The sequence below is a fragment of the Roseovarius sp. D22-M7 genome (assembly GCF_037083785.1).
Lineage (GTDB): Bacteria > Pseudomonadota > Alphaproteobacteria > Rhodobacterales > Rhodobacteraceae > Roseovarius.
On sequence record NZ_JBAPKY010000015.1, the window covers coordinates 1 to 57,260 of the forward strand.

The following is a 57,260-nucleotide window of genomic DNA, read 5'->3' on the forward strand; positions in this document are numbered from 1 at the left end:
AGGACTGGAACAGGTTCCTCGAAGACTTCGTGTCGGACCAACAAATCATCGACCGCGTCAAGGAAAAAGGCCCGCGGTTGTAACCGGGCGGTTACCATTGAACACAATGGCGCCCTCAGGCGCCGTGGGGTTGGTGCAGCCGCCTGAGCCGGAGCCGGGCAGGTTCATGCCGATCCAGTTGGTGCCATCGCAATACTGCATCACCTTGGCGGTGGCGTTGTACTGAAGATGCCCTTCTTCTGAGACGGTGCATGCATAGGCATGAGATGCTAATCCCGCCCAAACAAATAGGGCCCATAACAGGCCGATAAAGAGTCTTGCACATGTGTTCTTGTATTGATGGATCATTGCCCCTCAACGGAAACAGGTCTCACATTTTCAGTGTTCATTGCTTTAAGGGTATCAATCTCCGCTCGCAGTGCACTTATTTCTTTCTGCTGTTCCTTTATCGCCTCAAGCATGGGTGCAATGAGCCCCTGATAGTTCAGGCTCTTAAATCCTTTCTCATCAGTTGCGACAAGCGTTGGATAGATTTCTTCGACGTCTTGTGCGATAAAGCCAAGTTCCACGCGCTTCTTTGGGTCATCGTTCATAGTGAACGAGACGCCCTGTAGTGACACAATCTTCCCCAACTCGCCGCTGAGGTCGGAAATGTTATCCTTTAATCGGCGGTCCGACACATCGCTTATAACGCCGGTATATTGAATATCACCGACAACATCGAGCTCCACGTTCGGTGAGTCCGTTCCGATGCCGACATGCGCAGCGCTGTAGTATATTTCATCTGTGCCAGTGCCATCCAGCCATTTACCGCCGCCAGCAACGTTTACCCAATTTGTTCCGTTATATTGTAGCGTTTCCCCATTGGCGGGCGTGGACAGTACAACGCTTGATAAGTCGCCGAGGTCAAAAAAGTTAGGAGTCGTCGGACTTGTGGCTGGATTTATAACCATATATTCGGTGGCGCGGATTGTTCCGGTAACATCAAGGCTGTGAGATGGAGCGGCCGTTCCTACGCCGACGCGTGGTGTACCGATATTATAATAAATATCATCTGCTGCGCCTTTGGACCATATGGGCTCCCCGAATACGCTGTAATTGGTGCAATCATGCGAGAACTCTAAACGCCCCGATGAGCCATTGTATTGCAAGCACCCTGCGTTTCCGATGGCGGGATCATCATCCAACCGAAACACATTGCCACTGGAAGGGATTGAATAGGCTGTAAGCCAGTTTGTGCCATCACAAACCAGATAGTCAACACTACTGGCATCATTGGTAGTATGCCACGCACCAGCAGCTGTACAAGGATCCCCATGCGTGTAATCAGCCGCCTGAGCTGCTGATGAGAAAAGAAGAAAAGCAAATAAGTAAAGGCTATACCGCATTAATTAAAACCATGAAAAACATTAAAACTCGCTATAAAATACAATTCTAATTTATTATCACTTAAAAATAGTTAATAGGCAAGACACTTTTCGGAAATCGCCGCCCGGTTGGGCGACGATTAGTGCTCTACACAGCATCGAAGAGATCGCCCTGGCACGGCGCTACCGCTTCAGCAGAAGGAAGGAAGATCGCGCTCGGGCCTGCTAGCACACAGGCCCGCTTTCCGTGCCGGACGCGCATGCCGTGATAGAAACCTTCCGGCCGAAGCCGCGCTTCATCGCCCAGCATGGCGTTCTCATGGTAGCTGAGCGGCGTGCCCGCGAAGAAGCGCTCGGGGATAAGGCGGTAGGCTTCAGCTGCGCGGAAGTCGCCGTGGGAAACCATCCCGGTGCAGACCCAAAGACAGTTCTGCCAACTGAAGGGTGAGCGCACGCAGCCTTCGAGGCCGATCTTGTCGCCGCTGTAGGAGGCGCTGATATCACCTTCGCCGATCTGGCGGTCTTGCGTGTGGCACCATATGCCAGAGGCAAGACGGGAGGAATCGACGTGAAACTCCTTGATCTTGCACGGGGCGCTCATGAGCGCCCCGCTTCGTTGTCGGCTTCCGGTGCATCTTCCAGCGGCAGGCGCAGGACGATCCGGCCATTGATCGGGCAGGTTTCCAGCCTTAGGCTGTAGCCCCGCCCGTCCTTGTGCTTCCATGCAGCGCCGACTTTGTTCCAGTAGGATTTCTCGGACCGATTGGTGACGTGCCATGCCAGATAATCGGGTGCGTTCAGGGCTTGAGTTTGGTTCGTGTTTTCGCGTGCCATGGTCTTTCTCCTTTGCTTGGGTTGGCTTGCTAACGCCCTCCCGACGCGCCGGAGGCAAAGGACCAGCTGTCATATCCAACACGGATACTTGGAGCGGGCAGGATGTTGATGGATGGGCCGCATCCGGCCAGGGAATTTAAGGGCATCTGTTGCAAGCCATGTCCCAAGGAAACGAGACGAACAGTATCGGTGCGAAAACACGCAGCCGACCAAGGCCAGCCGCGCCAACGTCAATGCTGGCTTCGGCTCATCAGTCACCTTCGAAGAAATCACGCGATTGGAGCACGGTCACCGCCACTCATGGCAATGCACGGGGACGCCCGTGCCAATGCTGCTGCCAGACCTCGCCCGATAGGCCGCCTATCCCGCCAGCGCTGACGGAAATCACTACATCAAACCGATAACGAAGCGCTTCCTGCGCATCCGCCTGTTTGCAGGATCAAGCTCACCTCCCGAACCATCAGGCCTTCCATGGGCCGATGATGGTTGTACGGGGCCGAAAGGCCCTGAGTGGTTCGGGGCCTCCTTGAAGCAAAAGGAGGATGAGGATGTTACTCGTCTCACGCTTTGAAGCGGCATCCCGCAGCACGGCAGAACTGCACGGCCTGTTGGCCGAGGCGTTCAACGCCTTTGCGAACGCCTCGCGCAGCAGCCAGGAGCGCCGCGACGCGCTGGCCTCGATGCGCAACATCGAAGATGAGCTGGCCGCGCGCGCGCCAGGTCTCTGACCATCCAGCGGCTGGCCGTCAGGCCGGTCGCTGATCACTTCGAAACTTGGCGTTATGCGATGCAATAAACGGCGGGGCTGTCCATTTTATTGGCTGGTTCGTCCGCCTCGATTGCGCCTGCGGACGTTGAAACACTCGCCAGCACTAAATAACACACTACCGAACATCCGCAAAACGCGAGGAAACATCGAAGGCGATCTTATAATTCACTATGGAGCAGAAAATTATTCAAATATTTACTGTATTTAAACAAAATATTTGATATTCTTTAAGTTAATTAAAAACCAGTAATTGTTATGAGAATTTTGTTATTTTTGTATGTTTTTATCTTCACTAACAACTCCAAAAAGGGCGAAAACCTTGCGCCTGATACTCGAAAGGACGCTCCCAATGCGCAGTAATCTCATCGCTCTTTTGATACTAATCGTGACAGCCATACCCGCAATGGCGCAAGAAACAGCGCCAAATGACCCCTGTGGTGCTGGACAATCAGACTATATCCGACAAGTCGCCGGACCGGAAACGAGCGGGGTCGTGCATCTCATGCGCTGTGACGGGGTAAACTGGCAGCAATATATGACAATACTGGCGGACGGCAAAGTCGGGATCGGAACAGATGCCCCGGACGCTAAACTTGATGTCGCCGGGGAGGTGAAAGTCGGGAACACCGGAGGTTCCTGCGTTGCGGCCACAGAGGGTGCCCTGCGTTACAACACTTCCTCACAATGCCTCCAATTTTGCAGCGGAGCAGCATGGGTGTGTCTTGTGGCTACCGACCCTTGCGACCCTGTTAATTCCCCGACACCGGGCACAACCTGCTCCGACGGCTCTATATATGCAGGTCTATCGCCTGACGGTGACGTGCCGATGTATATAACGCCGGTAGACGCACCGAGCTTAATGCCTTGGAACGATGGCGTGGGAGCCGGCGACGAACAAACTGATAATTCAGTGCCAAAATGCGGTTGGCCGTATACAGCTATTGGATGTATCTCTGGCAGCGCTAATACCGATATACTCATTTCCGAAGATTCTAACAATACAGTGCCCGGTTCACCACATATTGCCGCGAGGTATTGTTATTGTCTCGGTAAGCCCCTCTCAGGTGTCTGTGCCAGTGACCCGACAAGTGGCGCAGAAGCATATGGTCATGACGATTGGTATCTTGCTTCGAGAAATGAGTTCTTGGTCATGGAAGACAACTATGAATCTCTCGGCTTCGAGGAAGAAGATAAATATTGGACCTCAAGTGATGTTACCAAGACACAACGAGCCATTCGAATATCATTCATTGACGAGGTGGAAGACAGGCTCAAATCAGTTAGCGAGCTTGTAAGATGTACGCGCAAAAATTAGTGTTTTCAAAAGTCTGCTTTACGCTCTTGGTCAAGGCAAACGCCCGGGATCTCGTCCGTAGCGCAAGACAGCCGCGGGAGCCAGCCACGGGCTGATCAAGAAGTAAGACAAAAACGGTCCTAGCTCTGGATATAAGCGGCATGATCGGTGCCGGGTTCGGGCGTCAGCTCCAGATCAGCGCAAAGAAACGCCGCGCTCAGTTCGGCCACCAGCTCTTCGCGGGCATAGCCTTCATCGCCCCACCGCTTGCGGCCAAAGTCACGGTCAAGGCGGCTCTTGTGCTTCGTCCAGTGAGTCATCTCATGCGCGAGGGTGGCGCAATAGGCCTCGGGGCTGCGGAACGTCGATGAACTGGCCGCGCGCGCCAGGTCTTTAACCTCTGGCGGCTGGCCGTTCGGTCAGCCGCTCCCTTGACAACCGGCCACGAAAGCGGCCAAAGAAGCGGCCACAATGCCGGACTACGGAATGCTTTCAAACTGACTAAAACTATGATATTGTTACTATAAATGAATTTACTTATCCGGCTAATAAACCGGACAGAATGCAGGACAGAGATGGCACGCGACGTGGGTGAAAGTATAGGTCTTTTTGAGCCCCTCATGGTGAGTGAGGGATCTCCGCACCGTGCTGGCTTGGGCGATCTTGCCCTGGAGTTAGCCGAAAAGTCTGCTGCGTTTCGCAGCAGCCTGCCCGAGTCCATCGCGGCGGCGCTGGCCGATCTGGTGCGCTCGATGAACTGCTACTACTCGAACCTGATCGAAGGGCACAACACGCATCCTATTGATATTGAACGCGCTCTTGCGGGAGACTACAGCACCGATCCCAAGAAGCGCGACCTTCAGCTCGAAGCCAAGGCGCATATCACCGTGCAGAAGTGGATTGATGACGGCGGGTTGGAAGAGCCTCCGACTGCTCCTGCTTCCATCATCGAAATTCACCGCCGCTTTTGCGAGCTGCTGCCTGATGACCTGCTTGTCGTGGAAGACCCCGAGATGAAGGAAAAGCTTCCGCTCATCCCCGGCCAGCTCCGCGAGCGCTATGTGCAGGTCGGACGCCATATCTCGGTAAGCCCTGGCGCTGTCCCGCGCTTTTTGGAGCGCATGGAACAAGCCTACGCGCGCTCTGGCCGGATCGAGTCGATCCTGGCCGCAGCCTGCGCACATCACCGTTTGCTCTGGGTACACCCGTTCATGGACGGCAATGGCCGCGTCGCGCGGCTGATGTCCTATGCGATGCTGCGGCGCTCGCTCGACACGCGCGGGCTGTGGTCGGTCGCGCGCGGTCTGGCGCGACGTGAGAAGGAATACAAAGATCACTTGCAAGCCTGTGACGGTGATCGGCGCGGGGACATGGATGGACGGGGCACGCTCAGCGAAGCGGCGCTGGCGTCCTTCACTGAATTCTTCTTGCGAGTCAGTATCGATCAGGTCGAGTTCATGAGCACGCTGATGCAGGCGGAGCGCCTGCGCGACCGGATCTTGATCTGGGCGGAAGAAGAAATTCGCGCGGGCAACCTGCCGCCCAAATCAGACATCGTGCTAAAAGCCATCCTCTACCAAGGCGTGCTGGAGCGCGGCGAGGTCGATAGTATGCTTGGCATGAGCGAACGCGCCGCCAGACGCATCACCTCGGCCCTTCTCAAGGCCGGAGCACTTCGTTCGGAAAGCACCCGCGCGCCGCTTCACCTAGCCTTTCCGGCGAAATACGCGGAGCGGTGGATGCCGGGACTTTTCCCCGAGGGCTAACATGCCCGAGGGCGAGCGCCCGCCGTGGCGGGCGCTCGCCCTCGGTGTGGAGCCGCCTTACGCGGCGACTCCCTCGTCTTCCTCGTCCTCAATGAGCGGCTGAAACCCATGCAGGAAATCGGCGGCGCGCTGCGCATGGGCGGCGGCGGAGAAGATTGCCCGCTTGTCATCCCTCAAGACTTTCAGCCAGCTCTGAATATAGGCAGCGTGATCGGTGCCAGGCTCGGGCGTCAGCTCCAGATCGGCGCACAAAAATGCTGCGCCCAGTTCTGCAACAAGTTCCTCACGGGCATAGCCTTCATCGCCCCATTTTTTCCGGCCAAAGTCACGATCAAGGCGGCTCTTGTGCTTCGTCCAGTGAGTCAGCTCATGCGCGAGGGTGGCGCAATAGGCCTCGGGGCTGCGGAACGTCTCGAAAGCGGGCATCTGCACATGATCGCTGCCGCCGTTGTAATATGCCCTGTTCCCGCCGTGGCGAATGTCTGCGCCCGTGTTCCCGAAAAACTCGTCCGCGTGGCTGATCCGTGACGCTGGATCAATCACCGGCTCGGGCTTGGTGTAGTAGTGCTCCGGCAAGCCTTCGATCTGCTCAACGTTGAAAACGCTATAGCCCTTCATGAACGGAATTTTGCGCTCCTCCTCGCTGCCGTCGTCCTGCTCCTCGGTTTTCGTGATGGTGTTCGCATACACCACGAGATTACCGCGCTCGCCCTTGCGCACGTGTGCGCCCAGCTCCTTGGCTTGGCGGAACGTCATCCAGTACGGGGAGAGATAACCCGCCTCGACGCTCGCGCCCCAGAGCATCAGCACGTTGATTCCGTTGTAGGGCATGCCGTTATGCCGTAGCGGCTTGGTGATCCGCCCTTCCATGTTGCCCGCGCTCCACGGCTTCAGCCATGTCAACTCGCCTTGCTCCAGATCGGCAATGATCTTGTCGGTCACTTTCTGATAAACATCTGCTTTCATGTCTTTTTTCTCCTGTTATCGGTTGCGCATGCAACCGATCTGCCCCTCTGGCGAAGAGAGGGGGGAGACCGTCCAGACCGAAGGCCATGGTGGGTGGTGCGGGCGCAGGCGAAGCCGAGCCACGGCCCATGGCCTTCGCCCGGCGCAAAAGCGAAGGGCTTGGTCTTGACGGGTGATGGGGCGATCAGCCCCCAATGAAAGAGAAGGATGTCAGCCGTTCACGGCTGGCCGAAAACGCGCAAGGGATGGACGCCGGATGGCGGAGACGCACCTCAGGTGCGGCTCCGTACACGACAGCCCGCTCCGCCCGCAGAAAAGGGCGGATGCGACCCCAACAAAACCAATATTCACAAGAATTTTCTATGAGAACTGTTTTTCACATGTTAGAATCAAATTTCAGGGGGATAGGCTCTCAGAACCCCGTTAACACTAACAAGGCACGGAAATTCATGGCAGCGGCCAACAAGAACCAGTTTTCAGGACCAGTGACCGTTTTTCAGGAAAGACGGCTTCCCGAGACCGCCACACCGGCTGGCTACAGTGCTCTGATTGACGCATATAATCTGGGCGCACCGCTGCCACGCATATTGAGCGCGACCGGTGAACATCACCGCATCATTGAACGTGAGGGCTGGCGGATCATGACGCCGCGCCATGCCCCGGAGTCCACTCTGGAAGGGCACCTGACCTTTGCCCTCAAGTATGAGGGACTCGATCTTGCCCTGCTCAAGCGCTTGTTCGGTGCAACCGGTCCGGCTCCCATCGAAGCGCTGGTGCGCAACAAACCGACCGGCACCTATGCCCGCCGCGTCTGGTTTCTCTATGAATGGCTTTGCGGGGACGTGCTGGACCTGCCCGATGCCAAGACTGGAAAATACGTCCCGGTGCTTGATCCTGATATGCAATGGGGCATCGAAGGGGAGACCGCGCCGCGCTACCGGCTCCGCAACAACCTGCCCGGCACCCCGGATTTCTGCCCGCTTGTCTTCAGGACACAAAAGCTCGACGACTTCATCGCCGATAACCTGGCGCAACGGGCCGAGGACATTATCGCTGACGTGCCGCGCGACGTGCTCGCCCGCACCGCAGCCTTCCTGCTGCTCAAGGATTCGAAGTCGAGCTATGCAATCGAAGGCGAAAGCCCGCCGCAGGACCGCATACAGCGTTGGGGCCGCGCCATCGGCGAAGCCGGAAAACAATTGCTCGATGAGGACGAATTGCTGCGCTTGCAGCGTATCGTCATCGGCGATGCCCGTTTCATCAAGATGGGCTTTCGCAGCGAAGGCGGCTTTGTGGGTGATCATGATCGCGAAAGCCGCCTGCCACTGCCCGACCACATCAGTGCAAGGCCGGAAGACCTGCAATCGCTACTGACCGGCATGATTGCCTTCGACCGTGGCCCCGCGCAGAACATGGACGCGGTCATTGCCGCCGCGATCTTGGCCTTTGGCTTCGTCTATATCCACCCGTTCGAGGACGGCAACGGCCGCTTGCACCGCTACCTGATTCATCATGTGCTGGCCGAGCGCGGCTTTAATCCGCGCGGCGTTGTCTTCCCTGTCTCAGCGGCGATCCTGGATCGGATCGAGCGCTACCGCGACACACTTGAATCCTATTCGCAGCGTCTTCTGCCGCTGATCCGCTGGGAGCCGACCGAGAAATTCAACGTCCGGGTCATGAACGACACGGGCGATTTCTACCGCTTCTTCGACGCGACGCCGCACGCCGAATTCCTTTATGAATGCGTCAAGCAAACCATCGAGCACGACCTGCCGTATGAGACCGGGTTCCTGCGCCGCTATGATGAATTTCGCCGCCGCATAGAGGGCATGGTCGACATGCCAGAGCGCACTGTTGACCTGCTCTTCCGCTTCCTTGATCAAAATGGTGGAGCGCTATCCAACCGTGCCAGGGAGAAGGAATTCGCCGCCCTCACCGAGGAAGAGGCAGAGCGTGTCGAGACGATTTACAGCGATATCTTTTCACCGGAGAGCATTTGAGGAATTCAAGGCTGCTTGCTGATGCGCAAGGGATGGATGGCCGAAAATCCCAAAGGCAGGCTCGGTTCACGACAGCCCGTCCGCGAAGCGGTGCGCCTTTCTATTGTGGATTTTTATTTGAGATCAAAAGATTACCATGGCGTACAGCGACGTCCTCGTCGTCCGCTTCGATGATGATGTTGTGCACGACATATTCGCCGCGTGAGATGATGTAGCGTGGCATGGTCTTTTCCTTTCCTTGCATGATTTAAGTGAGAAGCGGGGCGCGCTCATGCGCGCCCGTTTTCCTTAGATGCGCAAGGGATGGAAGCCGCAGGGCCGAGACAAGCCAGAGGCGCAGGCTCGGTTCACGACAGCCCGACCCGAAGGGGTGCGCCCGCTACCAATCAACAGATTTTCTGCATCAGGGTATCTATCTGGATTTCTTTCTTTTCCGGGAAGAATGCAGAAATTTTCTCTGCTTCTTCGGTGTCCTTTACCAAGCGCACGCACACCAAGTTCTTCTTGGCACGTGAGCAGGCAACATAAAGAAGTTTTCGTGTTGATTCCTCCACAGAAGTTGTGGGCGGGGTGCCAGAAAAACAGCTCAAAAAGTTATATTGCCACCAGTTATATTCATCTAAAACGGCCATGACATTTTCAATGCCTGTGCCTTTTGTCTTGTGCATTGTCGCAAATGTAGAGTCGTCGTTCTCATAGCGATAGTACGCAACTACCTCTGAAAAAGGCAGGTCAGGAGAAAACAGGCCCTGTAAAAACCGCTTTTCCTTCAGATCGCGCTCCATCGTATCAAAGCTCTCATCAAGGACGGCGGCGGACAACTTTTCAATATTGGAATCTGCTAAAGCCTTTTTCATTCTAACAAGCGTATTGGCCCCCCCACTATGAAGCGCTTCAAAATCACGAAACAGCGCATCGTTTTCCAAGCGCTCTAACGTGGCAAGCCGACGCTCAAGGAAAGCTGCATGACTGTCTGAGCGCCGAATAAGCCCGTGTTGAATGGCATACTCAACCGTCTTATAAGCCCCACGGTCCTGAGTCGTCAGGGTAGATATATGTTGCTGCAGCTTGCGTTTGTCAGCAACAGACTTGATGGTGAAATGCTTATTTCGAAGCTTTGAGATAAGGCGATTGTATGCTCGCCGATCATGCGTCAGTAGCTCATGAAGCTCAATTAGCTCAAACACTTCCCCGAGCTGAAGTTTATCCAATGTGCTGCTAATGCGATCTCTTGGATCACGATATCTATCATCAAAGACGCCATAAAGGTTTCCAAACCCCACATCTTGCGCGATTGACTTGTTGGTTAACTTCAGCTGAACATGATCAGGAAACTCGGCCGCAACGGCTTTGACAAGCGCGTCGCGAACCATTCTTCGATCAACGATTTTGTCCGTATCTGTGTTGACAAAATCATCGTCCGACGCGACCGCATAACAGAATATCGCGCGCCCGTTGCGATCTTCTGCGGCCTCAAACGTACCGTCTTGCATCTTCTTGAGCGAAACTTTCTGCTTGAGCCCATCTGTACGAAACTGATTGGCCACATTAATCACCTGGGGAGAGCACCGATAGTTATCTTCCTTTTCTACCAGGGCGAGTGTACCCGTTTCGATATACTCTCGTGCGCTTCCGATTCCATCCTGATAGATTGCCTGCTCAGAGTCTCCAAAAAGCCCGATGACAATCTGTTGGTTCGGCAGCGTTTGAAGTAACGCCTGAATGATTCCTGAGTTTGTATCCTGATACTCGTCAATAAAAATGCAGTCGTATCTATCAACAAGAATTTTCCCAAGTAAGGGATACTTTTGGAAGAGCAGAGCCGAGATATCCAGCAACCCATCGTGCCCGTATGATGGGTCAAAGAAATTATTGAAAATCGTCTCATTGTAAAAAAAGCCACTCGGGTCCATAGCCTCGACTTCTTCAGAAATCTTGACGTTAATCGTATCGATTAATTCGTTTAACTGTCCGATGTATAGGTCAGGCCCTTTGTCGAACGCGGGCTTGCCAACCACCTTTTCTGTTGGTTCTTTCAGTATTATCTTTCGTCGGTCTGAGAGCGTCTTGTGAGCTTTTTTGAAACGCTCGTGCTCTTCCTTTTTCCTTTCTTTCTCATCGCCGTCGTACCCACCAGGTGAGAGTGTTTCGAAACGTGGTAGAAGAAATAGTTGTGGAAAAACCCGCTTAATATTGCGGCTATAAGGCTTGATGACGGCTGAAAGGAACGAGTGTATTGTGGATACGTCCACCCCTGCTGCCACGCGATCCTTAATCTCGTCCGCGGCTTTATTTGTATGTGTGATGCACGCTATCCGCAGGGAGGGGTTAGCCGCAAACAACGCCTGAACCACTTGTTTTAGAGTTTCCGTCTTTCCACTACCGGCACCACCTTGTAGCAGGAAGTGCTGACGCTCCTGAACGTGCTGAAGAATATTATCGAGCGGAGTCAGTCCTTGCACACCCATTCCAAGCCTTTCATGATGTAGTCTGGAACGCTCCAATCTTCGCCCTCGACCAATGCCGAAAAAAGAATGGAGCCCGCAAAATCTGATTTCTTGTTCAGCACCTTATCCGTCAAAGCGTAAAAGTCCGTGTCGCGCTTCTCTTGTAAAAGGTTCACGCTTTTCAAACCATCCAACTTAGCCTTATTCTTAAAAATTCGGTCATAGTTTATGGAAAGAAAGGCATCCTCAAAGCTCCTCGCGTGGTATCCATCCTCCTCCAGTTGGTACACAACTTTAACGTTGTCCTCGTCCTTGCAAAGCTGGCCGCTCAAGAGCTTCGCATGCCAGGCCTTATACTCTTCTGAGTTGGGGTCCTTTGGAGCCCGAAAGAAGCCCTTCAGTGTTTCATTAGACGTATGCGACGACCCCGATGGCGCGCAGGCTCTATAACTTGTCTTGCCTGTGCATTCGTTTTTCTCGGGTTTCGTTGTATCGATGTCAGTTATTACTAACGTTCGAACGCCGATGAATTCCATGAACGGCCCGAATGCACGAGCGTTTGCCCCAACTTCTAGAACAGTGATGTTTTGAGAGGACAAACCTCGGTCAAAAGGCACGGCTTGGCCCTCGTTCTTTTTATCCCCTTTTTCTTCTCTATCTTCGGCGGCCTTCTTTTTATCGTCGTGTTTTTTAATGAACCATGGGAGCAGAATACGTTCCGTTGTGCCCTCAATAAAAATCGCCTTATTCGCAAAAAACAGTTCGGCCGAGTTTATCGTAAGATACTGTTGTAGAAATTGAAAAAGCTTCGACCCATCAGCGCCAAGCTTCCTGTATTTTTCCAGAAGATCAGCGTGGAAATTTTTGATTTCGACAGGATCAGTATCTCCGTGTTTTGATAAATATCTGATATCCTCGAAGTCGGACTTTGAAACAATGTGAGACGAATGCGTTGTCAGAATTGCTTGAAGACTTGGAATTTGAGAGACAAGGGTATGAATTTTATCGGCAAATACGTATTGCATTTGTGGATGCGTATGGGCTTCTGGTTCCTCCATAAGCAGAAGGTTTATAGGGGCTCCACGACGCTGAAAATCTTCGCGGCAAAGCTCAATTTGCAGAAGAAGAAACAAGACATTGAGGTATCCCAGCCCACTGAATTGCTCTGGTAAATAGTTATCATTATCCCCATAGATGACCTGAGAATAGTTCTCAATTAGGGTTTGCGACTGAAGGTTTGAAATCACCTTCAGATTTCCAAGATCAAGAAAGTCACGTGAGCTTTCCAGGAAAGTTCCAAACACAGCGTCATATTGATCTTCAAGGTCCGTATCGATGCCCGCGAGCATCTCACGCAGTTTGTCGATTTGTGTGTTTACGGAGTCACCTTCGCTGCTGACCGCCTCTTCTTTGCTGGCCGCTAATTCGCCCAGTTTCTTGAAAAATTTTGTGGACATGGATGATAGCGGTTTGGCGCCTCGGCCGGAATCTTCCGAGCTGGCAACATTTCTGCGTGCATGGATGACTTGGAGGTTGCACAGGCCGCTTATGAGGTTTTTGTCTTTTTCCTCTAGCTGGTCACGTTTAGCGATATAGTAAGGTTCATCTCCTTCGTACGCGAAGTCATCAAACGCGAAGACCTTTGTTGTCAGAAATTTCTTTCCAAGGTTGTTTTCAATGAAGCGGTGACGTTCGTCTTCTTTATCTGGAAGGGCGCGCAGAAGCTTTTCCTTGTTCACCGTACATTCGAATAGAATGTTGGTATGACGGCGCACTGGATCAAGGTCCAACATGAACTCAGAGAGTACCGATAGGTCGTCATTTTCGTCATATTTTATTCTCAGGACAAGCCGAATTGTGACGTCAGTGAGATCAGTTTCGGGGTTGATGTTCTTTAAATCTTGGCGGCAGGACAGCGGGAAATCGTGATATGTGAATTCGCTAGTTCTCTCTAAAAACTTCTCCAAAACAACTGCAAACGAGGTTTTCCCGGTATTGTTCTTCCCGACGAGCAGGGTTGTCTTTTCTCTTACATCGAGACGGCAGTTCTTTAGGAGACGAAAATTTTCGATTTTAATTGATTCAATATGCATGCTTACTATCCACCGGATTCATCGTCGTTTTTAAGGAACTCGGGCAATTTCGCCCGCCATTCACTCATGAGGATCAGGGTTCCTTCAACCGTCTCACCAGTGTTCTGGACAAGCTCAAGCTCGCCGGCGGGTGTGGCGTTGTTCCAGGCGAAATGATCGGAGAGGAATGCCAGCACATCGCGCTTGTACGCGGTATCGAGGTTGTCGAGCTGATCACCCTTGGTCTCAAGGACAGTGATCTTCTTGGTTTCACCCGTGCTTTGGACGGCGAAGATGAAGTCGGGATAGATTTTGGCTTTCTTCCAACCCTGAATGCCATACTGGCTGCGCGCGACGTTGCGGTGCCACCAGGAGAGCGCCTGTTCCCCGTCGAGGTAAACCGCCACGTCTTGCTCATCCTTGTTGAGCTCGTTTTCGTAGACGGGCGCGAAGAGACTTTTCTCAAGCGGCCCGCCGGTCTTGCTGAGGAGCTGGCGGGCATTTTCCGGCTCGGTGGTCTCCGTCGTGTGAGGCATCCGCCAGTTGCGCCCGTCGAGACGCAAGCGGAACTGAATTCGGCCCGCCTGCACTTCGGCTTTGAAGAGCGCTTCAGATCGCGCCGCGCGGGCATTGTCCAACCCCCGCCGCAGCTCGGCGGTGATCAGGCTGGCAAACTGGCCGATCTTGGCCTCGTCAAAGCCGCGCGCGCGCAAGGCATCGAGGAGGCGTCCAACCACTTCCCGCCCGACAAACGGGTTAGGTAGAATGTCTGAGATCATACGCACGGCGTGCGCGGGATCGAAAATGAGTATTTCGGAATTGGCCGCGATTGTTTCGCCAACGAAGAGCTCGTCGCCGTCATCGGCCAAGCGGATACGCTGAAGCTGGCTCTCGGCAACTTGGGCGTTCTCAGGAATGCTGGCGGCTATAGGAGCGGGGTCGAACCCCCGCCAGTCGATGTTGGCTAGGATGTCGGTCTCGTAGTCGAGCTCGCGCGGATGGCCATCCTCGATGATCATCACTTTGGGCAGATAGATTTCCGTAGAAGCGAACGCGGGACGGCGCTTGATCTTGCGGGCAACCTTGGTCTGCCCGCCGCCGGTATCCTCCTGACTTACGCGCAGCACCAGATCGCCTAGCCCGTCCTGCTCAAGGCCGTCCTTGATGGCGGCAACAACGCTCGCTGTATCGGCATGATGGGTTACGACATGGCACTCATCGAGGGCCTCAACGCCTGTCTTCATGGCTCCGGGCTGGCGCAAGATGCGTCCGACAAGCTGGGTCATAGCCTTCTGATTGCTGCTCGCGGCCAAGGCGCAGAGCACATAGGCGAAGGGACAATCCCATCCTTCCTGAAGCGCCTGTTTGGTGATGATGACGCGGATGCGATTGGTCGGGGACAGGAGGTCTTGGTTTTCCGGCTGGGACAGATCGTTCTGTTCGGAGGTCTTGATGGCGATCTCGGCGGTGTCGAACCCTGCCGTGAGAAGCCAGTCCTTCACATCCTCGGCATGGATATGGTTGCTCTCGCGCTGATCCGCGCCCGTGCGCTCGACCTGCACCACCATGATGGGGCGGATATAGCGGCCGGTCTCGGCGCGAAAGCTCTTGGCGGAGCTGTCGAGGCTGCGGAGCTTGTCGAGCGCGGCGTTCAGGGTTGCCTTCCAGTCATTGCCCCTGCTTAGGATCGAGATTGAGGGGCATCTTGATCATGCCCTCGCGGTCGAGCTCGCGGCCTGTCACCTCAACCAGGACATTGGCATAGCGTCCGTCGCGGGGGTTGCGCCCCCCGCGCGGCTGCACGTCCTGCGGTGTGGCCGTCAGTTCCAGCACAAAGCACGGGTTGAAGCCGTAGAGCGTTTTGAAGGCCAAGTCAGAGATGGCGCGGTGGCCTTCATCGAGCACGACGACAGGGCGGATGATCCGCAGGGCGTTGCCCAGGGAATCCTTCACCATCGGGAACATGTCGTCATAGGCGGCAAGGTTCGGCGTGGCATCGAGCGCGGCCTTGTGGGCCTGCTGCTCGCCCTCGGGCGGAAAGAAGCCGTGCACGTCGCCGCGATCCTGAAACATCTTCAGCGAGTCCTGTGTCTCGCGATTGGCCGATTGAAGCATCAGAAGCATGACGCAGAGATTGGTCTCCACGTCGCGGGCATCGAGGCGGTCGGTCTTCTCCATGATCTTGACGCGCCCTGCGGCGGCGCGGTCGAGCGCCTGACGGTAGGGATGCTGGCGGTTCTTCAGGTGCTTCAAGGTCTGGGTGAAGATGGCCTCGTTGGGCACGATCCACAAAACGAAGCCCGTGTTGCGGTCGAGATAGCGCCCCATAATGCGCGAGACGGATGAAATGGCGAGCCAGGTCTTACCGCCTGCCGTGGGCACCTTCAGAACGGCGTTCGGCACGGGTCGGTCGCAGCCATCCATGCGCGGCGAAAAGGGAATGGCTGCGCGGGACGCAGGCAGCTTTCCCGTCGCGCCAAGGCTATCCCATGCTTCCTTGGCGAAGTCAGGAATGGCGAGGCCAAGATCGGGATCGGTGGCGGCGAGGGCGGCAATCTTGTCCGCCCTGCCCTTCTTCTCCTTCAGCGTATCGAGATAGACTTCGAGCGTCGAAAGCACGCGGTCCTGATAATCGAGTTGTCGGAAGCTCAGGCTCATGGGGCTCAGCTCCGGTCAATGCGGTAAAGCGCAAAGGGCAGCGGCACGAACTCAACGGGGATGTTCTGCTCGGCCAGCATCTTCTGACTTACATAGCGGGCGGGGGCGAAGACCATGTGCTTCACCTCGGGATCGCTCGCCGCGAAGTCGCGGGCACGTTTCAGGGTGAGTGCGGCGTCGGGGGATTTGAGCCAATCGAGCTCGGGTTTGTAGATGAGCCAGAAATGCTGGCCTTCGGTCGCGCCGAGATAGAACTCGTCCTCGCGCATCGCGGAGGGATCGAAGGCGCGGGCAGTGGCCATGTGGAAGAGGACGGAGCCAAGCCCCGCGAAGGATGGCAACGTTTCTCCACTGAGCACTTTGTCCAGCTCGACCGGATCGCCAAGCGTGCAATAGGTGAAGCTGCCGCCGAGTCCTTCGGCGCGTTCCTCGACGGCTTTCTCACCCGTGACGATCAGCTCGCCGTCTTTGACGGTCTTCTTGATAGCGTCGTATTCGTGGCCGTGCAGGTTCTCGATGCCTTCCACGGCATCGGTCAGCTGGTCGGCGTTCCTGAGCTTCGTCCAGGTCAGCTTTTCGCGCAGAAGCTCAGTACGCTGCGTGCCCGTGAAGGCATAACCGTTCATCACGCGCCGCACGCGTTCTGCGGTCAGACGGTCGGCATAGTCTTCCATCTCGACAAGGATGAAGCGACGGTTGCCACCATCGCGCTTATTGGCCTGCAGGACAGCCTGCGCTGTGGTTCCTGATCCTGCGAAGCTGTCGAGCACCAAGGCGTCTTCGTTGGGATGCTGCGCGATCAGGAACTCGATAAGGTCAGGTGGTTTAGGGAAGTCGAAGTCGCGGTTGCCCATGATTCGCTCGAAACCGGCGGTACCATCGCGCGTGAAAATCGGCATGTCGATGACGCTGGATGTGTTGGTGTGCTCGCCGAGGTCTGAGAGGAAGACCTTCTCGCGTGGGCGGCCAGTCGGTTCAGGAGGCCAAATGATGCGGTTTTCAACGATCATGCGCTGCATACGATCAGGGCCGTATCGCCAACCGCGCCCTGGACAACCATAATTTATACCTGTCTCGGGGTCTATGAGATCGAAGTGTAAATTTGGACGAGCCTCTTTGGAGGCCATTCCGACCATGTTCCCACTTGACCAAGGGCCACGGTCATCTTCATCGGGATTGTCGAAACTGGCACCGAGGCGCTGATCGCCTTGGATGCTTTTGCCAACGATGAGTATAAACTCGTGATCGTTGGATAGGCCGCTTTTGTTCCTGTTGTCTTTGTTCTGCCGAGATTTCCAAATGAATTGTCCAACGAAGTTTTCTGGCCCGAATATCTCAGAGACAAGCTGAACAAGCCGCGCGTTCTCGATGTCATCTATGGAAATGAAGAGCAAGCCGTCATCTTCTAGGAGCTCTCGAAGCATCCGCAGCCTCGGCCACATCATGGCGCACCATTTGTCGTGGCGAAGCCCGTCCTCGATTCCAATCGGGTTGGATTCCAACCATTCACGGATCATCGGGGCGTTGACGTTATCGTTGTAAGCCCATCCTTCGTTGCCGGTGTTGTAAGGCGGGTCGATGAAGATGCAATCCACTTTGCCCGCGTAGAGCGGCAGAAGCGCCTTCAGGGCGTGCAGGTTGTCGCCGTGGACCACCAGGTTGCCGTCGAGGGCGACGGAGCCTATCCCCTTGGCCTCGTCGGGCAAAAGCGGACGAAACGGCACAGCCAGATGGTGGTTGTAAACGAATTCTTTGCCTTTGAAATTCAGCCCGGTCACATTCTGCCTTGTTCAGTTTTGGCTTCACGTTAGCAGGCAGAGCTTGCGAGCGCACGTACAAACCTCTGGAATCGCGGGTCTGTCCACAGCCCGTTTCTTCAGCTTGGCGTGAAGGCCAGCGTGCATGGAACTGTGCAAGGTTGATCTGGATGAAGTCGCCTCCATGAAGTGGTCACGGGGGTATCGGGGGGTAGCAGGAACGCTCCCCTGATTGGGGGTGCAGCGACCAGACGGTGCGAGTGGGTTCAGGGGCGCGATGGCCCTTGGTCGATGGGGTGCAGGGGAGCGCCGAAGGCTCCCTTGCGAGTGGGTTTCAAGGGGCGGCGATACGGCCTTTGATCCATGGTTCGGTGCAGGTGGAGAGGGACGTCTCCAAGCCCTGCGAGTGTTTGACCGGCGATACGGTCTCCTGGCTCTGGAATGGGTTCAATGCCCTGGAAGAGCCACCAGCCGGAGGGATGCAACGGGAGCGCGCAGCGGGCTCCCTTGCCAAGATCGGTGCGATAGGGACTGCCACTGAAAATTTCCAGAAATTTTCAAAGTGGTAGTACCCGCACACATCTTGCGGACGCTCTTATTGGGATACCTTTTGACATTGCCAAGGGCGTGAAAATTCCCGACGAGCAAATCAATTGACAGAGGTGTTAAAAAAGCCAGAAGGGTACATTGCAGAGTCCAAGGCTTCGTAGATTTCGAAGTAGTTCTTGGAGAGAGCATGATCGATTGCAAGCCTGCCACCGGCGTCGCGCTCCCAAACGTCAAGCTCCTGTAAAGAGAGAAGATAAAGAAGTACGCGCCCTGAACCATAAAATGCACTCAGGTGTAGCGCGGGTTTACCTTCGTTGATAATGCCATGAATGCTAGGCAAGGCGCTGATTGCTTCTTTTAGCAGTACCAAGTTATCGCTCTTTATTGCTCGAACAAGCTGACCAGCATAGCTTTCTGTCGCATCTATCACATCAGACATCACAGATACCCCGAAGAGAGGTGTTGGAACGCATAATCGAAGACGGATTCATTCTCTTGACGAAATGATGCCTCCAACTCCCAAATCCCGTGACGGCTTTTTGTTTTAAGATGCTGTTCCAGGTCTCCGGACTGGTTATTGATAAAAACAACGCGCCCGAGCATAACGAACCTAAATAACTTTCGAGAGCTGACAAACGGATTTGACCCCAACTTTCCTTCAGTATTGCAAGCAAATACTGATCCTCTAATTGAGTCGTAGTCCTGGCTATTAGGATCCTCCGAGAGGTGCGGAACAAAGTACGCCCGCCAGATATGAGCATTCCCTCGGTACCATTCGGCGTCGCAGATGGCATGGTCCCTTCCGGTTTCTGGCCGAAGCGGAGCCAATAAAAGGTCTGCACATAGTACGCCCTCCACAGTTTCAGTTACCCTGAAAGCGCACTGGCTTCTTTTCTCCCCCGCACCGCGGACAGCCCTGAAGACAAACAGCGTACCATTATCGGCGAGTTTTTGACCTTCATCGCCGTCCTCCCAGACAAGAAAAATTTCCCGTAGACCGCGAGCAATTCTATTTTGCTCTTCAACTTTCAGAATTTGGCGGACTTGACCGCCAAATTCGCCAACAACGAGGCGGCGCACAAACCTGTCAATAAACCGGAAAGCGCCATCTTTTGGTTCAGTCCCACGATCAAGCCAGAATTCAAGATGTTGGCGCTTAAGCCAACCTTCTAGATCTTCGTTCTTGAAGCCAGGGTCTTTCTCACGACACGCGCCCAGAATGGCGTTCCAAAGCTTCGTCGATCCGAACTTCTGACCGGTCTCTTCCTCTTGCAGTGCGACGTATGCCTCGACCACTCGGCGGCATGTGCGCCGCCATGTAGGCGGATACCTGGTGTTCACGTCGATGCGTTGATCCATGAGATGCAAACGGGTTTTGCGTTTTTTTCTAGCCTGTTGAGCCAATCTTGGATGAAGACCGCCATTCTCAAACTGGCACAATTTCCACCGCGAGGCAAACAGCTATGCGCAAAATCGAACGGAAGCACCGACTACCAGAGTACCTTCGTGAAGAGGACGATAAGCTTGAGAAACTGAAGGAACTCGAAGGACTCAAGGACACCTATTCGTTCCTTTATAACCCGGTCATCATCTTCGCCATGCTCTGTGTGAGCTGGTACATGAGCTACACCGGCGTAGTGGCCGCTGCCTCGTTCCTAGATGAGCCAACCGCAGCTACGAAGCGACTCGCGGTCATCGTCACGCTGGCGGCTATGGGTGGGCAATACGCCTTGTGGCACATGGCACAGCGGCTCATCCCGCTTTTCGTCACGCGCGGCGCAGTCGGGATCGGCATTGGCGTCATCGCCTTTCTAATGACCTGCCTCGGCACGAGCTCGACCTACACTGGCTTTATCGGGCTTTCAGAGCAAAGCGCCCAACAGCATCACATCATCAATGAGGGTGAGCGGTATCCACCGCAGATCGAACTGATCGAAGCCCGGGGCGCAGCCCTTGAGGACATGCTGTTCTTCGTAGAGCCGCAGGCAAAAGCAGCATGTGTGCGCTACGAACAGGAGCTAAACTCCGGTGTGATTACGGGATCGCGAGGCAAAGGGCTGGTGACCGGTCAATTCCTTCGCATCTGCGAGGCGAAGGAAAGCATCGTCGAAAATCTCAAAGCAACAATTGCGCTCAATGACGAGCGGAGTGCAATCGTCGGTGGGCTGGTCGAGCAGATGGACGATGTCATCTACGATGTCAGTCGTCCAATGTATGAGCGCCTGCGTGCGTTTCTCGATTTGACGCGCAGTGTGGACGGCGTGCTGAAGGCCATTCGTCTGGATGACCGGACGGTTGCCGTCGAGGCCAGCTTTCAGGCGCTCGGCAACTCGGTCGCCTCCCTCGATGACGCGTCGAGTGGACTGCAATTGGCTCAAGCTCAGGTGATTGCGGGCATCGTCGTCGAAGAGCGCGAAGCTGCTTCCGCGATGACGTCGATGATTGACCATATCAAGTCGCGCTCGACCCCTGATTTCGAGCGGGCACGATTGCTCGACGCCCAGGAAGTCGTCATCCGTTATTGGGCGAAGAACATCACGAACTTGGCTTTGGTAATCGTGATCGACGGCTATCCGATCGTCTCGATGCTGCTGTTTTGGGCGGCGGCGCTCAGGGCACGGGAAGGCAATACTAACCAAGATGAGGAGATAGACGAATGATCGCGCTTAGGTGGTTCCAGCATGCCGTCGGATCGAGCATCGGCACCGTAATGGTCTACGTGTTTAGCGGGCTTTTGTGCGCCCTTGTGGTGACTTCGGTTGCCGAAGAGATACCAGAGCTCGCAGAGCTTATCCACGAAGTTCGCTGCATCATCGGCTTTCCCGCGGAAGGCGCGCGATGCATCAGCGATGAGATCGACTCATTGCGTGACTTGCAAGAAGAGACGGCACATAAGAACAGGGAACTCGAAGAGCGGCTGCAGGCGCAAGAGACGCGTGAGGAAGAACTCGCTGCGCTCAGCACCAAGGTTGAGAATTTCAGCTTGTTCGAAAGCGAGACGCTGGACTTCGGGGTGGTCACGACCGGGGTTCGCTTTGGCACCGTCCTGCGCCCCGAAGAATGGAGCCATGCGTGGTGCTACACCGACCGCACCGTCAGGGGGCTCGCGCGCCGTATCGCCGTTGGCGAGCAAGATGCGGGAAAGCCAATTGTTTGGCACCGCGTTAGCGATGCGGAGCTTCAGGACGCCGATCTGACCCGCGCACAGCTCGAACAGGCCCAAACGGCCTGCCACTTCCCGAAAACGCCGTGACCAAGCGGGGCGGAAATAAGCCTTCGATAGCGAGCAGGCTGCTTCTCATCACGGCGCTCGGCACGGTGCTGTGGCAGACCTACCCTGTCGTGTTGCAGTCGCGTCAAGCGCTGGAGTGGGGCGTCTATGCCTGGGGGATCGGGGCGTTTGTCTTTGCCGCCGGTCTTGGTGCCGTGCTGCGCGAAACCGGGGAGACGGTTTCGAATGCCTGGCTGACATTCCGCGCATGGAGACCAAAGCGCTCTGAGCATGACTCCGACTGGCTCACGTCAACCCAAGCCCGCAAGGCCGGGCTTGGGAGCGTCAGCGGGCTGTTCATCGGCATCCTTGATCGCCAGCCGCTTTTCATTACCGAGTTCGTCCACGCCCTTTGCGTTGCGCCGTCGCGCTCGGGCAAGACCACTTCGCTGATCATACCCGCGTTGCTGCACCCATCAGAGCATTCTCGTGTGGTGACGGATTTCGGCGGAGATGCCACGCAGCAATGCGCGGAGCGCATTCGCGCGCAAGGGCATGAGCTTATCACGCTCGACCCGGCTGGTCTGAGCGGAGAGACCGGCGGTTCCTACAACCCGCTGGACGTTGTTCTGAATGACCTGAAGCACGCACCGCAGGACGCGATGGCCGATTGCCGCTCGATCAGTATCGCGCTGCATGCCGGGCCGGTTGGCGGGCACGGCGATCCGTTCTGGCCGAACGGCACCCGAAAAATCCTCACTTGGGGGCTCGCGGCGCTGTGCGTCCTGCGCTTGGCCGACGAAGCCAATCTGCCGAACCTGTATCTCGTCCTCAGTGATGACGAGGCGTTGGAGCACCTGCTGCAAGAGTCCAGCGCCAGCGATGCCCTTGGCGGCGAGCTGGCGGCACTGGCCAAAAAAATTCTCTCAACATGGGATGCGACGCCGAAGATGTTCGAGCCGTTCCGAGAAGGAGCGCTGCAAAGCCTCGTGACCTTCGGCCCCAGCTCCCGGATTGCGCCGGTTGTTATGCATTCGAGCTTCGATCCCGCCGCCCTGAAATCCAGCCGGATCACGCTAACGCTGGCCTGCGATCCGAGCCGCATGGATCAATACGATGCCTGGCTCAAGGTTACGCTTTGGGCGATCATGAAATGCCTTGTCCGCGAGGGCACGAACAAGCGCGTCAATTTCCTGCTCGATGAGTTCACCAATTACCCTTTGAGCGGCCTGCCGGAGATGTTGACCGGGCTTGCCTCCAGCGGCGTTCATCTCGTCCTTGTGCTTCAGGAGCCCGCTGAGGTCGTGCGCGTGTACGGTCCGCACGCGCTCAAGACGATCCTGAGCCAGACCGATCTCAAGCTGTTTTTTGGCGCGTCGGGTGACACCGCCCGCATGCTGGAAAGCTGGTTGGGCGAAGAACAGGTCGTCACCGAAAGCTTCAATCTTGGCGGACACGCGCCCGCCCACTCGCTGGCTCGCGCGCGCCGCTCGCGAATGCTGGCGGCAAAAATTCGTGAACTGCCTGGGGACGAGACGCTGGCCATCATCCGCAACCTGCCGGTCGCACGTCTGGTGCGCGCCGGTTTCCATGAGGTTGAGCCGTGGAGGCAGCAGGTCACACCGAGCAAGCGCTTTGGCGGTAAGCGGTATCTGGGCAAGGTCAAGATGATCGTTCAAGGCCGCAAGGCCAGGGCCACGCGCGCAGGACGGCGTGGCTTTAAACGCACCCGCCGTCCTTTGATCCGCCCTCTGCTGGGGGCTTTGCGCTTTTTCATTCCCGGCCTGCCAGTCTTTGCGCTTGCTGGTGCTGTCTTGCTGGTCACGCAATTCGGCTGGCCGCATTTACTTTGGGAATACACTCGCTCGCACAGTTGGTGCCGCTACCTCGGCCCGCCTGTGATCGGGCAGAGTTTCGAGCTCACAGGCAGAGATCACTGTCCGATTATCATGCTGAAAAAAGGAGGAAATAGACCATGAAAGAGGCACAGAGCGCGCGCAAAATTTGCACGAAAAGTCGAAGGAGTGGTAAAATGATTTATGAGGGTCCGGGCAAGACGCAGGCCCGTAGTGGTCTGCACAGGAACATTGCCCAATATTCGGCCCATAATCCGGAGCGCGAGGACTGCGCGGGGCAACCGGAACATCATCAACCCAAAAAACCACGATCACACGCCAACTCGCGCGGCCAACGAGCCACGGAGACGGCAATAGCGGATACTCAGGGAGGAAAGACCTGATGGATGGTAATGACCGCAGCGCGCTGCAGCAGCATTTTGATGCCGCAGCAGGCAAAAAGAAGCTGAGCATCGATGTCGAACGCTATCAGCACTTGCTTGATAAGCCGGGCTTAAGCGCAGAGCAGAAAGACCAGTTCCTTGAGGCTCTCTGGAGCATCATCGTGGCCTTTGTTGACTATGGCTACAACGTCCATCCCGCTCAGGAAGTCTGTGGAAAAGACAAAAAAGCGCCCGAAGACCAGGACAAGAAGGCTACGGTTGCGCTAAACTCAGAGGAAAGTTCACCGATAACAGATGACTATGACGCGCCGCACTGATGAAGCGGTGCGGGAAAGGTAGGATTCATGCAAAAAATATTGCAGCAACAACAAGAAGGGCTCTCCGCGCTTATCTATTGCCGCGTCTCGTCCACCAAGCAGCGGATCGCGGGTAGCGGGCTTGAGAGCCAGGAGCAGCGCTGCCGCGCCTATGCCGAGCAGAAGGGCTATGACGTTGAGGCCGTCTTCCCTGATGATGTGTCCGGCGGCGGTGACTTCATGCAGCGGCCCGGCATGCGCGCCATGCTGGCCTATCTCGATGCGCAGGCCGGAAAGCCTTACGTCGTCATCTTCGATGACCTGAAACGCTTCGCGCGCGATACCGAGTTCCATATCAAGCTGCGCCGTGAGTTTGCCAGACGCGGCGCACTGGTTGAGTGCCTGAACTTCAAACTCGAAGATACGCCTGAAGGTGTGTTCATCGAGACGATCATGGCCGCGCAAGGCCAATTGGAGCGGGAACAAAACCGTCGCCAGGTGATCCAGAAGATGAAGGCGCGTGTCGAGAACGGATTCTGGGTCTTCAAGGCTCCTGTGGGCTACAGATACGTTGCAGCCAAAGGGGGCGGCGGCAAGGTCTTGGTGCCCGATGAGACGCTCGCGCCAATTGTGCGGGATGCGTTGGAAGGATATGCCACCGGCCGCTTCGTTTCTCAAGCCGAAGTACAGCGGTTCCTGGAGGGCAATCCGTTCTATCCAAAGGACCAGAAAGATGGCTCGATCCGTCCGATGACCATCACACGCCTGCTCAAGAAGGCGGTCTATGCCGGTTATGTCGAGGCTCCGAAATGGGGCGTCAGCCTCCGCCAAGGCCAGCACGAAGGGCTCATCAGTTTTGAGACCCATCAGCGCATTCTGGACAATCTGGAAGGCAAGAAGCGCGCGCCTGCGGCGCGTAAGGATTACAACGAAGACTTCCCGCTGCGCGGCTTCGTGGTGTGTGACTGCTGTGGTAACGCCATGACGGCCGCATGGTCCAAGGGCTGCCGCCGTCACTATCCGTATTACTTTTGTGTGACTCGCGGCTGCGAGGCCAAGAGCAAGTCAGTGCCGCGTGCGAAGATAGAAGCGGGCTTCGCTGACATCCTGAAAACGCTCCAGCCATCGCCACAGCTCTTCGCGATTGCCAAGGCGATGTTCCGCGACGCGTGGGACATGCGGCTTGGTCAGGCTGAGGCGCAGCGGGCGGAGTGGCAAAGTCAACTCAAAGCCGCTGAGAAGCAGATCGAAGACCTGCTGGACCGTATCATTGATGCCAAAAGCCAAAGCGTTGTTGCGGCCTACGAGAAGCGGTTGGCCAAGCTGGAGCGCGAGAAAATTGTGCTGGCTGAACGTGCTTCCAAAACGGTGCCGCCGAAGGGACGCCTGGAGGAATGTATCGAACTCACCCTAAAATTCTTGGCAAGTCCTTGGAAAATATACGAAAAAGGTGACTCTGCATTGCGTCAAACAGTGCTCAAATTGGCCTTTGTGGAGCCACTTCGGTACAGTCCGGAAGGGGTGTATCGAACTCCCGATTTAGCCTTTCCTTTCAAGGCGTTAGCGGGATTTTCAACGTCAAAAAGCGAGGTGGTGCTGCTGGAGAGAATCGAACTCTCGACCTCTCCCTTACCAAGGGAGTGCTCTACCTCTGAGCTACAGCAGCATGTCAGGGTTGCTGGTTAGACACTTCACAAAACGGGTGCAAGGGGGAACTGGACGGTTTTTCGCCGCTGTTGTAGGACTCGTCGGATGACGAGGAAAACGACATCGAAGACGGGCGCGGCCACGAGCCCGAGCCGCGAGGACAGGCTCAAATCGGCATTGAAGTCCAATCTCGCACGGCGTAAGGCACAGGTTCGCGCGCGACGTGACACCGAGGCGGGCCGCGATACCCCCGCAGACACCCCCACCGAAAAGAACAAGGACTAGCGCGGATGGATTCGATCGTCGTCACCGGCAACGGCCCCCTCAGGGGACAGATCCCGATTGCCGGAGCCAAGAACGCCTGCCTGACGCTGATGCCTGCGACCCTGCTCAGCGACGAGCCTCTGACGCTGACCAACGCGCCGCGCCTGTCGGATATCGCGATGATGGGCACGCTGCTGCAATCGCTTGGTGCCGAAGTGGCGCAGATGCAGGGCGGCAAGGTGCTGGCGCTGTCGTCCCACGCGCTCGACAATCACGTCGCCGACTACGACATCGTGCGCAAGATGCGCGCCTCGATCCTGGTGCTGGGGCCGATGCTGGCGCGCGACGGGCATGCCGTCGTGTCGCTGCCCGGCGGCTGTGCGATCGGCGCGCGCCCCGTCGATCTGCACCTGCGCGCGCTCGAGGCCCTGGGCGCCGAGCTCGACCTGCGCGACGGTTACGTGCACGCCAAGGCGCCCGGCGGGCTGCGCGGCGGCACGTTCGAATTTCCCCTCGTCTCCGTCGGGGCTACGGAAAACGCGCTGATGGCGGCGACGCTGGCCCGCGGGACGACCGTGCTGAAGAACGCCGCGCGCGAGCCCGAGATCGCGGACCTGGCGCGCTGCCTGCGCAAGATGGGCGCACGGATCGAGGGCGAAGGCACCAGCACCCTGACCATCGAGGGCGTCGCCCGGTTGGGCGGGGCCACGCATGCGGTGGTGCCCGACCGGATCGAGTTGGGCACCTACATGATCGCGCCGGCGATCTGCGGCGGCGAGGTCGAATGCCTCGGCGGGCGCATCGACCTGGTGCAGGCGTTCTGCGACGCGCTCGACCGCGCCGGCATCACCGTCGCGGAGACCGAGGCCGGGCTGAAGGTGACGCGCGGCGACGGTCCGGTGCGGGCGACCGACGTGGCGACCGAGCCGTTTCCGGGCTTTCCCACCGACCTGCAGGCGCAGATGATGGCGCTGATGTGCACCGCCGAGGGCACCTCCCTGCTGGAAGAGCGGATTTTCGAGAACCGCTTCATGCATGCGCCCGAGCTGATGCGCATGGGCGCCAGGATCGACGTCCAGGGCGGTACCGCGACGGTCACCGGGGTTGACCGGCTGAAGGGCGCGCCGGTGATGGCCACCGATCTGCGCGCCTCGGTGTCGCTGATCCTCGCCGGGCTGGCCGCCGAGGGCGAGACCACGGTTCACCGGGTCTATCATCTCGACCGAGGCTATGAGAGCGTCGAGGAAAAGCTGAGAAATGTCGGCGCGAAGATCGAGAGGATCAGCGGCCAATGACGGATGACGCAGCGTTCGAGGACGGGCGCGAGACGCCCCTTTACCTCGGGGCGTTCGATACCGAGGATCTGCAGATCATCTCGAGCCTCGCGCAGGATGCGGTGTTTCCGATCACCGAGATGACCTGGCGCGCGGGCGAACGGCGCTTCGCGCTGCTGCTCAACCGCTTCCGCTGGGAAGATCGGGCGCGTGCGCGCCAGGACCCCGAGCGGGTGCAGTCGCTGCTGGTCATCGACAACGTGCTGGGCGTGGCAAGTCAGGGGATAGATCGAAGCGACCGCGACACCGTCCTGTCGCTGCTGTCGGTGGCGTTCGAGCCTACCGGCGACGGCACCGGGCACGTCCTGCTGACGCTTGCCGGCGATGGCGCGATCCGGCTGGAGATCGAGGCGCTCGAGGTGACGCTGAAGGATGTCACCCGCCCCTACAGGGCCCCCTCGGGCAAGATGCCGCGCCACGACACCTGAAGCGCCGGCGGCGAGTGTGGATGCAGTCGGGTATTTTCGCCAAGACGACGCCCGGGGCTTGAGGCGGCCTCGCGCCGCCGCTATCTCCTCGCGCAAAGGAGCCGCCATGCCCATCACCCTCGATGCCGCCTCGCCCGATTTCGAAACCCGTTTCAACGCCCTTCTGGGGGCCAAGCGCGAAGAGACGCCCGACGTGGACGACACCGTGGGGGCGATCATCGCCGATGTGTGCGCGCGCGGCGACGCCGCAGTGATCGAACTGACCTCGAAATTCGACCGGCTCGACCTGACACCAGAGACCCTTCGGTTTTCATCCGCCGAACTGGACGCATTGGTAGCGCAGGTGCCCGATGCGGAGCGTGCGGCGCTGGAGCTGGCAGCCGCGCGGATCGGCGACTATCACGCGCGCCAGATGCCCGCCGATGAAAGCTGGACCGAGGAGAGCGGCGCGACGCTTGGCTGGCGCTGGACGCCGGTGTCGGCCGCGGGGCTTTATGTGCCCGGCGGTCTGGCCTCCTACCCGTCCTCGGTGTTGATGAACGCGATCCCCGCGAAGGTGGCCGGGGTGGAACGTCTGGCGATCACCGTGCCAACCCCCGACGGCCGCGCCAACCCCGCGGTGCTGCTGGCCGCGAAGATCGCCGGCGTCGACGAGATCTACCGCATCGGCGGCGCGCAGGCGATCGCGGCGCTCGCCTACGGGACCGAGACGATCGCGCCGGTGGACATGATCACCGGCCCCGGCAACGCCTTCGTCGCCGCCGCCAAGCGCCGGGTCTTCGGCCGCGTCGGGATCGACATGATCGCCGGCCCGTCCGAGATCCTGGTGATCGCCGACAAGGGCCAGAACCCCGACTGGATCGCGCTCGACATGCTCAGCCAGGCCGAGCATGACGAAAGCGCGCAGGCGGTGCTGATCACCGATGACGCGGGGCTTGCCGCCGATGTCGCCACCGAAATCGACCTCCGCCTGCAGACGCTGGACCGCCGCGCCATCGCCGGGGCCAGCTGGCGGGATTTCGGCGCGATCATCACCGTGCCGGATCTCGACACCGCGGCCGCGCTCAGCAACCGCATCGCGCCCGAGCATCTGGAACTTTGTGTCGACGACCCCGACGCGTTGTCCGATAAGATCACCCATGCCGGGGCGATCTTTCTCGGCGCATGGACGCCCGAGGCGATCGGCGATTATGTCGGCGGGCCGAACCACGTGCTGCCCACGGCGCGCTCGGCGCGGTTCTCGTCCGGGTTGTCGGTGATGAATTTCCTCAAGCGCACGACGCTGGCCAAGATGACGCCGCAGGCGCTGCGCGCCATCGGCCCCGCCGCCGAAACGCTGGCCCGCGCGGAAAGCCTCGAGGCGCATGGGCTGTCGGTGCGCGCACGGCTCGATCATCTCAACGGCTGAGGCGCTCTGCCGCCGGCGAGTTGGCGCTGAGGGTTCTGAAAACAATCCCTTTCGCAGCCGTCGGCCGACACCTATAAGGGCGGACAGCCCCATGGCGGCGAGTCGCGGGGCGTTTTTTCATTTGGCGACAGGACGCAAGCGTGTATGGCGATCTTTGACAGAATTCCCAGCCTCTTCTCATCGGACATGGCGATCGATCTGGGAACGGCGAACACGCTGGTCTATGTCAAGGGTCGCGGGATCATACTCAACGAGCCGTCGGTCGTGGCCTACCACGTCAAGGACGGGGTGAAGAAGGTCCTCGCGGTCGGCGAGGACGCCAAGCTGATGCTGGGCCGCACGCCCGGCAGCATCGAGGCGATCCGCCCGATGCGCGAAGGCGTGATCGCGGATTTCGACACCGCCGAGGAGATGATCAAGCATTTCATCCGCAAGGTGCACAAGCGCTCGACCTTCTCCAAGCCCAAGATCATCGTCTGCGTCCCGCACGGCGCCACGCCGGTGGAAAAGCGCGCGATCCGCCAGTCGGTGCTGTCGGCCGGCGCGCGGCGCGCGGGCCTTATCGCCGAACCGATCGCGGCGGCCATCGGCGCGGGCATGCCGATCACCGATCCCACCGGCAACATGGTCGTCGATATCGGCGGAGGCACCTGCGAGGTCGCGGTGCTCAGCCTTGGCGACATCGTCTATGCGCGGTCTGTCCGGGTGGGCGGCGACCGCATGGACGAGGCGATCATCAACTACCTGCGCCGCCAGCAGAACCTGCTGATCGGCGAGGCAACGGCGGAACGCATCAAGACGACGATCGGCACGGCGCGGATGCCCGATGACGGGCGCGGCACCTCGATCCAGGTGCGCGGGCGCGACCTTCTGAACGGCGTTCCGAAAGAGACCGAGATCAGTCAGGCACAGGTGGCCGAGGCGCTGGCCGAGACGGTGCAGCAGATCACCGAGGCGGTGATGACCGCGCTCGAGGCGACGCCGCCCGATCTGGCCGCCGACATCGTCGATCGCGGCGTGATGCTGACCGGCGGGGGGGCGCTCTTGGGCGATCTCGATCTCGCGCTGCGCGAACAGACCGGGCTGGCCGTGTCGATCGCCGACAACAGCCTGCATTGCGTGGCGCTCGGAACCGGCAAGACCCTTGAGTTTGAAAAGCAGTTGCGCCATGCCATTGATTACGAAAGCTGACACGCCCGGCGTGTGATGTGATACGAGGGTCTCGTGGCACGCGATCGCGGACAGAGCGAAGATTACAGTGGCCCGTTCAAGCGTCTGCTTCTGGGGTTGCTAATGCTGTGCCTGCTGGGTCTGTTCCTCTTCTGGCGGATCGACAGCCCGCGGGTCGAGCGGTTCCGCGCGCAGGTGGTTGACCGGGTCGTGCCCTCGTTCGACTGGGCGATGGCGCCGGTCACCGGGGCCGTGAACATCCTGCGCGATTTCCAGAGCTATCAGCGCATGTACCAGCAGAATCAGGATCTGCGCCGCGAATTGCAGCAGATGAAGGCCTGGAAAGAGGCGGCGCTGCAACTCGAACAGGAGAATGCAAGACTGCTCGATCTCAACAATGTGCAGCTCGACCCCAGGCTGACCTACGTGACGGGCGTGGTGATGGCCGATAGCGGCTCGCCCTTCCGGCAATCGGTGCTGATCAACGTTGGGGCGCGCGACGGCATCATGGATGGCTGGGCGGCGATGGACGGGCTGGGACTCGTCGGGCGGATCTCGGGCGTCGGGCCCAACACCGCGCGGGTGCTGCTTCTGACCGACACCTCCAGCCGCATCCCGGTGACCACCCAGCCCTCGGGACAGCGCGCGCTGGTGATCGGCGACAATTCCGTGGCCCCCTTGCTGGATTTCATCGAGACCCCCGACCAGGTGCGCGCAGGCGACCGGGTGCTGACTTCGGGCGATGGCGACGTGTTTCCCGCGGGCCTGCTGGTCGGGCAGGTGATCGAGGATCGGGGCGGGCGCATGCGGGTGCGCATCGCCGCGGATTACGAGCGGCTGGAGTTCCTGCGCGTGCTGCGCAGCTACCGCAACGACCGGATCGACGATCCCGGCGCACTGATCGCCCCCGGTGCCGGTCCGGGGCCGCGGGCCGCGGATCAGGCGAACGCAGCGAGAGCCGGCGATGAGTGACAGGCGTCTTCCCAGGGCCTCGCTGATGTGCACCTTCTATGTCGGGCTGAGCCTGGCCATAGTGTTCTGCCGCCTGCTACCGATCAGCACGCTGCCGCCCAGCTGGGCGGGGCCCGACCTGTGGCTGGCGCTGACCTTCGCGTTCGCCGCGCGGCGGCCCGATTACGTGCCGATCCTGCTGGTCGCGGTCCTGGCTCTCGGCATGGACCTGCTGCTGCAACGCCCGCCCGGCCTCTGGGCGGCGCTGACCGTGCTGGGGGTCGAAACCCTGCGCGCCCGCGCGCCCGCGCTGCGCGACCTGACGTTCCTTTCGGAATGGGCGGCGGTCGCCAGCACCCTGGTGATCATGACGCTGTCCTACCGGATCCTGCTCACGGTCCTCGCCGTCGATCAGGCACCGCTCGGGCTCGGCCTGATGCAGCTTCTGTCGACGCTGCTGGTCTATCCGGCGGTCGCGCTTGTGGCACATGGCGTGCTCGGCGTGCGCAAGCGCGCGCCCGGCGACATCGAACCCGCACGGGGCCGGATATGAGGCGCCCGGTGCGCGACACCGCCGAAAGCCAGCGCGGGATCACCCGGCGCGGCCTGATCCTGGGCGGCGTGCAGGCCGGGGTGATGACGGCGCTGGCACTGCGCATGCGGCACCTGCAACTGGAACAGGCCGATCAGTACCGCCTGCTCGCCGACGAGAACCGTATCAACATCCAGCTTCTGCCGCCGGCGCGCGGCCGTATCTTCGACCGCGCGGGCCGGGTCATTGCCGAGAACGTGCCAAGCTACCGCATCACCATGATCCGCGAACAGGCCGGCGACGTGGATGCCGTCATCGCCCGCCTCGCCCGGCTTCTGGATCTCGACGCGGGCGCGCTGGAAAAGGCGCGGCGGGAGCTGCGCGACCTGCGCGGCGACACCGCCGTGACGATCGCCGACCGCGTCAGCTGGGAAGAGATCAGCCGCGTCGCCGTCAACGCCCCCGCCCTGCCCGGCATCATGCCCGAGGTCGGTCTGTCGCGCCACTATCCGCTGCGCGGCGACTATGCCCATGTCGTCGGCTATGTCGGCGCGCCGAACGAAAAGGATCTCGAGAAGATCGACGCGCCCGAGGCGCTGTTGCGCCTGCCGCGATTCCAGGTCGGAAAGATCGGGCTCGAGGCCCGTCTCGAGGGCGTGCTGCGCGGCACCGCCGGCACCCGCCGCGTCGAGGTGAACGCTGCCGGCCGCGTCATGCGAGAGCTCGACCGCCAGGAAGGCGTGCCGGGCACCGATCTGCAACTGACCCTCGACAACGCCCTGCAAAGCTACACCCATGCCCGCCTCAAGGGCGAGAGCGCATCGGCGGTGGTCATCGACTGCGAAAGCGGCGATCTCCTGGTCAGTGCCTCGGCGCCCAGCTATGATCCCAACCTCTTCGTGCGCGGCATTTCCGTCGCCAACTACCGCGCGCTTCTGGAAAACGAGTATCGACCGCTGCCCAACAAGGCGGTGCAGGGCACCTATCCGCCCGGCTCGACCTTCAAGATGGTCACCGCGCTCGCTGCCCTCGAGGCCGGCGAGATCGACTTTGCCGAGACGGTCTGGTGCCCCGGCCACAAGGAGATCAGCGGCCGCCGTTTTCATTGCTGGAAGCGCGGCGGGCACGGCAACATGGACCTGCACAAGGCGCTGCGCGAAAGCTGCGATGTCTATTTCTACGAACTCGCGGTGCGCACAGGGATCGAGGCCATCACCGCGATGGCCGAACGCCTCGGGCTCGGTACCGGGTTCGATCTGCCGATGTCGAGCGTGGCCAGCGGATTGACACCGACCCGCGAATGGAAACTCGCCAATCGCGGCGAGGCATGGATGGTGGGCGACAGCGTCAACGCGTCCATCGGCCAGGGCTTCGTGCTGACCTCGCCGCTGCAACTGGCGGTGATGACCGCGCGGCTGGCGACCTCGCGACAGGTCACGCCGCGCATGGTTAAATCCATCGACGGCGTCGAACAGCCAAGCGGGCGCGGCAACGACCTGGGCCTCAACGAAAACCACCTCCGCGAGGTGCGCCGCGCGATGTACGCGGTCAGCAACAGCAATCGCGGCACCGCCTATGGCAGCCGGATCGTCGAAGAGGCTTTCCGCATGGCCGGCAAGACCGGCACCAGCCAGGTGCGCAACATCTCCTCGGGCGAGCGCGCGACGGGCGTGGTGCGCAACCGCGACCTGCCGCGCACGCAGCGCGACCATGCCCTGTTCGTCGATTTCGCACCTTTTGATTCCCCGAAATACGCGGTCGCCGTGGTGGTCGAGCATGGCGGCGGCGGCTCGACCGCGGCGGCCCCGATTGCGCGCGACATCACCTTGCAGGCGCTTTACGGCGGCGATCCGCCGCTCGCGGCCTATCCCGCCCGGGACCGCCCGCGCATCCGCACCCAGCAGGAAGAGCTGCAGCGCGACTATAGCCGGCCCGACCGCGACGAGAGCGATCGCGCATGAGCTATCTCGAACATACCGTCAAGACGACGCCGAGCGGGCCGCGAAAGATCCTGTTTCTCGACTGGCCCCTTGTCGTGCTGCTGCTCACTGTCGCCTCCATCGGGTTCCTGATGCTCTATTCGGTGGCCGGCGGCAACGTCGCGGTCTGGACGGAACCGCAGATGAAACGCTTCGCGCTCGGCCTCGTGCTGATGTTCGCCATCGCCATGGTGCCCGCCTGGTTCTGGCGCAACGTCTCGCTGCTGGCCTACCTGGTATCCCTGGCGCTGCTTCTGGCGGTGATGCTCGTCGGGGTCGAGGGCAAGGGCGCGCAGCGCTGGCTCGATCTGGGCGGGTTTCGCCTGCAACCCTCGGAACTCATGAAGATCACGCTGATCATGGTGCTGGCGGCCTATTACGACTGGCTGCCGGCATCGCGCGTCTCGCGCCCGATCTGGGTGCTGATCCCCGTTGCCTTCATCCTTGCGCCCGTCGCCATGGTGCTGCGCCAACCCGATCTCGGCACCTCGATCCTGCTGTTGCTGGGCGGCGGCATGCTGATGTTCGTGGCGGGCGTGCACTGGGCCTATTTCGCGGTGGTGATCGTCGGGGCCGGCACGCTGGTCGCCGTGGTCATGCAAAGCCGCGGCACCGACTGGCAGATCCTCGAGAACTACCAGTTCCGCCGGATCGACACCTTTCTGAATCCTGAAAGCGACCCGCTCGGCGCGGGCTATCACATCACCCAGTCCAAGATCGCCCTCGGCTCGGGCGGCTGGACCGGGCGCGGTTTCATGCAGGGTACGCAATCGCGGCTGAACTTCCTGCCCGAAAAGCACACCGATTTCATCTTCGTGACCCTTGCCGAGGAATTCGGCTTCATCGGCGGCATCACGATCCTCGGGCTCTACGCGCTGATCCTGGTGTTCTGCATCCTCGCGGCGCTCGCGAATCGCGACAGGTTTTCCTCGCTTTTGATCCTTGGTATCGCTGGCACGTTCTTTCTTTTCTTCGCCGTCAACATGGCGATGGTCACCGGGCTGCTGCCGGTGGTGGGCGTGCCGCTGCCACTGGTCAGCTATGGCGGGTCCGCCATGCTGGTCCTGATGATCGGTTTCGGCCTTGTGCAAAGCGCGAATGTCCACAGACCAAGGTGACCCATGACCGTCAACGTCCTCTTCGCCGCGCGCCCCGATCACTGGCGCACCTACGAGACCCCGCTGAAACGGGCGCTTGCCGAGGCGGGCGTAGACGTCAACGTGGTGACCGAGGCCCCGCCGGATCAGGTCGATTACATCGTCTACGCGCCCAACAGCGAGGTGCAGGATTTCACGCCCTATACCCGCGCCAAGGCGGTGCTGAACCTCTGGGCGGGGGTCGAGAACATCGTCGGCAATCCGACCCTGAAGATCCCGCTGGCGCGGATGGTCGATCACGGGCTGACGCAAGGCATGGTGGAATGGGTCACCGGCCACGTGCTGCGCCATCATCTGGGGATGGATCGCCACATCCTGGGGCAGGACGGCGAATGGCGCGCCGAGGCGCCGCCGCTGGCCCACCAGCGGCGCGTCACGGTGCTGGGGCTGGGCGCGCTCGGTCAGGCCTGCGCGCAGATGCTGGTGCAGCTGGGATTCCCCGTCACCGGGTGGAGCCGCCGCCCCAAGGACATTGCGGGATTGACCTGCCTTGCAGGCGACGATGGCCTCGAGGCGGCGCTGCGCACCGCCGATATCCTGGTGCTTCTGCTGCCGCTCACGGACGAGACCGAGAACCTGCTCGACGCCCGCACGCTGGCGCTGCTGCCCGAAGGCGCGATGATCGTGAACCCCGGCCGCGGTCCGCTGATCGACGACGACGCGCTGATCGACGCCCTCGATCGCGGCCATGTCGCACATGCGACGCTGGATGTCTTCCGGCAGGAGCCGCTGCCCCCCGAGCATCCTTTCTGGGCGCATCCGCGGGTCACCGTGACCCCGCATATCGCGTCGGAAACACGCCCCGATACTGCCGCGCAGGTGATCGCCGAAAACATCCGCCGCGGCGAGGCCGGCGAGCCGTTCCTGCACCTCGTGGACCGCGAAAGCGGCTACTGACGCGCGACCCTATCCACCGCCATCTTTCCCCCCGTCCTCGGGCTCGTCCCGAGGATTTCCGCCATCCCGGAAGATCCCCGCCTGCGCGAGGACACCCCACCTGCCGCTACCGCAACTTCGGCGGCCGGTCGGGGTCCGAACCGGGGGCCTCACGTTGTTCCGGCTCGGGTGGCTCGGGCAGATCGAAGCGCAGACCACAACTTGCCAGCCGCGCCGCGACCGGGTCAGAGGCCTCGACGAACGCCACGTCGAGCGCCGCGGCCTCGAGCCCGGAAAAGATCAGCACTTCGGACACGGCGCGGGCCAGCGCGCCCTGCGCGCCCGGATCGGCCCCGACAAAGCCCAGCATGTGCCCCTGCGCACCGGTGTCGTAGGTCACCCCCACCAGGTAGGCCATGCGCGCCAGCCCCGTCATCGTCGCCAGCCGCGCGTCGAGGGCCGTCAGGAACGCCTCCGGCAAGCCCCTGGGCGCGCTGAGAGTTTCGGGTTTCGCCTCGATCTCGGCCGGGGCTTCGGACAGGGTGTCGGCCAGCCACGCGACCGCCTCGGGCGGCAGCAGGATCGCCGACGGCGCCACGTCGAGATTGACACCCAGCCCCACGCCCTGGCCCGCCAGCATCGCCGCGATGCTGCGCCCGGTCAGCGCGGCATAGGGCACCGCGCGACCGGCGAACTGCGCCAGACGGTCCTCGCGGTCGAAGACCAGCACGAAGGACTGATCGCCCAGCTCGAACACATCCGGATCAAGCTGGTCGCCTTGCGCCTCGGACTTCAGCATCAGGTAAAGCTCGCTCGCCGCGAGCGTGTCGTAAAAGCGCAGCCGCGCCTGCGTGTCGTCGGGCGCCGCCTCCATCGCGGCATGCACCGCGTCCAGTCGTGTGTCGAGCCGTGTCTCATCCATCCGTCATCACCCTTCGCACCTGGTCGCGTAATGCGGGCAGCACCTCGGCCTCGAACCACGGATTTTTCCTCAGCCACGCGGTATTGCGCCACGACGGGTGCGGCAAGGCGAAAACCGACGGTGCGCGGTCGCGCCACGCCGCCACTGTTTCGGTCACGCCGGCGCCCACACGCAGATGGTATTTCTGCGCATAGCCCCCGACAAGCACGGTCAGCGCGACGTTGTCCAACTCCCGCATCACCCGGTCATGCCAGGTATGGCGACAGATCGGCGGCGGCGGCAGGTCGGAACCCTTGGCGTCATAGCCCGGAAAGCAGAAGGCCATCGGCACGATCGCCACGCGCGAGGTGTCATAGAAGGCGGCACGGTCCAAGCCCAGCCAGTCGCGCAGCCTGTCACCAGAGGCGTCGTCGAACGGCACACCCGACCGGTGCACACGCATCCCCGGCGCCTGCCCGGCGATCAGCATCCGCGCCGAGGGCTGGAACCACGCTACCGGGCGCGGCGCATGCGCGGTGTGGGTTTCCGCGAACCGCCAGGCGCAGAGGCGGCAGGCGCCGATCTCATGCGTCAGGGTCATCCGGGTTTGTACCGAACAAGGGTCGGTTTCGTACAGATGCCACGCCGCGCGTCAGGCAAATCGCACCCCCGCCTCGCGCATCTCGCCCGTCGCCGCGTCGAGCGAGCCGTCGAGGTCGATCCCCCGCACCAGGTCCTGCAGCAAGGTCACCGGGTATCCCAGCCTTGCCGCGTCGAGCGCCGAGAACTTCACGCAGAAATCGGTGGCCAACCCCACCAGCGTCAGATCCGTGAGGCCCCGCGTCTGCAGATAGCCATGCAGGCCGGTGGGCGTCGCGTGATCGTTCTCGAAAAACGCGGAATAGCTGTCGATCTCGGGATTCATGCCCTTGCGGATGATCAGGTCGGCGCGGGTCGTGTCCAGATCCGCGTGAAACGCCGCGCCATGGCTGCCCTGAATGCAGTGATCGGGCCACAAGACCTGGGGTCCGTAGGACATCTCGACCATGTCGAAGGGCGCCTTGCCGGGATGCTGCGACGCGAAGGACGAATGCACCGCCGGATGCCAGTCCTGCGTCAGAATGACGGCGGGAAAGTCGCGCATCGCTGCGTTGATGCCGGGCACGATGCTGTCGCCCTCGGGCACGGCGAGCGCACCTCCGGGGCAGAAATCATATTGCATGTCGATGACCAGAAGCGCGGATGTCATGGCTCGATCCTCCTTTGCCCTCAAGGGGTAGGTACTTGATGCCGGCAGGTCAATGGCGTGGCACAGCCCCTTGCGAGGCCGCATCCGCAGGAGTAAATCCCGCCGCATGTACCGCATCGCCGCCCTTTACCACTTCACCCGGTTTCCGGACCCCGCCGCGCTGCAGGGCCCGCTTCGGGCTGTCTGCGAGGCGGCGCATGTCCGCGGCTCGCTGCTGCTGGCACGCGAGGGGATCAACGGCACGGTTGCCGGACCGCCCGACGGCATCGACCGGGTCCTCGCGCATATCCGCGCCCTGCCCGGCTGCGCGGGGCTCGACTGGCACGAAAGCCACAGCGCCGATCCGCCCTTCGGCCGCCTGAAGGTCCGCCTCAAGCAGGAAATCGTGCGCATGGGGCAGCCGGATGTCGATCCGCGCTCCAAAGTCGGGCATTACGTGGAACCCGCCGACTGGAACGACCTCATCGGCAGCCCCGACGTGACGGTGATCGACACGCGCAACGATTTCGAGGTGGCGATTGGCAGCTTCGAGGGCGCAATCGACCCGCAAACCGAAAGCTTCGGCGATTTTCCGGGCTGGTGGGCGGCCAACGCGCACCGCTTTGCCGGGCAACGGATCGCGATGTTCTGCACCGGCGGCATCCGCTGCGAGAAATCGACCAATTACCTGCTGGGACAGGGTGTCGGCGAGGTCTACCACCTGCGCGGCGGTATCCTGAACTATCTCGAGACCATCCCCGAACGCGACAGCCTTTGGCGTGGCGACTGTTTTGTCTTCGATGGGCGTGTATCAGTGGGGCACGGGCTGCGACAGGGCGCGCATGTTCTGTGTCATGCCTGCCGCCGTCCCATCCGGCCCGAGGACACCGAGCGCCTCGAATACGAGGCCGGCGCCGCCTGTCATCTCTGCGCGCATGAGACAAGCGCCGCCGACAAGGACCGCTTTCGCGAGCGCAAGCGACAGATCGACCTGGCCCGCGCGCGTGGCACCCGCCATCTCGGGGCGGCCTGCGACGAGTGACGCGCCCGCAGTCGTGGCGCGCGGCCCGGGTCGTACGGTTTTCGCGGGCTTTGGTCTTGACCCCGGGCGCGGCTTTGCCGAGATGGGCTCGGACACGTAAAGGACCCTCCGACATGCCAATGCCCAACCCCGCCGCGCTCGACTTCCTGCGCACGCGCCGGTCGCGCCCCGCCAAGACGCTTGACCTGCCGGTGCCCGATCGCGCCGCGCTACAGCCCCTGCTGGAGGCCGCGCTGCGGGTGCCCGATCACGGCAAGCTGGAGCCGTGGCGCCTGATCGTGCTGGAACGCGCGGCACTTCTGCGGCTCGGCGCGCTGGTGCCGGAGGTGGGCGCGCGCCACGAAAAGTCGGCCGAGGAGATCGCCAAGCAGCAGTCGCAATTCACCGATGCACATCTCGCGGTCGCGGTGATCGAAAGCCCGAAACCCTCACCCAAGATCCCGGCCATCGAGCAGAGCTATTCGGCGGGCTGTGTCTGTCTGGGTCTTCTGAACGCGGCGCTCGCCGCCGGATGGGGGGCCAACTGGCTGACCGGCTGGGCCAGCCACGACGCCGGTTTCACCGCCGCGGGCCTTGGCCTGACACCGCCCGAGCGTGTCGCGGGCTTCATCCATCTGGGCACCGAAAGCGCCGCGCCGCCGGACCGCCCGCGCCCCGATCCGGACGCGACCGTCACATGGGTGTCGGAATGATCTTCGCGTGTTTCCTGAAATCCGTGGGCCAGATCGGTGATCCGCGCTTTCGCAAGGTCCTTTTCCTGGGCGTCGGGCTGACGCTTGCATTACTGATCGTCGTCTATGCCGCGCTATTGTGGCTGTTGCAGGTGGCCGTCGGCGACAGCACGACCCTGCCTTTCATCGGCGAAGTGACATGGGTCGGTGACCTGCTGACCGGCGCGTCTCTGATCCTCATGCTGGTGCTGTCGGTCTTCCTGATGGTGCCGGTCGCCTCGGCGATCACCTCGATGTTTCTCGACGAGGTGGCGCATGCGGTCGAGGACGTGCATTACCCCGACCTGCCGCCCGCCGCCTCGGTGCCCTTCGGCGAGGCGCTGCGCGACACGGTCAACTTCCTTGGCGTGATCGTCGGGGCCAACACGCTGGCGCTGATCCTCTACGCGATCTTCACGCCTCTCGCGCCACTGATCTTCTTCGCGCTCAACGGCTACCTGCTGGGGATGGAGTATTTCCAGCTCGCCGCGATGCGCCGGGTGGGGCGCGCCAATGCCAAGGCGATGCGCCGCAAGCATCGCGGCACGATCTGGCTGGCGGGTACGTTGATGGCGCTGCCGCTATCGGTGCCGGTGGTGAACCTGCTGATCCCGATCCTCGGGGCCGCCACGTTCACGCATATCTACCACGCTATTCAGGCGCGATCTCGGGTGCCATCCGGTTGAACATGTCGATGTCCCGCAGCGTGATCGCCCCGGAGATCAGCGTGCCGGCGATGAGGATCCACAGCACCGCGGCGATGCCGGTGGTGATCCACGCCTTCTTCTTCAGGTGATGATGCTCGGGCGAGCCGGCATGCGTTCCGGGCACGACGCGGCCCACGTCGCCCTGCGTCTGGATTCGGATCGGCAGCACGATGAAGAAGGTCATGAACCAGAGCACCGCATACAGGACGAGGCCGGTGGTTATTCCCATCAGACCTGCTCCAGTTCGACGAGGCAGCCGTTGAAATCCTTGGGATGCAGGAACAGCACCGGCTTGCCATGCGCGCCGATCTTCGGCTCTCCATCGCCCAGAACCCGCGCGCCGCTTTGCGCAAGACGATCGCGCGCGGCGCGGATATCCTCGACCTCGTAGCAGATGTGATGGATGCCGCCTGCCGGGTTCTTTTCCAGAAAGCCGTTGATCGGGCTGTCGGCCCCGAGCGGATGCAGCAGTTCGATCTTGGTGTTGGGAAGCTCGATGAACACCACGGTGACGCCGTGATCGGGTTCGTCCTGCGGCGCGCCGACCGTTGCGCCAAGCGTGCCGCGATACTGCGCGGCGGCGGCGTCGAGATCCGGCACGGCGATGGCCACGTGATTGAGGCGTCCGATCATGGGGCACTCCTGTCGCTGTCTCGTTCCTTGTTATGGGGCGTTTGGCCGGGGCTGACAAGGTGCACGGGCGGGCGCAAGCCTCATGTTAACCTTGCGTTCACCAAAACCGGGCATCGTGAGTCGCATGTCACGCAACAAGGGATCATCACGATGACCGATCTGGACAGCCTTGCCCCGCATCACGGCCGCAGCCTGCAGCGCCCGCTTCTGGGGATGACCGTGCTGGTGGTGGAGGACAGCCGCTACGCCTCCGAGGCGCTGCGCCTGATGTGCCTGCGCAGCGGCGCGCGGATGCGGCGGGCCGACTGCCTCGGCTCCGCCTCGCGGCATCTCAAGGTCTACCGCCCGTCGGTGGTGATCGTCGATCCGGGTCTGCCCGACGGCTCGGGGCTCGACCTGATCGCGGAACTTGACAAGGCTGTGCCGCGTGTCGGGGTTATCCTCGCCTGCAGCGGCGACGCGGGCACACGCGACGCGGCGAGCGCGGCGGGTGCGGACGGGTTCCTCGTGAAGCCGATCGAAAGCCTCGGCATCTTCCAGCAGGAGATCCTGCGCTTTGTCCCGCTTGACCAGGGGCCGCGCGGGCCCTATGCGCTGAATGAAGAGGTGATCGTGCCCGATCCGCTGGCCTATCGCGACGATCTGGAACACGCGCGGACGCTGCTGGCGGACGGGCCCGAGCCGGGGACGCGGCGCTATCTTGCGCAGTTCCTGGGCGGCGTGGCGCGGGCCGCGGGTGATGATGTGCTGGCCGACGCGACCGCGGGGCTGGACGGGCACGCGGCCGAGGCCGGCATCGCGCGAGTGCTGGGCCTGATCGAGACACGGCTGGCGGCGCGCATGGCGCTTTGAGCGGCCGAGGCGCCGCTTCTCCGGTCAGTCCTGCGGGATGACGCGCAGGCCCAGCTCCATCAGCTGATCGCTGCCCGGGTCCGAAGGGGCGTTCATCATCAGGTCCTCGGCGCGCTGGTTCATCGGGAACATGATGACCTCGCGGATGTTCGAGGTTCCCGCCAGAAGCATCACGATTCGGTCGATGCCCGCGGCGCAGCCGCCATGCGGGGGTGCGCCGAACTGGAACGCATTGACCATGCCGCCGAACCGCTTGCGCACCTCGGCCTCGTCATAGCCCGCCCGCTCGAACGCCTTGAACATGATCTCGGGCTTGTGGTTGCGGACGGCGCCCGAGAGGATCTCGTAGCCGTTGCAACTCAGGTCATACTGGTAGCCCAGAACCTCGAGCGGATCGCCGTCGAGGGCCTCTGCCCCGCCTTGCGGCATGGAAAACGGGTTGTGGCTGAAATCGACCTTTCCGGTCGTCTCGTCGGCCTCGTACATCGGGAAATCCACGATCCAGGCGAAGGCGAAACGGTTCTCTTCGGTGAGGCCCAGCTCGTCGCCGATCACGTCGCGCGCCTTTGATGCCACACGCTCGAACGCCGCGGGCTTGCCGCCGAGGAAGAACGCCGCATCGCCGGCCCCGAGGCCAAGCTGCTGGCGGATCGCCTCGGTCCGCTCGGGACCGATATTCTTGGCGAGCGGGCCCGCGGCCTCGGTACCGCCGTCCGCCGCGCGCCAGAAGATGTATCCCATTCCCGGCAGGCCCTCTTTCTGGGCGAAGGAATTCATGCGGTCGCAGAACTTGCGGCTGCCGCCGCCCGGCGCGGGAATGCCGCGCACTTGTGTGCCGTCCTGTTCCAGCAGCTTGGCGAAGATCGCGAAACCGCTGCCGCGGAAATGCTCTGACGCGTCCTGCATCTTGATCGGGTTGCGCAGGTCGGGCTTGTCGGTGCCGTACCACAGGGCGGCGTCGCGGTAGCTGATCTGCGGCCATGTCTTGTCGACGGTGGCGCCGTCGCCGAACTCCTCGAAGACGCTCTGGATGACCGGCTGGATCGTGTCGAACACGTCCTGCTGCTCGACAAAGGACATCTCCATGTCGAGCTGGTAAAAATCGGTGGGCGAGCGATCGGCCCGCGGATCCTCGTCGCGAAAGCAGGGTGCTATCTGGAAATAGCGGTCGAAGCCCGACACCATGATCAGCTGCTTGAACTGCTGCGGCGCCTGCGGCAGCGCGTAGAATTTCCCCGGATGCAAGCGACTTGGCACAAGGAAATCGCGCGCGCCCTCGGGGCTGCTGGCGGTGATGATCGGCGTCTGGTACTCGCGAAATCCCTGATCCCACATGCGCCGGCGCATCGACGCGATCACGTCGGCGCGCAGCGCCATGTTGTGCTGCATCGCCTCGCGGCGCAGGTCGAGATAGCGGTAGCGCAGGCGCGTCTCCTCGGGGTATTCCTGATCGCCGAAGACCTGCAGCGGCAGGTCGCCGGCGGCGCTCAGCACCTCCATGTCGCGGATGAAGACCTCGATCTCGCCGGTGGGGATGCGCGGATTGACGAGGCTGGCGTCGCGGGCCTTCACCTCGCCGTCGATGCGGATGCAGTATTCGCTGCGCAAGCCGTCCACCGCGTCGAAGACCGGGCTGTCGGAATCGCACAGAAGCTGCGTCACGCCATAGTGATCGCGCAGATCGACGAAGAGCACGCCGCCATGGTCGCGGATGCGGTGCACCCACCCCGCAAGACGCACGGTTTCGCCGACATCGGCCTTGGTGAGATCCGCGCAGGAATGGCTGCGATAACTGTGCATTCTACCCTCTCAGGGCCGCTGTCGGGCCTATTTTTCGGTTGGGGCCGATACACATGCGCCGCGCTGCAAAGTCAAGGGCCGTGGATCCCGGCGGGCACCGGACGTGCCGCCAAAACCGTTTACAGGCACGCGGTTTTGCGCAAAAATCCCGTTTGATGGGTGTTTAACCCGCATCAATGCGACATCGCGCTGTCGCAGTACCATCATGCTGTATCGCGCCGGACGGGCGTGCCAGACAATGGGGGTAGACCATGTGGAGCAGGATATTCGACGCCTTTCTGCGGCATCTCATGCGCGAGGGCGACCTGAAGATAACCTTCGCCAATGGCCAGATGCGCCGATATGGCGACGGGAGCGGCCGGCAAGTGGCGATCACGCTGCATGACCCAAGCCTGCCGCGCCGCATTATCCTGACGCCCGACATGGCCGTCGGCGAGGGCTACATGGACGGCACGCTGACGATCGGGGATGACGACCTCTACGGGTTTCTGCACCTCGCGATCAGGAACATCGCGGCGCAGGGCCAGCCGTGGTTCCGCCGGCCGCTGGAGGGTCTGCGCTGGTTGAAACGGCGGGTGGACCAGTTCAACCCGGTGACGCGGGCGCGGTCCAACGTCGCGCATCACTACGATCTGTCGGGCGAGCTTTACGATCTTTTCCTCGACGAGGACCGCAACTATTCCTGCGCCTATTTTCGTGATCCCTCGATGACGCTCGACGAGGCGCAGGAGGCCAAGAAGCGGCACATCGCCGACAAGCTGCTGATCGAGCCGGGGATGCACGTTCTGGATATCGGCTGCGGCTGGGGCGGCATGGGCCTGACGCTGGCGCGCGATTACGGCGCGAAGGTGACCGGGGTCACGCTGTCGGAAGAACAGCACGCGATGGCCAATGCGCGCGCCGAGAAGGCGGGACTGTCGGACAGGGTGCGGTTCGAGTTGATGGATTACCGCGATGTCACCGGGCAATTCGACCGGATCGTGTCGATCGGCATGTTCGAGCATGTCGGCGTGCCGCAATACGACACGTTCTTCGACACCGTCGAGCGGCTGCTGACGCCCGACGGGATCGCGCTCATTCACTTCATCGGTCGGACCAGCCCGCCCGGCGCCACCAGCCCGTGGATTCTGAAATACATCTTTCCGGGCGGCTATGTTCCGGCCATGTCAGAGGCCGCAGGGCCGATCGAGCGGCACGGGCTGGTGCCCACCGATGTCGAGGTCTGGCGGCTGCATTACGCCGAGACGCTGAGGGCCTGGCGCGAGCGGTTCGAAGCCAATATCGACCGCGCCCGCGCGCTGTATGACGAGCGGTTCTGCCGGATGTGGCGCTATTACCTGACCGCGTGCGAGCTGACCTTCCGGCTCGACAATCAGGTAGTGTTCCAGTTCCAGTTGAGCCCGAAGCAGGACGCGGTCCCGCTGACGCGCGATTACCTCTACCGCGACGAAGATGTCCAGGGGCTCAGCCACGCGGCCGAGTGACCGCCGTCAGACCAGAGCCGGGGCGAGGGCGAAGCGGGCCTTCCAGAGCGCCTCTTCGTATTCGCCCTCGGCGGTGCTGTCATGCACCACGCCGCCGCCCACGTTGAGGGTCGCGTGCCCGTCCTCGACCATCAGGGTGCGGATGGCGACGTTGAATTCCGCGCGCCCGTCGGGGGCGGCCCAGCCGATGCTGCCGCAATAGACTTCGCGCGGGGCGTCCTCCAGCGCGCCGAGGATCTGCATCGCGCGCAACTTCGGCGCGCCGGTGATCGATCCGCAGGGGAACAGCGCGCGCAGGATGTCCGACAGCGCGGCATCCGGCACCAGTTGCGCCGAGATCAGCGATGTCATCTGGTGCACGGTGTTGAAGCTTTCGACCGCGAAAAGTTCCGGCACCTCGACGCTGCCGGGGCGGCTGACGCGGCTGATGTCGTTGCGCAGCAGATCGACGATCATGAGGTTCTCGGCGCGGTTCTTTTCATCCGATTGCAGGAAACGGCGGCGGCGCGCATCCTCGGCCGGATCGGCGCTGCGCGGCTGCGTGCCCTTCATCGGCCGGGTCTCGATCCGCCCCGTGGCGCTGGTGCGAAAGAACAGCTCTGGCGAGCGCGACAGTATCGCGGGCAGGCCCTCGGCCTCGACCAGCGCGCCGAAGCGCACCGGCTGCACGCGCGACAGCATCTCGTAAAGCGCCTGCGGGGTGCCGGTGGCCGTCATCTGGATGGGGAAGGTCAGGTTGGCCTGGTAGATGTCGCCCGCGCCGATATAGGCGTGCACGGTGCGGAAGGCGTCCGCGTAGCGCGCCGCGTCCCAGGCCGGGCGCATCTCGCCAAGCCCGGCGGGACCGGCGGCGAGCGGAGCGGCCCGGACCGGCGCGTCATAGACCCCGAACTGCAAGAGCGGCAGGCGCGGCCGTGCCGGCAGCAGCGACGCGAGCCGCGGCTCCAGCGCATGCCCAAGCTCGTAACTGGCGAAGCCGGCAAGCCAGTTCCCGTCCGCCCGCGCCGCATCCATTGCGGCAAGCGCGCCCGGCACCTCGTGCGCGTGATGCGCTACGATCTGCCGCATGGGCTGCGCGAAAACGCAGGCCGTGCCGTCTGGTCCATGGTCGAGCCGAATCTGCAAGACGGATCCTTTCCCGTGTTCGCGCCAGATCTAGGTCAGATGCGAACGAAACACACCCTCGAAAACGGCACCTCGGGGCCGGCGCGCGCTTCCGGCCGCCGCGGGGGCTTCGGCCCGGCGATGCCCCCTTGCACCGGCGTCGGTGACGGATATAACCCCAGCAATTTGCGCACGGGGCAAGATCCCGCGCGCGATCACCAAGCTGCCCGGGGACCGACATGCCGAAAAGAACCGATATCAAGTCCATCATGATCATCGGCGCGGGGCCCATCATCATCGGACAGGCCTGCGAGTTCGACTATTCCGGCGCTCAGGCCTGCAAGGCCCTGCGCGAGGAAGGCTACCGCGTCATCCTGGTCAATTCCAACCCGGCGACGATCATGACCGATCCCGGCCTCGCCGACGCCACCTACATAGAGCCGATCACCCCCGAGGTCGTCGCCCGCATCATCGAGAAGGAACGCCCCGACGCATTGCTGCCGACAATGGGCGGGCAGACGGGGCTCAACACCGCGCTTGCGGTAGCCGGTATGGGCGTGCTGGAGAAATTCGGCGTCGAGCTGATCGGCGCCAACCGCGCCGCCATCGAGATGGCCGAGGACCGCAAGCTGTTCCGCGAGGCGATGGACCGGCTTGGGATCGAGAATCCCAAGGCGACCATCGCCAACACCATGGACGAATGCATGGCGGCGATCGATTACGTGGGCCTGCCGGCGATCATCCGCCCGGCCTATACCCTCGGCGGCACCGGCGGTGGCGTGGCCTACAATCGCGACGATTACATCCATTACTGCAAGTCCGGCCTCGATGCCTCGCCGGTCAGCCAGATCCTGATCGACGAGTCGCTTCTGGGCTGGAAGGAATTCGAGATGGAGGTCGTGCGCGACCGCGCCGACAACGCGATCATCGTCTGCGCCATCGAGAACGTGGACCCGATGGGCGTGCATACCGGCGACAGCATCACCGTCGCCCCGGCGCTGACGCTGACCGACAAGGAATACCAGATCATGCGCAACGGCTCCATCGCCGTGCTGCGCGAGATCGGGGTAGAGACCGGCGGGTCGAACGTGCAATGGGCCGTGAACCCCGAAGACGGCCGCATGGTGGTGATCGAGATGAACCCACGCGTGAGCCGCTCCTCGGCGCTGGCGTCCAAGGCGACGGGCTTTCCCATCGCCAAGATCGCCGCCAAGCTGGCCGTGGGCTACACGCTCGATGAATTGGACAACGACATCACCAAGGTGACACCGGCCAGCTTCGAGCCGACGATCGACTACGTGGTCACCAAGATCCCGCGCTTCGCCTTCGAGAAATTCGCGGGCTCCAAGCCGCATCTGACCACCTCGATGAAATCGGTGGGCGAGGCGATGGCGATCGGCCGCACCATCCACGAGAGCCTGCAAAAGGCGCTGTCGTCGATGGAGACCGGGCTGTCGGGCTTCGACGAGATCGAGATCGAGGGCGCCCCCGAAAAGGCCGCCGTCACCCGCGCGTTGTCGATGCCGACGCCCGACCGGATGCGGACCATCGCGCAGGCGATGCGGCATGGGCTGACCGATGACGAGATCAATGCCGCCACGGCCTATGATCCGTGGTTCCTCGCCCGGATCCGCGAGATCGTCGAGGCCGAGGAACGCGTGCGCCGCGACGGGTTGCCGATGACCGAAGCCGGCCTGCGCGACCTCAAGATGATGGGCTTCACCGACGCCCGTCTTGCCACGCTGACCGGGCGTGACGAGGCGCAGGTGCGCCGGGCGCGCATCAATCTGGGTGTGCAAGCGGTATTCAAGCGGATCGACACCTGCGCCGCCGAGTTCGAGGCCCAGACGCCCTACATGTATTCCACCTACGAGGCCCCGATGATGGGCGAGGTGGAATGCGAGGCGCGGCCCAGTGATGCCAGGAAGGTGGTGATCCTCGGGGGCGGGCCGAACCGGATCGGCCAGGGAATCGAGTTCGACTATTGCTGCTGTCATGCATGCTTTGCGCTGTCGGATGCCGGCTACGAGACGATCATGATCAACTGCAACCCCGAGACGGTCAGTACCGATTACGACACCTCGGACAGGCTTTACTTCGAGCCGCTGACCTTCGAGCACGTCATGGAGATCCTCCGCGTCGAGCAGGAGCGCGGCACGCTGCACGGGGTGATCGTGCAGTTCGGCGGGCAGACGCCGCTGAAGCTGGCGCGCGGGCTGGAGGCCGAGGGCATCCCGATCCTCGGCACCACGCCCGACGCCATCGACCTAGCCGAGGATCGCGAGCGATTCCAGGCGCTGGTCAACAAGCTGGAGCTCAAGCAGCCGCAGAACGGCATCGCCAGCAGCGACGCGCAGGCCCTCGAGATCGCCGACGGCATCGGGTTTCCGCTGGTCATCCGCCCGTCCTACGTGCTGGGCGGCCGCGCGATGGAGATCGTGCGCGACATGGGCCATCTCGAACGCTATATCGCCGAGGCGGTGATCGTGTCGGGTGAAAGCCCCGTGCTGCTGGACGGCTACCTGTCGGGCGCAATCGAATGCGATGTCGATGCGCTGTGCGACGGGACGCGCGTGCATGTCGCCGGGATCATGCAGCATATCGAGGAGGCGGGCGTGCATTCGGGTGACAGTGCCTGTTCGCTGCCGCCTTATTCGCTGTCGACCGCGACCATCGAGGAGATCAAGCGCCAGACCGAGGCGCTCGCGCGAGGGCTGAATGTCGTGGGGCTGATGAACGTGCAATTCGCGGTCAAGGATCACGAGATCTACCTGATCGAGGTGAACCCGCGGGCCAGCCGCACGGTGCCCTTTGTGGCCAAGGCGACGGATTCAGCGATCGCCTCGATCGCCGCGCGGCTGATGGCGGGCGAGACGCTGGACGCCTTTCCGTTGCGCGGCCCCTACCCGCGCGACACGCGCCCCGGCAGCCTGCCGATGGCCGACCAGATGACGCTGGCCGATCCCGACATGCCGTGGTTCTCGGTCAAGGAGGCGGTGCTGCCCTTCGCGCGCTTTCCGGGCGTGGACACCATCCTCGGGCCCGAGATGCGCTCGACCGGCGAGGTGATGGGATGGGACGTATCCTTCCCGCGCGCCTTTCTCAAGGCGCAGATGGGCGCGGGCGTGCATCTGCCCGATGCCGGCCAGGTCTTCGTGTCGGTGCGCGATTCCGACAAGACGCCGCTGCTGGTCGAGACCGCCGGGCTGCTGGTCGAACTGGGGCTTGAGATCGTGGCGACGCGCGGCACTGCGGCCTTCCTGAACGAGGCCGGGATCGCCTGCGAGATCGTCAACAAGGTCTACGAGGGGCGCCCCAACATCGTCGACCTGCTGAAGGACGAGGAGATCGCGCTGGTGATGAACACCACCGAGGGCGTGCAGGCGGTCGAGGACAGCCGCGAGATCCGCTCGGTCGCGCTCTACGACAAGATCCCCTATTTCACCACGCTGGCTGGCTCGCATGCCGCGGCGATGGCGATCCGGGCGCGGCGCGAGGGGCCGCTGGACGTGCTGCCGCTGCAAGGCCTCAAGGGGTAGGTCTGGTCGGCGGAAATTGGCGCAGCAGGGGCAGCCACGATGTCGTTTTCGGACCGCGAGAATTCGGATTCGACCGATATGTGCGGCGCGCCGTGTCGGCATGTAAAATTAGCATGGAATGCGGCGCAATTCCGTGTTGCGGCGGCACGATTTCCCATTATGTCGGGTTCGTGACCGGAGGACGGTCACTTTGCATCACCCTCGTATCACGGAGGCTAGACATGACCCGCGATGAGCTGAACCGCGAACTGCGTATGCACTCGGCCTCCTGGCAGGCCGTCCTGATCGTCTATGGCGCCATCGTCGGCACGTTCGTGCTGTCGGCAATGGCCGTTCTGTGATCCGCCACAGATAGCAGGCTTGCGCACACCGACGCCGCGAATGGATCGGCCCATTCGCGGCGTTTTGCGTCTCACGCCGAGGCGCCGCGCACCTTGTCATCGTCAGTGCCGATCTTCGACGACCCGGCATCCCCGAGATTGTCGACACCGCGCTCTTCCAGCAGCGTAGTCAGCCAGTCCGGATCCATCTCGGGCACGGAGCTGAGCAGCAGATCGGTATAAGGATGATGCGGGGGTGTGAACATCACGTCCTTCGGGCCCTGCTCGACCACCTTGCCGTGCTGCATCACCACCACCTCGTCGGCGATCGAGCGCACGGTGGCGAGGTCGTGGGTGATGAACATGTAGGCGAGGTCCAGCTCTTTCTGCAGCCGGTCCAGCAGCCGCAGGATGCCTTCGGCCACAAGCTGATCGAGGGCCGAGGTCACCTCGTCGCAAATGATGAATGTGGGTTCGGCCGCGAGGGCCCGGGCGATGCCGATGCGCTGTTTCTGGCCGCCCGACAGTTCCGGCGGGTAGCGGTTGTAATACTGCGCGGGCTCGAGCTCGATCAGGTCGAGCAGTTCGTCGATCCGGTTCTTGAGCGCCACGCCCTTGAGACCGGAATAGAACGCGGCCGGGCGTCCGATGATCTCGGAGATGCGGACCTTGGGATTGAGCGCGGTATCGGCCATCTGGTAGATCATCTGGACCTGCCGCAGCTGATCCTTGCTGCGCTTGCGGTAATCGGCCGGGAACGGCTCGCCCTTGAACTGCACCTCGCCCTTCATCGGCGGCAGAAGCCCGGTGATGCACCGCGCCACGGTCGACTTGCCGGAGCCGGATTCGCCCACCACCGCGACGGTCATGCCCGGGTAGATGTCGAAGCTGACATCATCGAGCACCTTCTCGCCGCCGGTATAGGCCGCGTCCACGTTCTGGACGGAAATCAGCGGCGGCGTGCCGTCGGTCGGCCGGTGGCGCTGCTCGCTCTTGAAGCTGCGCACGGCCCATAGCGACTTGGTGTAATCCTCCTTGGGATGGTCGAGCATCTGCTTGGTCGGCGCCTCTTCCACCTCTTCGCCTTTCAGGAGCACCTTGATCGTGTCGGCCATCTGCGCCACCACGGCCAGGTCGTGGGTGATATAGATCGCCGCCGTGTTGAACTCGTCAACGATGTCGCGAATCGCCGAGAGCACCTCGATCTGCGTGGTCACGTCGAGCGCGGTGGTCGGCTCGTCGAAGATGATCAGATCGGGCCGGCACGACATCGCCATCGCGGTCATCGCGCGCTGCAACTGCCCACCCGACACCTGGTGCGGATAGCGAAAGCCGATTTCCTTGGGGTTGGGCAGGCGCAGCTTCTCGTAAAGCTCCATCGCGTCTTCCTGCGCCTCGAGCCGTTTCTTGAGCCGGTAATGCAGCGGCGCCTCGGTGTGCTGGTCGATGATCTTGTGCGCGGGGTTGAACGACGCCGCCGCCGATTGCGCGACATAGGCGATGCGGGAACCGCGCAGCGCCCGGCGATCGGCCTCTGTCGCGTTGGTCAGTTCCATCCCGTCAAATTCTATCGTGCTGTCGACGATGCGGGTGCCGTCGCGGGCATAGCCCATGCAGGCCGCCCCGATGGTCGATTTGCCGGCCCCGGATTCGCCGATCAGGCCCATCACCTCGCCGCGATGCAGGGTCAGGTCGACACCCTTGATGATGTCGACCCATTCTTCGTCCGAAAATCCCTGGATCTTCAGGTCGCGGATCTTCAGAAGCACGTCGTTTTTCTTGATCATGGCGATTACACCTTCAAGCCGGAGGAACGGTAGAGCATCCAGTCCACCACGAAATTGACCGCGACGGTCAGCAGCGCGATCGCCGCCGCGGGGATCAGCGGGGTCATGTCGCCGAACGAGATCAGCGTCGCGTTCTCGCGCACCATCGAGCCCCAGTCGGCGGTCGGCGGCTGTATGCCCAGCCCGAGGAACGAAAGCCCCGCGATGAGCAGGAACACGAAGCAGAATTCCAGCCCGAACTCGGCGATCAGCGGCGCCGTCGAGTTGGGCAGGATCTCGCGCCGGATGAGGTACCACGTGCGCTCGCCGCGCAGCTTGGCGGCCTCGATGTAGTCCATCACCACGACGTTGCCCGCGACCGCCCGCGTCAGGCGGAAGACGCGCGGGCTGTAGATCACCGCGACCACAAGCACGAGGATGATCTCGGACGGGTTGAAGATCGTCAGCATGAAGCCCGCGAACACCACCGCGACCCCGGCCATCACCGCGATGCCGACGACCCAGCCAAGGATGCTGCTTTCGAAGATCGCCGAGACCAGCAACAGGCCGACCAGGGCGGAAAACGCGAGCAGCAGCCAGAAACTGGTGGTGTTGTTGGCCAGATCGCCGCCGAAGATCGACAGCATCAAGAGCGCGAAGATCAGCGACGGGATCGACATGATAACGTCGGAACTGCGCGCGATGATCTGGTCGAACCAGCCGCCATTGGTCGCCGCAAGCAGCCCCGCCAGCGCCCCCAGCAGGAAGGCCAGCACCGTCCCCGCGAGCGCCAGCGCGACGGTGTTGCGCGCGCCGTAGATGATCCGGCTGAACATGTCGCGACCCAGCTGGTCGGCGCCCAGAAGCATGGTGCTGTCGGCCGGCGCGAAGGCCGAGGCGATCACCTCGGCCTGGCCAAAGGGCGCGATCCACGGCGCGAAGATGCCCGCCACCGCATAGGTGAAGATCACGAACATCCCGAAGGCCGCGGTCAGCGGGGCGGTGCGCAATTCCTTGGCGAGGTTGTGCGAGGCGATGGCGATCAGGAACTCGCGGAACGCGTAGGACACCATCGCGGCCAGCGCCAGAAGCCCCGCCGCGATCGCGATCATGCGCAAGGCCCCCACACCACCGACGATACCGACGATGAACGACACCAGCGTCAGCGAGAAGAGCAGCAGGAACGGCGCCCGCTTGTTGTAATAGGCCGCAAGGCAGGACGCCCCGAGGAGCAGAAAATAGTAGATGATGACGAAAGTGCTCATGTCTCTGCCCTTCTCACTTGGGATGCCGCAGGCGCGGATTTGTCAGGATCGCGCCGACATCCGCCGCGAGGTTGAGCAGGATGAAGGTCGCCGCGAAGATCAGGCAGCAGGCCTGAACCACGGGGAAGTCGCGCTTGGACACCGCGTCGACCAGCGCCTGGCCGATACCGGGATAGACGAACACCACCTCGACCAGCACCACGCCGGTGATCAGGTAGGCGAGGTTCAGCGCGACGACGTTGATGATCGGCGCCCAGGCATTGGGCAGCGCGTGCTTGACCACCACCTTCCAGGGCGGCGTCCCCTTGAGCCGGGCCATCTCGATATAGGGCGAGGCCAAAAGGTTGATGATCGACGCGCGCGTCATGCGCATCATGTGGGCGGTCACCACGAGGACCAGCGTCAGCGCCGGCAGGAAGGTGCGATACAGAAGATCGCCGAAATTCATGTCGCTGCTGAGGCTCGCGATCGCCGGGAACATGCCGGATTTGACCGCCAGATACAGGATCAGGATGTAGCCGAGGAAGAATTCCGGGCTGGAAATCGCCGTCAGCGTGGCGACATTGGCGACCCGGTCGAAGATAGTGTTGCGCAGCAGCGCCACGACGATCCCGAGGATGATCGACACCGGCACGGCGATCGCCGCGGCGTAGCTCGCCAGGAACAGCGTGTTGCCGAAGCGCTCGCCGATGGTTTCCGCCACGCTGGCGCCGGTCACGATGGAGTCGCCGAAATCGAACATCACCGCGCCCGAAAGCCAGTCGAGATAGCGGATGATCGCCGGCTGGTTGAGGCCCATTTCCTCGCGCAGCGCGGCCACGTTTTCCGGCGTCGCCCCCTGCCCGAGCACCGCTTGCGCGATATCGCCGGGCAAAAGCTCGACCATGAAAAAGATGATCACCGATATGACCAGCAGAATGATCAGTCCGAGACCGAGCCGTTTCGCAACGAGCCCAAGGATGTCCCCCATCGTTCCCTCCTGTTATGTGCCCTGCCTGCGTGATGCGGCGCGCCGTTTTCGGCCCGGGCGAGCGATCTTCGTGCCACGGCGTCGGTTTTTTCGAAATCCGAGACCCGCAGCGCCGTTTTGCGCCGGACCGCACGGCACGCGCACGGACCCGGCCGTCAAAAAACCCGGCACCTTTTCGGGGCCGGGTTCCTGTCAGGGCGTTATGCGAACCACCAGCGGCTGGCCGCACGGGCGCCGTCGCAACTCCAGCTTGCGGCGACCTCCTCGTGCCGCTCGACCCCCTTGCCGCGCGCATAGACCCAGTTGTTGAAGAACGGGATCAGCGTGCCGCCGTCGTTGCGCATCAGCATGCACATCTCGCGGTACATCTCGGCGCGCAGATCCTGGTCGAGCTCGCCCTTCGCCTTCAGCAGCAATTCGTTGAACCGCTCGTTATCCCACATGCTCTCGTTCCACGCGGCGTCGTCCTTGTAGGCCAGCGTGAACATTACGTCGGGCGTCGGGCGCGCGCCCCAGGACACGGCGCAGAACGGCTTTTTCAGCCAAACATCCGAGTAATACCCGTCATTGGGCTCGCGCACGACATTGATGTTGATGCCGGCGGCCTTGGCCTGTTCGGCATATAGCACGCACATGTCCACAGCCCCGGTATAGACGCTGTCGGCGACCGACAGGTTGACCGAAAGGTTCTCGTGCCCGGCCTTCTTGAGGAGCGACTTGGCCTGGTCGGGATCGTATTCGCGCTGCGGGATGTCGTCGGGCCAGTAGGGCTGAACCGGCGAGAGGTGAAAATCATTGCCCTTGGTGGCCGCCCCGAACGAAATCTTCTCGATGATCTCGTCGCGGTTCATCGCCAGTTTCAGCGCGTTGCGCACGTTCACATCGTCGAACGGCGCCGTGTCGCAATGCATCGGCAGGGTGATCGCGCCGCCCGACGGGATGTTGTCGACCTTGATGTCGGGGTTGCGCTGCAGCAGCGACAGGGTCTTCAGCTCGATCAGCGAGACGCAGTTGACGTCGCCGGTCACCAGCGCCGTCTGGCGCGCGTTCGGATCGTTGAGGATGATCATCTCGACCCGGTCGAAATACGCCCCCTCGCCGTGCCACCCGTCATGCCGGTTGAGCGCCCATTGCGTGCCGAAATCGCCGGACTCGATCGCATATGGGCCGGAGCCGTCGCCCGACTGCCAGTCGATCGTGCCATCGCCGTTCGAGGGGCAGATCGCGAAGTGGTAATCGGTCATCAGCCAGGGCAGATCGGCATTGCCGCGGGCCATGGTGATGACGACGGCGTTGTCGCCGTTCGCGGTAATCTCCTCGACATCGGTCAGCAGCGCCTTGGCCGCCGAGGTCGACGCGTCGCCGCGATGGTGGTTGAGACTGTCGATCACATCCTGCGAGGTCACCGATTTACCGCTGTGGAAGGTCGCGTCGGGGTTCAGTTCGAACGTCCACTGGCGGGCGTCGGGCGTGGCTTCCCAGCTCATGGCGAGGTCCGGCCCCAGCGAATTGTCCGGCGAGATCATCGTCAGGTAGCTGCGATGCGTGTGCGCAAGAAAGATCATCTGCCGGGTGACATAGGTCCCCGGATCATGGGTGTCGCCGGTATTGCCGTCATGCACGCCCCATCGGAAGGTGCCGCCGCGCTGCGGCTGCGCCTTGGCGGCGGTGCCCCAGAGGCCGGTCGCGGCAGAGGCGGTCAGACCGGCGGCGGCGGCATAATTCATGAAGGACCGTCGCGATATGCCCCCCGTGCGCGCTGCATCGGCCAGCTTGTCCAGAAGGACCTGATCGGTTTTCTTTGTCATGAGTTTTCCCTGTTTCTTGTTTTGCTTGTCATTGGAGAGTCGCTTCCCACACCCTCCGAGAAAGCGTCGGTTTCACGGGGTCGGGAAGAGTGCTCAAATACGACATCTTGTAGACTAAACACGAAACCTTCCGTGTTTCCAGACAATAATCCGATCAAACACCGCCGTGAAACGCAGTAACGTTGCGTGATTTCAGGCAGATCGACCCCGCGTCCCGGTCAGGTACGCGCCGCGCGCAGCCGGGTGAAATAGTCCAGCCGTTTCTTGAGATCGCGCTCGAACCCGCGCTCGACCGGCGCGTAGAAGGCGGGGCGTTTCATCGTCTCGGGAAAGTAGTCCTGGCCCGAAAACCCGTCCTCGGAATCGTGGTCATACGCGTAGTCGGCGCCGTAACCCTGCTCCTTCATCAGCTCGGTGGGCGCGTTGAGGATATGCTTGGGGGGCGGCTCGCTGCCGGTCGCCCTGGCGCTGCGCAAAGCGGCCTTGTAGGCGGCGTAGCCGGCGTTCGATTTCGGCGCGAGGGCGAGGTAGATCACCGCCTGCGCCAGCGCAAGTTCCCCCTCGGGGCTGCCCAGACGTTCGTAGATCTCCCAGGCGTGCAGGCAGACGGTCTGCGCCTCGACATCGGCCAGCCCGATATCCTCGATCGCCATGCGGGTGATGCGGCGCGCAAGATACCGCGGGTCCTCGCCGCCGGTCAGCATCCGCGCCAGCCAGTAGAGCGCCGCGTCGGGATCCGAACCGCGCACGGATTTATGCAGCGCCGATATGAGGTTGTAATGCGCGTCGCCCGACTTGTCGTATTGCGAGGCCCGCCGGGTCAGCCGGGCGGTCAGCGACGCGCGGTCGAGCGGTGCGTCGGTCTGCCAGCCTGCGATCTGCTCGATCAGGTTTAGAAGCGCGCGCCCGTCGCCATCGGCCATCTCCAGAAGCGCTGCGCGCGCGGACGCGTCCAGCGGCAGGGCATGTCCCAAGGCCGCTTCGGCACGCTGCGCGAGGTTTTCGAGGTCGTCTGCGTCGAGACGCGTCAGCACCAGCACCTGTGCCCGGCTGAGCAGGGCGGCGTTGAGCTCGAAGGACGGGTTTTCGGTCGTGGCACCCACCAGAAGGATCGTCCCGTCCTCCATGTGCGGCAGGAACGCGTCCTGCTGCGCCTTGTT

At 61.5% G+C, this 57,260-nt stretch carries 49 protein-coding genes, 1 tRNA gene and 2 pseudogenes (1 of these 52 running past the window's edge); 24 read left to right on the forward strand and 28 right to left on the reverse strand.

Going from position 1 to position 57,260, the window contains the following annotated elements:
• Positions 1–57: 57 nt before the first annotated feature.
• The 4 genes from V8324_RS08715 to V8324_RS08730 form a co-directional block, all read right to left on the reverse strand.
• On the reverse strand, positions 58–348 hold the full coding sequence (locus V8324_RS08715; RefSeq protein ID WP_336419547.1) for a hypothetical protein: 291 nt from the start codon (positions 346–348) through the stop codon (positions 58–60).
• Complete coding sequence (locus V8324_RS08720) at positions 345–1,388, reverse strand: tail fiber domain-containing protein (protein ID WP_336419548.1); 1,044 nt, start codon at positions 1,386–1,388, stop codon at positions 345–347. The genes V8324_RS08715 and V8324_RS08720 overlap by 4 nt, the downstream gene beginning before the upstream one ends.
• 127 nt (positions 1,389–1,515) lie before the next feature.
• Positions 1,516–1,968: a hypothetical protein gene (locus V8324_RS08725; protein ID WP_336419549.1), complete on the reverse strand. Its 453-nt coding sequence runs from the start codon at positions 1,966–1,968 to the stop codon at positions 1,516–1,518.
• Positions 1,965–2,201, reverse strand: coding sequence for a hypothetical protein (locus tag V8324_RS08730; RefSeq protein ID WP_336419550.1), 237 nt, complete (start codon positions 2,199–2,201; stop codon positions 1,965–1,967). The genes V8324_RS08725 and V8324_RS08730 overlap by 4 nt, the downstream gene beginning before the upstream one ends.
• A gap of 548 nt (positions 2,202–2,749) precedes the next feature.
• Here V8324_RS08730 and V8324_RS08735 point away from each other — a divergent pair.
• Together V8324_RS08735 and V8324_RS08740 are read left to right on the forward strand one after the other, a co-directional pair.
• Positions 2,750–2,929 carry a hypothetical protein gene (locus tag V8324_RS08735; protein WP_336419551.1) on the forward strand — a complete coding sequence of 60 codons (180 nt, stop codon included), beginning with the start codon at positions 2,750–2,752 and terminating at the stop codon, positions 2,927–2,929.
• A 390-nt stretch (positions 2,930–3,319) separates the two neighbouring features.
• Complete coding sequence (locus V8324_RS08740) at positions 3,320–4,285, forward strand: hypothetical protein (RefSeq protein WP_336419552.1); 966 nt, start codon at positions 3,320–3,322, stop codon at positions 4,283–4,285.
• A gap of 122 nt (positions 4,286–4,407) precedes the next feature.
• On the opposite strand, the pseudogene V8324_RS08745 reads toward V8324_RS08740, so the two are convergent.
• Positions 4,408–4,653, reverse strand: a pseudogene (locus V8324_RS08745) (zincin-like metallopeptidase domain-containing protein); the annotation flags it as partial.
• A gap of 186 nt (positions 4,654–4,839) precedes the next feature.
• Between V8324_RS08745 and V8324_RS08750 the strand changes: the two are divergent.
• Entirely contained in the window at positions 4,840–6,030 is a 1,191-nt protein-coding gene (locus V8324_RS08750; RefSeq protein ID WP_336419553.1) for a Fic family protein, read from the forward strand.
• Between the two features lie 57 nt (positions 6,031–6,087).
• Here V8324_RS08750 and V8324_RS08755 read toward each other — a convergent pair whose 3' ends face one another.
• Positions 6,088–6,996 carry an ArdC family protein gene (locus V8324_RS08755; protein ID WP_336419554.1) on the reverse strand — a complete coding sequence of 303 codons (909 nt, stop codon included), beginning with the start codon at positions 6,994–6,996 and terminating at the stop codon, positions 6,088–6,090.
• 449 nt (positions 6,997–7,445) lie between these two features.
• On the opposite strand from V8324_RS08755, the gene V8324_RS08760 reads away from it, so the two are divergent.
• Positions 7,446–8,996 carry a Fic family protein gene (locus V8324_RS08760; protein WP_336419555.1) on the forward strand — a complete coding sequence of 517 codons (1,551 nt, stop codon included), beginning with the start codon at positions 7,446–7,448 and terminating at the stop codon, positions 8,994–8,996.
• Positions 8,997–9,096: 100 nt separating this feature from the next.
• Here V8324_RS08760 and V8324_RS08765 read toward each other — a convergent pair whose 3' ends face one another.
• The 8 genes from V8324_RS08765 to V8324_RS08800 form a co-directional block, all read right to left on the reverse strand.
• Entirely contained in the window at positions 9,097–9,219 is a 123-nt protein-coding gene (locus tag V8324_RS08765; RefSeq protein WP_336419556.1) for a hypothetical protein, read from the reverse strand.
• Positions 9,220–9,382: 163 nt separating this feature from the next.
• On the reverse strand, positions 9,383–11,464 hold the full coding sequence (locus V8324_RS08770) for an ATP-dependent helicase (RefSeq protein ID WP_336419557.1): 2,082 nt from the start codon (positions 11,462–11,464) through the stop codon (positions 9,383–9,385).
• Positions 11,446–13,536, reverse strand: a complete 2,091-nt coding sequence (locus V8324_RS08775) for an ATP-dependent endonuclease (protein WP_336419558.1) — start codon at positions 13,534–13,536, stop codon at positions 11,446–11,448. The genes V8324_RS08770 and V8324_RS08775 overlap by 19 nt, the downstream gene beginning before the upstream one ends.
• A 5-nt stretch (positions 13,537–13,541) precedes the next feature.
• Entirely contained in the window at positions 13,542–15,083 is a 1,542-nt protein-coding gene (locus V8324_RS08780) for a hypothetical protein (protein ID WP_336419559.1), read from the reverse strand.
• 100 nt (positions 15,084–15,183) lie between these two features.
• Entirely contained in the window at positions 15,184–16,173 is a 990-nt protein-coding gene (locus V8324_RS08785) for a DEAD/DEAH box helicase family protein (protein WP_336419560.1), read from the reverse strand.
• A 5-nt stretch (positions 16,174–16,178) separates the two neighbouring features.
• The gene (locus V8324_RS08790) at positions 16,179–17,951 is read right to left on the reverse strand and encodes a site-specific DNA-methyltransferase (RefSeq protein WP_336419561.1); all 1,773 of its coding nucleotides are present in this window, start codon (positions 17,949–17,951) and stop codon (positions 16,179–16,181) included.
• A 628-nt stretch (positions 17,952–18,579) separates the two neighbouring features.
• Complete coding sequence (locus V8324_RS08795) at positions 18,580–18,918, reverse strand: hypothetical protein (RefSeq protein WP_336419562.1); 339 nt, start codon at positions 18,916–18,918, stop codon at positions 18,580–18,582.
• On the reverse strand, positions 18,918–19,775 hold the full coding sequence (locus V8324_RS08800) for a hypothetical protein (protein WP_336419563.1): 858 nt from the start codon (positions 19,773–19,775) through the stop codon (positions 18,918–18,920). The genes V8324_RS08795 and V8324_RS08800 overlap by 1 nt, the downstream gene beginning before the upstream one ends.
• A gap of 167 nt (positions 19,776–19,942) precedes the next feature.
• Between V8324_RS08800 and V8324_RS08805 the strand changes: the two genes are divergently transcribed.
• The 5 genes and pseudogenes from V8324_RS08805 to V8324_RS08825 all read left to right on the forward strand — a co-directional run.
• Complete coding sequence (locus V8324_RS08805) at positions 19,943–21,139, forward strand: hypothetical protein (protein ID WP_336419564.1); 1,197 nt, start codon at positions 19,943–19,945, stop codon at positions 21,137–21,139.
• A complete protein-coding gene (locus tag V8324_RS08810) occupies positions 21,136–21,732 on the forward strand; it encodes a hypothetical protein (RefSeq protein ID WP_336419565.1) in 597 nt (198 codons plus the stop codon). Before V8324_RS08805 ends, V8324_RS08810 begins: the two co-directional genes overlap by 4 nt.
• The gene (locus V8324_RS08815) at positions 21,729–23,669 is read left to right on the forward strand and encodes a type IV secretory system conjugative DNA transfer family protein (protein WP_336419566.1); all 1,941 of its coding nucleotides are present in this window, start codon (positions 21,729–21,731) and stop codon (positions 23,667–23,669) included. The genes V8324_RS08810 and V8324_RS08815 overlap by 4 nt, the downstream gene beginning before the upstream one ends.
• Before the next feature lie 259 nt (positions 23,670–23,928).
• Entirely contained in the window at positions 23,929–24,246 is a 318-nt protein-coding gene (locus V8324_RS08820; protein WP_336419567.1) for a hypothetical protein, read from the forward strand.
• 27 nt (positions 24,247–24,273) lie between these two features.
• Positions 24,274–25,269, forward strand: a pseudogene (locus V8324_RS08825) (recombinase family protein); the annotation flags it as partial.
• Between the two features lie 21 nt (positions 25,270–25,290).
• Here V8324_RS08825 and V8324_RS08830 read toward each other — a convergent pair.
• Both V8324_RS08830 and V8324_RS08835 read right to left on the reverse strand, forming a co-directional pair.
• Positions 25,291–25,512, reverse strand: a complete 222-nt coding sequence (locus tag V8324_RS08830; RefSeq protein ID WP_336419568.1) for a hypothetical protein — start codon at positions 25,510–25,512, stop codon at positions 25,291–25,293.
• A 304-nt stretch (positions 25,513–25,816) separates the two neighbouring features.
• A tRNA-Thr gene (locus V8324_RS08835) sits at positions 25,817–25,891 on the reverse strand.
• A 271-nt stretch (positions 25,892–26,162) separates the two neighbouring features.
• Here V8324_RS08835 and murA point away from each other — a divergent pair.
• The 9 genes from murA (at position 26,163) to V8324_RS08885 (ending at position 35,992) form a co-directional block, all read left to right on the forward strand.
• A complete protein-coding gene (gene murA, locus V8324_RS08845; RefSeq protein ID WP_336419570.1) occupies positions 26,163–27,431 on the forward strand; it encodes a UDP-N-acetylglucosamine 1-carboxyvinyltransferase in 1,269 nt (422 codons plus the stop codon).
• The gene (locus V8324_RS08850; protein ID WP_336419571.1) at positions 27,428–27,898 is read left to right on the forward strand and encodes a DUF2948 family protein; all 471 of its coding nucleotides are present in this window, start codon (positions 27,428–27,430) and stop codon (positions 27,896–27,898) included. The genes murA and V8324_RS08850 overlap by 4 nt, the downstream gene beginning before the upstream one ends.
• Before the next feature lie 106 nt (positions 27,899–28,004).
• Positions 28,005–29,306, forward strand: coding sequence for a histidinol dehydrogenase (gene hisD / locus V8324_RS08855; protein WP_336419572.1), 1,302 nt, complete (start codon positions 28,005–28,007; stop codon positions 29,304–29,306).
• 144 nt (positions 29,307–29,450) lie between these two features.
• Positions 29,451–30,497: a rod shape-determining protein gene (locus V8324_RS08860; RefSeq protein ID WP_336419573.1), complete on the forward strand. Its 1,047-nt coding sequence runs from the start codon at positions 29,451–29,453 to the stop codon at positions 30,495–30,497.
• Between the two features lie 33 nt (positions 30,498–30,530).
• Positions 30,531–31,448, forward strand: coding sequence for a rod shape-determining protein MreC (gene mreC / locus V8324_RS08865; RefSeq protein ID WP_336419574.1), 918 nt, complete (start codon positions 30,531–30,533; stop codon positions 31,446–31,448).
• A complete protein-coding gene (locus V8324_RS08870) occupies positions 31,441–31,980 on the forward strand; it encodes a rod shape-determining protein MreD (RefSeq protein WP_336419575.1) in 540 nt (179 codons plus the stop codon). Before mreC ends, V8324_RS08870 begins: the two co-directional genes overlap by 8 nt.
• On the forward strand, positions 31,977–33,920 hold the full coding sequence (gene mrdA, locus V8324_RS08875) for a penicillin-binding protein 2 (protein ID WP_336419576.1): 1,944 nt from the start codon (positions 31,977–31,979) through the stop codon (positions 33,918–33,920). Before V8324_RS08870 ends, mrdA begins: the two co-directional genes overlap by 4 nt.
• Complete coding sequence (gene rodA / locus V8324_RS08880; protein ID WP_336419577.1) at positions 33,917–35,056, forward strand: rod shape-determining protein RodA; 1,140 nt, start codon at positions 33,917–33,919, stop codon at positions 35,054–35,056. Before mrdA ends, rodA begins: the two co-directional genes overlap by 4 nt.
• 3 nt (positions 35,057–35,059) lie before the next feature.
• Positions 35,060–35,992, forward strand: a complete 933-nt coding sequence (locus V8324_RS08885) for a 2-hydroxyacid dehydrogenase (protein WP_336419578.1) — start codon at positions 35,060–35,062, stop codon at positions 35,990–35,992.
• Between the two features lie 106 nt (positions 35,993–36,098).
• On the opposite strand, the gene V8324_RS08890 is transcribed toward V8324_RS08885, so the two are convergent.
• The 3 genes from V8324_RS08890 to pncA are packed head-to-tail and all read right to left on the reverse strand — an operon-like array spanning position 36,099 to position 38,121.
• Positions 36,099–36,893, reverse strand: a complete 795-nt coding sequence (locus V8324_RS08890) for an SseB family protein (RefSeq protein WP_336419579.1) — start codon at positions 36,891–36,893, stop codon at positions 36,099–36,101.
• The gene (locus V8324_RS08895; RefSeq protein WP_336419580.1) at positions 36,886–37,473 is read right to left on the reverse strand and encodes a uracil-DNA glycosylase family protein; all 588 of its coding nucleotides are present in this window, start codon (positions 37,471–37,473) and stop codon (positions 36,886–36,888) included. Before V8324_RS08895 ends, V8324_RS08890 begins: the two co-directional genes overlap by 8 nt.
• A gap of 51 nt (positions 37,474–37,524) precedes the next feature.
• The gene (pncA, locus tag V8324_RS08900) at positions 37,525–38,121 is read right to left on the reverse strand and encodes a bifunctional nicotinamidase/pyrazinamidase (protein ID WP_336419581.1); all 597 of its coding nucleotides are present in this window, start codon (positions 38,119–38,121) and stop codon (positions 37,525–37,527) included.
• Between the two features lie 106 nt (positions 38,122–38,227).
• Between pncA and trhO the strand changes: the two genes are divergently transcribed.
• The 3 genes from trhO (at position 38,228) to V8324_RS08915 (ending at position 40,538) form a co-directional block, all read left to right on the forward strand.
• Positions 38,228–39,142: an oxygen-dependent tRNA uridine(34) hydroxylase TrhO gene (gene trhO, locus V8324_RS08905; RefSeq protein WP_336419582.1), complete on the forward strand. Its 915-nt coding sequence runs from the start codon at positions 38,228–38,230 to the stop codon at positions 39,140–39,142.
• A gap of 113 nt (positions 39,143–39,255) precedes the next feature.
• Positions 39,256–39,834, forward strand: a complete 579-nt coding sequence (locus V8324_RS08910; protein ID WP_336419583.1) for a nitroreductase family protein — start codon at positions 39,256–39,258, stop codon at positions 39,832–39,834.
• Complete coding sequence (locus tag V8324_RS08915) at positions 39,831–40,538, forward strand: EI24 domain-containing protein (RefSeq protein ID WP_336419584.1); 708 nt, start codon at positions 39,831–39,833, stop codon at positions 40,536–40,538. Before V8324_RS08910 ends, V8324_RS08915 begins: the two co-directional genes overlap by 4 nt.
• On the opposite strand, the gene V8324_RS08920 is transcribed toward V8324_RS08915, so the two are convergent.
• Both V8324_RS08920 and mce read right to left on the reverse strand, forming a co-directional pair.
• The gene (locus V8324_RS08920; protein WP_336419585.1) at positions 40,504–40,788 is read right to left on the reverse strand and encodes a DUF1467 family protein; all 285 of its coding nucleotides are present in this window, start codon (positions 40,786–40,788) and stop codon (positions 40,504–40,506) included. The two genes, V8324_RS08915 and V8324_RS08920, sit on opposite strands and share 35 nt — an antisense overlap.
• Positions 40,788–41,192, reverse strand: coding sequence for a methylmalonyl-CoA epimerase (mce, locus tag V8324_RS08925; RefSeq protein ID WP_336419586.1), 405 nt, complete (start codon positions 41,190–41,192; stop codon positions 40,788–40,790). The genes V8324_RS08920 and mce overlap by 1 nt, the downstream gene beginning before the upstream one ends.
• A gap of 150 nt (positions 41,193–41,342) precedes the next feature.
• On the opposite strand from mce, the gene V8324_RS08930 reads away from it, so the two are divergent.
• Positions 41,343–42,044, forward strand: a complete 702-nt coding sequence (locus V8324_RS08930; protein ID WP_336419587.1) for a response regulator — start codon at positions 41,343–41,345, stop codon at positions 42,042–42,044.
• A gap of 24 nt (positions 42,045–42,068) precedes the next feature.
• Here the strand turns inward: V8324_RS08930 and aspS are convergent, their stop codons facing one another.
• The gene (aspS, locus tag V8324_RS08935; RefSeq protein ID WP_336419588.1) at positions 42,069–43,844 is read right to left on the reverse strand and encodes an aspartate--tRNA ligase; all 1,776 of its coding nucleotides are present in this window, start codon (positions 43,842–43,844) and stop codon (positions 42,069–42,071) included.
• A 251-nt stretch (positions 43,845–44,095) separates the two neighbouring features.
• Here aspS and V8324_RS08940 point away from each other — a divergent pair, with 251 nt between their 5' ends.
• A complete protein-coding gene (locus tag V8324_RS08940) occupies positions 44,096–45,328 on the forward strand; it encodes a cyclopropane-fatty-acyl-phospholipid synthase family protein (RefSeq protein WP_336419589.1) in 1,233 nt (410 codons plus the stop codon).
• 6 nt (positions 45,329–45,334) lie between these two features.
• On the opposite strand, the gene V8324_RS08945 is transcribed toward V8324_RS08940, so the two are convergent.
• The gene (locus V8324_RS08945; RefSeq protein WP_336419590.1) at positions 45,335–46,453 is read right to left on the reverse strand and encodes an aminodeoxychorismate synthase component I; all 1,119 of its coding nucleotides are present in this window, start codon (positions 46,451–46,453) and stop codon (positions 45,335–45,337) included.
• Positions 46,454–46,671: 218 nt separating this feature from the next.
• Here V8324_RS08945 and carB point away from each other — a divergent pair, with 218 nt between their 5' ends.
• Positions 46,672–49,971: a carbamoyl-phosphate synthase large subunit gene (gene carB, locus V8324_RS08950; RefSeq protein ID WP_336419591.1), complete on the forward strand. Its 3,300-nt coding sequence runs from the start codon at positions 46,672–46,674 to the stop codon at positions 49,969–49,971.
• A gap of 412 nt (positions 49,972–50,383) precedes the next feature.
• On the opposite strand, the gene V8324_RS08955 is transcribed toward carB, so the two are convergent.
• The 5 genes from V8324_RS08955 to V8324_RS08975 all read right to left on the reverse strand — a co-directional run.
• Entirely contained in the window at positions 50,384–52,078 is a 1,695-nt protein-coding gene (locus V8324_RS08955; protein WP_336419592.1) for an ABC transporter ATP-binding protein, read from the reverse strand.
• Between the two features lie 5 nt (positions 52,079–52,083).
• Positions 52,084–53,322: an ABC transporter permease gene (locus tag V8324_RS08960; RefSeq protein WP_336419593.1), complete on the reverse strand. Its 1,239-nt coding sequence runs from the start codon at positions 53,320–53,322 to the stop codon at positions 52,084–52,086.
• A gap of 13 nt (positions 53,323–53,335) precedes the next feature.
• Positions 53,336–54,292, reverse strand: a complete 957-nt coding sequence (locus tag V8324_RS08965) for an ABC transporter permease (protein ID WP_336419594.1) — start codon at positions 54,290–54,292, stop codon at positions 53,336–53,338.
• 200 nt (positions 54,293–54,492) lie between these two features.
• Positions 54,493–56,100 (reverse strand): ABC transporter substrate-binding protein, encoded by a 1,608-nt coding sequence (locus tag V8324_RS08970; RefSeq protein ID WP_336419595.1) that lies wholly within the window; start codon positions 56,098–56,100, stop codon positions 54,493–54,495.
• A gap of 218 nt (positions 56,101–56,318) precedes the next feature.
• Positions 56,319–57,260: the 3' portion of a replication-associated recombination protein A gene (locus V8324_RS08975; RefSeq protein WP_336419596.1), read on the reverse strand. Its footprint extends 366 nt past the window's final position; only the last 942 of its 1,308 coding nucleotides appear in the window; its start codon lies off the right edge, out of view — the gene reads right to left on this strand; its stop codon occupies positions 56,319–56,321.

Excerpts from the sequence above, each read along its gene's own strand:
- murA (WP_336419570.1), top strand. The coding sequence starts at position 26,163 with ATGGATTCGATCGTCGTCACCGGCAACGGCCCCCTCAGGGGACAGATC.
- V8324_RS08960 (WP_336419593.1), bottom strand. The coding sequence starts at position 53,322 with ATGAGCACTTTCGTCATCATCTACTATTTTCTGCTCCTCGGGGCGTCC.
- V8324_RS08955 (WP_336419592.1), bottom strand. The coding sequence starts at position 52,078 with ATGATCAAGAAAAACGACGTGCTTCTGAAGATCCGCGACCTGAAGATC.
- V8324_RS08965 (WP_336419594.1), bottom strand. The coding sequence starts at position 54,292 with ATGGGGGACATCCTTGGGCTCGTTGCGAAACGGCTCGGTCTCGGACTG.
- aspS (WP_336419588.1), bottom strand. The coding sequence starts at position 43,844 with ATGCACAGTTATCGCAGCCATTCCTGCGCGGATCTCACCAAGGCCGAT.
- pncA (WP_336419581.1), bottom strand. The coding sequence starts at position 38,121 with ATGACATCCGCGCTTCTGGTCATCGACATGCAATATGATTTCTGCCCC.
- V8324_RS08810 (WP_336419565.1), top strand. The coding sequence starts at position 21,136 with ATGATCGCGCTTAGGTGGTTCCAGCATGCCGTCGGATCGAGCATCGGC.
- V8324_RS08720 (WP_336419548.1), bottom strand. The coding sequence starts at position 1,388 with ATGCGGTATAGCCTTTACTTATTTGCTTTTCTTCTTTTCTCATCAGCA.
- V8324_RS08890 (WP_336419579.1), bottom strand. The coding sequence starts at position 36,893 with ATGGATGAGACACGGCTCGACACACGACTGGACGCGGTGCATGCCGCG.
- V8324_RS08780 (WP_336419559.1), bottom strand. The coding sequence starts at position 15,083 with ATGGTGGTGCAGGTCGAGCGCACGGGCGCGGATCAGCGCGAGAGCAAC.
- V8324_RS08820 (WP_336419567.1), top strand. The coding sequence starts at position 23,929 with ATGGATGGTAATGACCGCAGCGCGCTGCAGCAGCATTTTGATGCCGCA.
- V8324_RS08885 (WP_336419578.1), top strand. The coding sequence starts at position 35,060 with ATGACCGTCAACGTCCTCTTCGCCGCGCGCCCCGATCACTGGCGCACC.
- V8324_RS08730 (WP_336419550.1), bottom strand. The coding sequence starts at position 2,201 with ATGGCACGCGAAAACACGAACCAAACTCAAGCCCTGAACGCACCCGAT.
- V8324_RS08740 (WP_336419552.1), top strand. The coding sequence starts at position 3,320 with ATGCGCAGTAATCTCATCGCTCTTTTGATACTAATCGTGACAGCCATA.
- V8324_RS08715 (WP_336419547.1), bottom strand. The coding sequence starts at position 348 with ATGATCCATCAATACAAGAACACATGTGCAAGACTCTTTATCGGCCTG.
- V8324_RS08920 (WP_336419585.1), bottom strand. The coding sequence starts at position 40,788 with ATGGGAATAACCACCGGCCTCGTCCTGTATGCGGTGCTCTGGTTCATG.
- V8324_RS08775 (WP_336419558.1), bottom strand. The coding sequence starts at position 13,536 with ATGCATATTGAATCAATTAAAATCGAAAATTTTCGTCTCCTAAAGAAC.
- mrdA (WP_336419576.1), top strand. The coding sequence starts at position 31,977 with ATGAGGCGCCCGGTGCGCGACACCGCCGAAAGCCAGCGCGGGATCACC.
- V8324_RS08805 (WP_336419564.1), top strand. The coding sequence starts at position 19,943 with ATGCGCAAAATCGAACGGAAGCACCGACTACCAGAGTACCTTCGTGAA.
- V8324_RS08860 (WP_336419573.1), top strand. The coding sequence starts at position 29,451 with ATGGCGATCTTTGACAGAATTCCCAGCCTCTTCTCATCGGACATGGCG.
- trhO (WP_336419582.1), top strand. The coding sequence starts at position 38,228 with ATGTACCGCATCGCCGCCCTTTACCACTTCACCCGGTTTCCGGACCCC.
- V8324_RS08760 (WP_336419555.1), top strand. The coding sequence starts at position 7,446 with ATGGCAGCGGCCAACAAGAACCAGTTTTCAGGACCAGTGACCGTTTTT.
- rodA (WP_336419577.1), top strand. The coding sequence starts at position 33,917 with ATGAGCTATCTCGAACATACCGTCAAGACGACGCCGAGCGGGCCGCGA.
- V8324_RS08770 (WP_336419557.1), bottom strand. The coding sequence starts at position 11,464 with ATGGGTGTGCAAGGACTGACTCCGCTCGATAATATTCTTCAGCACGTT.
- V8324_RS08850 (WP_336419571.1), top strand. The coding sequence starts at position 27,428 with ATGACGGATGACGCAGCGTTCGAGGACGGGCGCGAGACGCCCCTTTAC.
- carB (WP_336419591.1), top strand. The coding sequence starts at position 46,672 with ATGCCGAAAAGAACCGATATCAAGTCCATCATGATCATCGGCGCGGGG.
- V8324_RS08725 (WP_336419549.1), bottom strand. The coding sequence starts at position 1,968 with ATGAGCGCCCCGTGCAAGATCAAGGAGTTTCACGTCGATTCCTCCCGT.
- V8324_RS08755 (WP_336419554.1), bottom strand. The coding sequence starts at position 6,996 with ATGAAAGCAGATGTTTATCAGAAAGTGACCGACAAGATCATTGCCGAT.
- V8324_RS08930 (WP_336419587.1), top strand. The coding sequence starts at position 41,343 with ATGACCGATCTGGACAGCCTTGCCCCGCATCACGGCCGCAGCCTGCAG.
- mce (WP_336419586.1), bottom strand. The coding sequence starts at position 41,192 with ATGATCGGACGCCTCAATCACGTGGCCATCGCCGTGCCGGATCTCGAC.
- V8324_RS08915 (WP_336419584.1), top strand. The coding sequence starts at position 39,831 with ATGATCTTCGCGTGTTTCCTGAAATCCGTGGGCCAGATCGGTGATCCG.
- hisD (WP_336419572.1), top strand. The coding sequence starts at position 28,005 with ATGCCCATCACCCTCGATGCCGCCTCGCCCGATTTCGAAACCCGTTTC.
- V8324_RS08765 (WP_336419556.1), bottom strand. The coding sequence starts at position 9,219 with ATGCCACGCTACATCATCTCACGCGGCGAATATGTCGTGCACAACATC.
- V8324_RS08895 (WP_336419580.1), bottom strand. The coding sequence starts at position 37,473 with ATGACCCTGACGCATGAGATCGGCGCCTGCCGCCTCTGCGCCTGGCGG.
- V8324_RS08785 (WP_336419560.1), bottom strand. The coding sequence starts at position 16,173 with ATGAGCCTGAGCTTCCGACAACTCGATTATCAGGACCGCGTGCTTTCG.
- V8324_RS08750 (WP_336419553.1), top strand. The coding sequence starts at position 4,840 with ATGGCACGCGACGTGGGTGAAAGTATAGGTCTTTTTGAGCCCCTCATG.
- V8324_RS08795 (WP_336419562.1), bottom strand. The coding sequence starts at position 18,918 with ATGTCTGATGTGATAGATGCGACAGAAAGCTATGCTGGTCAGCTTGTT.
- V8324_RS08970 (WP_336419595.1), bottom strand. The coding sequence starts at position 56,100 with ATGACAAAGAAAACCGATCAGGTCCTTCTGGACAAGCTGGCCGATGCA.
- V8324_RS08735 (WP_336419551.1), top strand. The coding sequence starts at position 2,750 with ATGTTACTCGTCTCACGCTTTGAAGCGGCATCCCGCAGCACGGCAGAA.
- V8324_RS08870 (WP_336419575.1), top strand. The coding sequence starts at position 31,441 with ATGAGTGACAGGCGTCTTCCCAGGGCCTCGCTGATGTGCACCTTCTAT.
- V8324_RS08940 (WP_336419589.1), top strand. The coding sequence starts at position 44,096 with ATGTGGAGCAGGATATTCGACGCCTTTCTGCGGCATCTCATGCGCGAG.
- V8324_RS08910 (WP_336419583.1), top strand. The coding sequence starts at position 39,256 with ATGCCAATGCCCAACCCCGCCGCGCTCGACTTCCTGCGCACGCGCCGG.